Origin of the sequence: Sporosarcina sp. NCCP-2222, from assembly GCF_023168145.1 — a bacterium.
Classification (GTDB): domain Bacteria; phylum Bacillota; class Bacilli; order Bacillales_A; family Planococcaceae; genus Sporosarcina.
Genome location: NZ_BQYK01000004.1, coordinates 251,854 through 297,609, shown reverse-complemented (window position 1 = coordinate 297,609; position 45,756 = coordinate 251,854). Strand labels below are relative to the sequence as shown.

Annotated in this window: 49 protein-coding genes, 1 CRISPR repeat array, 2 riboswitches and 1 other annotated feature; of the genes, 35 read left to right on the top strand and 14 right to left on the bottom strand. The window is 44.2% G+C overall.

The annotated features are described in order from the left end of the window. The 13 genes from NCCP2222_RS11160 to NCCP2222_RS11100 all read left to right on the top strand — a co-directional run. A partial coding sequence (locus tag NCCP2222_RS11160; RefSeq protein ID WP_248512378.1) for a rhodanese-like domain-containing protein occupies window positions 1-231 on the top strand: 231 nt, incomplete at its 5' end. A gap of 18 nt (window positions 232-249) precedes the next feature. After that, window positions 250-1,377, top strand: coding sequence for an MBL fold metallo-hydrolase (locus NCCP2222_RS11155; protein WP_248512375.1), 1,128 nt, complete (start codon window positions 250-252; stop codon window positions 1,375-1,377). Window positions 1,378-1,409: 32 nt separating this feature from the next. Next, entirely contained in the window at window positions 1,410-1,637 is a 228-nt protein-coding gene (locus NCCP2222_RS11150) for a sulfurtransferase TusA family protein (protein WP_248512374.1), read from the top strand. Window positions 1,638-1,746: 109 nt separating this feature from the next. Next, the gene (locus NCCP2222_RS11145) at window positions 1,747-2,505 is read left to right on the top strand and encodes a sulfite exporter TauE/SafE family protein (protein ID WP_248512552.1); all 759 of its coding nucleotides are present in this window, start codon (window positions 1,747-1,749) and stop codon (window positions 2,503-2,505) included. A 232-nt stretch (window positions 2,506-2,737) separates the two neighbouring features. After that, window positions 2,738-3,313, top strand: coding sequence for an RNA polymerase sigma factor (locus tag NCCP2222_RS11140; protein WP_248512551.1), 576 nt, complete (start codon window positions 2,738-2,740; stop codon window positions 3,311-3,313). Beyond that, window positions 3,300-4,064: a DUF4367 domain-containing protein gene (locus NCCP2222_RS11135; protein ID WP_248512373.1), complete on the top strand. Its 765-nt coding sequence runs from the start codon at window positions 3,300-3,302 to the stop codon at window positions 4,062-4,064. The genes NCCP2222_RS11140 and NCCP2222_RS11135 overlap by 14 nt, the downstream gene beginning before the upstream one ends. A 38-nt stretch (window positions 4,065-4,102) precedes the next feature. Beyond that, window positions 4,103-4,396, top strand: coding sequence for a hypothetical protein (locus NCCP2222_RS11130; protein ID WP_248512372.1), 294 nt, complete (start codon window positions 4,103-4,105; stop codon window positions 4,394-4,396). A 12-nt stretch (window positions 4,397-4,408) separates the two neighbouring features. After that, window positions 4,409-4,900: an SRPBCC family protein gene (locus NCCP2222_RS11125; protein ID WP_248512371.1), complete on the top strand. Its 492-nt coding sequence runs from the start codon at window positions 4,409-4,411 to the stop codon at window positions 4,898-4,900. After that, window positions 4,901-5,245: a hypothetical protein gene (locus tag NCCP2222_RS11120; protein WP_248512370.1), complete on the top strand. Its 345-nt coding sequence runs from the start codon at window positions 4,901-4,903 to the stop codon at window positions 5,243-5,245. Between the two features lie 90 nt (window positions 5,246-5,335). Continuing rightward, complete coding sequence (locus tag NCCP2222_RS11115) at window positions 5,336-6,106, top strand: aminoglycoside 6-adenylyltransferase (protein WP_248512368.1); 771 nt, start codon at window positions 5,336-5,338, stop codon at window positions 6,104-6,106. Between the two features lie 176 nt (window positions 6,107-6,282). After that, window positions 6,283-6,672, top strand: coding sequence for an NUDIX hydrolase (locus tag NCCP2222_RS11110; protein WP_248512365.1), 390 nt, complete (start codon window positions 6,283-6,285; stop codon window positions 6,670-6,672). A gap of 173 nt (window positions 6,673-6,845) precedes the next feature. Further along, window positions 6,846-7,496 (top strand): SMI1/KNR4 family protein, encoded by a 651-nt coding sequence (locus NCCP2222_RS11105; protein ID WP_248512363.1) that lies wholly within the window; start codon window positions 6,846-6,848, stop codon window positions 7,494-7,496. A gap of 90 nt (window positions 7,497-7,586) precedes the next feature. Then, the gene (locus tag NCCP2222_RS11100; protein ID WP_248512361.1) at window positions 7,587-8,036 is read left to right on the top strand and encodes a GNAT family N-acetyltransferase; all 450 of its coding nucleotides are present in this window, start codon (window positions 7,587-7,589) and stop codon (window positions 8,034-8,036) included. A 504-nt stretch (window positions 8,037-8,540) separates the two neighbouring features. Here NCCP2222_RS11100 and NCCP2222_RS11095 read toward each other — a convergent pair. Further along, a complete protein-coding gene (locus NCCP2222_RS11095; protein ID WP_248512359.1) occupies window positions 8,541-9,179 on the bottom strand; it encodes a glycerol-3-phosphate acyltransferase in 639 nt (212 codons plus the stop codon). A 252-nt stretch (window positions 9,180-9,431) separates the two neighbouring features. Beyond that, window positions 9,432-9,546, top strand: a riboswitch (SAM riboswitch). A 140-nt stretch (window positions 9,547-9,686) separates the two neighbouring features. Here NCCP2222_RS11095 and NCCP2222_RS11090 point away from each other — a divergent pair. The 4 genes from NCCP2222_RS11090 (at window position 9,687) to NCCP2222_RS11075 (ending at window position 13,737) form a co-directional block, all read left to right on the top strand. Beyond that, window positions 9,687-10,988, top strand: coding sequence for an O-acetylhomoserine aminocarboxypropyltransferase/cysteine synthase family protein (locus NCCP2222_RS11090; RefSeq protein WP_248512356.1), 1,302 nt, complete (start codon window positions 9,687-9,689; stop codon window positions 10,986-10,988). Between the two features lie 478 nt (window positions 10,989-11,466). After that, on the top strand, window positions 11,467-12,453 hold the full coding sequence (locus NCCP2222_RS11085) for a homoserine dehydrogenase (protein ID WP_248512354.1): 987 nt from the start codon (window positions 11,467-11,469) through the stop codon (window positions 12,451-12,453). A 598-nt stretch (window positions 12,454-13,051) separates the two neighbouring features. Next, on the top strand, window positions 13,052-13,291 hold the full coding sequence (locus tag NCCP2222_RS11080; protein WP_248512352.1) for a hypothetical protein: 240 nt from the start codon (window positions 13,052-13,054) through the stop codon (window positions 13,289-13,291). Between the two features lie 44 nt (window positions 13,292-13,335). Next, the gene (locus NCCP2222_RS11075) at window positions 13,336-13,737 is read left to right on the top strand and encodes a group-specific protein (RefSeq protein ID WP_248512350.1); all 402 of its coding nucleotides are present in this window, start codon (window positions 13,336-13,338) and stop codon (window positions 13,735-13,737) included. A 46-nt stretch (window positions 13,738-13,783) separates the two neighbouring features. On the opposite strand, the gene NCCP2222_RS11070 is transcribed toward NCCP2222_RS11075, so the two are convergent. Next, window positions 13,784-15,286, bottom strand: coding sequence for a glycine betaine uptake BCCT transporter (locus NCCP2222_RS11070; protein ID WP_248512348.1), 1,503 nt, complete (start codon window positions 15,284-15,286; stop codon window positions 13,784-13,786). Between the two features lie 234 nt (window positions 15,287-15,520). Further along, entirely contained in the window at window positions 15,521-15,751 is a 231-nt protein-coding gene (locus NCCP2222_RS11065) for an excisionase family DNA-binding protein (protein WP_248512550.1), read from the bottom strand. Between the two features lie 115 nt (window positions 15,752-15,866). Between NCCP2222_RS11065 and NCCP2222_RS11060 the strand changes: the two genes are divergently transcribed. The 3 genes from NCCP2222_RS11060 to NCCP2222_RS11050 all read left to right on the top strand — a co-directional run bounded on the left by NCCP2222_RS11060 (window position 15,867) and on the right by NCCP2222_RS11050 (window position 18,506). Then, window positions 15,867-16,238 (top strand): DUF2512 family protein, encoded by a 372-nt coding sequence (locus NCCP2222_RS11060; RefSeq protein WP_248512346.1) that lies wholly within the window; start codon window positions 15,867-15,869, stop codon window positions 16,236-16,238. A 113-nt stretch (window positions 16,239-16,351) separates the two neighbouring features. Next, window positions 16,352-18,307 (top strand): aconitate hydratase, encoded by a 1,956-nt coding sequence (locus tag NCCP2222_RS11055; RefSeq protein ID WP_248512343.1) that lies wholly within the window; start codon window positions 16,352-16,354, stop codon window positions 18,305-18,307. Between the two features lie 19 nt (window positions 18,308-18,326). Beyond that, window positions 18,327-18,506 (top strand): hypothetical protein, encoded by a 180-nt coding sequence (locus NCCP2222_RS11050; protein WP_248512340.1) that lies wholly within the window; start codon window positions 18,327-18,329, stop codon window positions 18,504-18,506. A 40-nt stretch (window positions 18,507-18,546) separates the two neighbouring features. Here NCCP2222_RS11050 and NCCP2222_RS11045 read toward each other — a convergent pair whose 3' ends face one another. Continuing rightward, the gene (locus NCCP2222_RS11045; RefSeq protein WP_248512338.1) at window positions 18,547-19,032 is read right to left on the bottom strand and encodes a QueT transporter family protein; all 486 of its coding nucleotides are present in this window, start codon (window positions 19,030-19,032) and stop codon (window positions 18,547-18,549) included. A 6-nt stretch (window positions 19,033-19,038) separates the two neighbouring features. Continuing rightward, window positions 19,039-19,083: riboswitch (PreQ1 riboswitch) on the bottom strand. 188 nt (window positions 19,084-19,271) lie between these two features. On the opposite strand from NCCP2222_RS11045, the gene NCCP2222_RS11040 reads away from it, so the two are divergent. The 3 genes from NCCP2222_RS11040 (at window position 19,272) to NCCP2222_RS11030 (ending at window position 21,691) form a co-directional block, all read left to right on the top strand. Then, the gene (locus NCCP2222_RS11040) at window positions 19,272-20,171 is read left to right on the top strand and encodes a DMT family transporter (RefSeq protein WP_248512336.1); all 900 of its coding nucleotides are present in this window, start codon (window positions 19,272-19,274) and stop codon (window positions 20,169-20,171) included. 146 nt (window positions 20,172-20,317) lie between these two features. Further along, complete coding sequence (locus NCCP2222_RS11035) at window positions 20,318-20,725, top strand: SRPBCC family protein (RefSeq protein WP_248512335.1); 408 nt, start codon at window positions 20,318-20,320, stop codon at window positions 20,723-20,725. 78 nt (window positions 20,726-20,803) lie between these two features. Beyond that, window positions 20,804-21,691 (top strand): DMT family transporter, encoded by an 888-nt coding sequence (locus NCCP2222_RS11030; protein WP_248512334.1) that lies wholly within the window; start codon window positions 20,804-20,806, stop codon window positions 21,689-21,691. Window positions 21,692-22,126: 435 nt separating this feature from the next. Here the strand turns inward: NCCP2222_RS11030 and NCCP2222_RS11025 are convergent, their stop codons facing one another. The 6 genes from NCCP2222_RS11025 to metG all read right to left on the bottom strand — a co-directional run bounded on the left by NCCP2222_RS11025 (window position 22,127) and on the right by metG (window position 27,259). Further along, complete coding sequence (locus tag NCCP2222_RS11025) at window positions 22,127-22,585, bottom strand: spore coat protein (protein WP_248512332.1); 459 nt, start codon at window positions 22,583-22,585, stop codon at window positions 22,127-22,129. 71 nt (window positions 22,586-22,656) lie between these two features. Further along, window positions 22,657-22,965: a hypothetical protein gene (locus NCCP2222_RS11020; RefSeq protein WP_248512330.1), complete on the bottom strand. Its 309-nt coding sequence runs from the start codon at window positions 22,963-22,965 to the stop codon at window positions 22,657-22,659. A 257-nt stretch (window positions 22,966-23,222) separates the two neighbouring features. Beyond that, a complete protein-coding gene (locus NCCP2222_RS11015; protein ID WP_248512328.1) occupies window positions 23,223-24,110 on the bottom strand; it encodes a CPBP family intramembrane glutamic endopeptidase in 888 nt (295 codons plus the stop codon). Between the two features lie 13 nt (window positions 24,111-24,123). Then, on the bottom strand, window positions 24,124-24,675 hold the full coding sequence (locus NCCP2222_RS11010) for a hypothetical protein (protein WP_248512326.1): 552 nt from the start codon (window positions 24,673-24,675) through the stop codon (window positions 24,124-24,126). Then, on the bottom strand, window positions 24,672-25,538 hold the full coding sequence (locus NCCP2222_RS11005; protein ID WP_248512324.1) for a hypothetical protein: 867 nt from the start codon (window positions 25,536-25,538) through the stop codon (window positions 24,672-24,674). Before NCCP2222_RS11005 ends, NCCP2222_RS11010 begins: the two co-directional genes overlap by 4 nt. Window positions 25,539-25,621: 83 nt before the next feature. Next, window positions 25,622-27,259: a methionine--tRNA ligase gene (metG, locus tag NCCP2222_RS11000; protein ID WP_248512322.1), complete on the bottom strand. Its 1,638-nt coding sequence runs from the start codon at window positions 27,257-27,259 to the stop codon at window positions 25,622-25,624. A gap of 297 nt (window positions 27,260-27,556) precedes the next feature. Next, window positions 27,557-27,816, bottom strand: a binding site (T-box leader). A gap of 631 nt (window positions 27,817-28,447) precedes the next feature. Here metG and cas3 point away from each other — a divergent pair. Genes cas3 through cas2 form a run of 7 tightly spaced genes read left to right on the top strand, consistent with a single transcriptional unit; the run spans window position 28,448 to window position 36,301 of the window. Further along, window positions 28,448-30,808, top strand: coding sequence for a CRISPR-associated helicase Cas3' (gene cas3, locus NCCP2222_RS10995; RefSeq protein ID WP_248512320.1), 2,361 nt, complete (start codon window positions 28,448-28,450; stop codon window positions 30,806-30,808). Window positions 30,809-30,821: 13 nt separating this feature from the next. After that, on the top strand, window positions 30,822-31,547 hold the full coding sequence (cas5c, locus tag NCCP2222_RS10990; protein ID WP_248512318.1) for a type I-C CRISPR-associated protein Cas5c: 726 nt from the start codon (window positions 30,822-30,824) through the stop codon (window positions 31,545-31,547). Further along, window positions 31,544-33,478, top strand: coding sequence for a type I-C CRISPR-associated protein Cas8c/Csd1 (cas8c, locus tag NCCP2222_RS10985; RefSeq protein ID WP_248512316.1), 1,935 nt, complete (start codon window positions 31,544-31,546; stop codon window positions 33,476-33,478). The genes cas5c and cas8c overlap by 4 nt, the downstream gene beginning before the upstream one ends. Further along, window positions 33,453-34,328, top strand: coding sequence for a type I-C CRISPR-associated protein Cas7/Csd2 (gene cas7c / locus NCCP2222_RS10980; RefSeq protein ID WP_248512314.1), 876 nt, complete (start codon window positions 33,453-33,455; stop codon window positions 34,326-34,328). Before cas8c ends, cas7c begins: the two co-directional genes overlap by 26 nt. Further along, a complete protein-coding gene (gene cas4 / locus NCCP2222_RS10975) occupies window positions 34,315-34,974 on the top strand; it encodes a CRISPR-associated protein Cas4 (protein WP_248512311.1) in 660 nt (219 codons plus the stop codon). Before cas7c ends, cas4 begins: the two co-directional genes overlap by 14 nt. Further along, window positions 34,971-36,002 carry a type I-C CRISPR-associated endonuclease Cas1c gene (gene cas1c / locus NCCP2222_RS10970; RefSeq protein WP_248512309.1) on the top strand — a complete coding sequence of 344 codons (1,032 nt, stop codon included), beginning with the start codon at window positions 34,971-34,973 and terminating at the stop codon, window positions 36,000-36,002. The genes cas4 and cas1c overlap by 4 nt, the downstream gene beginning before the upstream one ends. 8 nt (window positions 36,003-36,010) lie before the next feature. Then, on the top strand, window positions 36,011-36,301 hold the full coding sequence (gene cas2 / locus NCCP2222_RS10965; protein ID WP_248512307.1) for a CRISPR-associated endonuclease Cas2: 291 nt from the start codon (window positions 36,011-36,013) through the stop codon (window positions 36,299-36,301). Window positions 36,302-36,460: 159 nt separating this feature from the next. After that, a CRISPR array of direct repeats spans window positions 36,461-38,385; the repeat unit is 33 nt; unit sequence GTCGCTCCCTGTATTGGGAGCGTGGATTGAAAT. Between the two features lie 163 nt (window positions 38,386-38,548). Here the strand turns inward: cas2 and NCCP2222_RS10960 are convergent. The 3 genes from NCCP2222_RS10960 to NCCP2222_RS10950 form a co-directional block, all read right to left on the bottom strand. Beyond that, window positions 38,549-38,734: a hypothetical protein gene (locus NCCP2222_RS10960; RefSeq protein WP_238079089.1), complete on the bottom strand. Its 186-nt coding sequence runs from the start codon at window positions 38,732-38,734 to the stop codon at window positions 38,549-38,551. A 47-nt stretch (window positions 38,735-38,781) separates the two neighbouring features. After that, window positions 38,782-40,023: an MFS transporter gene (locus tag NCCP2222_RS10955; RefSeq protein WP_248512306.1), complete on the bottom strand. Its 1,242-nt coding sequence runs from the start codon at window positions 40,021-40,023 to the stop codon at window positions 38,782-38,784. Between the two features lie 144 nt (window positions 40,024-40,167). Further along, window positions 40,168-40,683, bottom strand: a complete 516-nt coding sequence (locus NCCP2222_RS10950) for a hypothetical protein (RefSeq protein ID WP_248512305.1) — start codon at window positions 40,681-40,683, stop codon at window positions 40,168-40,170. A gap of 221 nt (window positions 40,684-40,904) precedes the next feature. On the opposite strand from NCCP2222_RS10950, the gene NCCP2222_RS10945 reads away from it, so the two are divergent. The 5 genes from NCCP2222_RS10945 to NCCP2222_RS10925 all read left to right on the top strand — a co-directional run bounded on the left by NCCP2222_RS10945 (window position 40,905) and on the right by NCCP2222_RS10925 (window position 45,353). Next, window positions 40,905-41,594 carry a response regulator transcription factor gene (locus NCCP2222_RS10945; protein ID WP_248512304.1) on the top strand — a complete coding sequence of 230 codons (690 nt, stop codon included), beginning with the start codon at window positions 40,905-40,907 and terminating at the stop codon, window positions 41,592-41,594. Further along, window positions 41,572-41,751 (top strand): hypothetical protein, encoded by a 180-nt coding sequence (locus NCCP2222_RS10940; protein WP_248512303.1) that lies wholly within the window; start codon window positions 41,572-41,574, stop codon window positions 41,749-41,751. Before NCCP2222_RS10945 ends, NCCP2222_RS10940 begins: the two co-directional genes overlap by 23 nt. Then, window positions 41,751-43,964, top strand: a complete 2,214-nt coding sequence (locus NCCP2222_RS10935) for a HAMP domain-containing sensor histidine kinase (RefSeq protein ID WP_248512302.1) — start codon at window positions 41,751-41,753, stop codon at window positions 43,962-43,964. The genes NCCP2222_RS10940 and NCCP2222_RS10935 overlap by 1 nt, the downstream gene beginning before the upstream one ends. 61 nt (window positions 43,965-44,025) lie before the next feature. After that, on the top strand, window positions 44,026-44,241 hold the full coding sequence (locus NCCP2222_RS10930; protein ID WP_248512301.1) for a hypothetical protein: 216 nt from the start codon (window positions 44,026-44,028) through the stop codon (window positions 44,239-44,241). A 74-nt stretch (window positions 44,242-44,315) separates the two neighbouring features. Beyond that, window positions 44,316-45,353, top strand: coding sequence for a potassium channel family protein (locus NCCP2222_RS10925; RefSeq protein WP_248512299.1), 1,038 nt, complete (start codon window positions 44,316-44,318; stop codon window positions 45,351-45,353). Here the strand turns inward: NCCP2222_RS10925 and NCCP2222_RS10920 are convergent. Further along, a partial coding sequence (locus NCCP2222_RS10920) for a CPBP family intramembrane glutamic endopeptidase (protein ID WP_248512298.1) occupies window positions 45,347-45,756 on the bottom strand: 410 nt, incomplete at its 5' end. The genes NCCP2222_RS10925 and NCCP2222_RS10920 overlap by 7 nt on opposite strands.

Below are 45,756 nucleotides of genomic sequence, written 5' to 3'. Positions count from 1 at the left end.
GCTGAGTACGCATTTAGCCATATACCAGGAGCAATATCCGCTCCGTTCGGCGACTTGGAAACTGCCATGAACAGTTTAGATAAGGAAATGAGCCTTTATGTCATTTGCCGTACAGGAAACCGCAGTGACATGGCCGCGCAAAAATTCGCCGATGCTGGCTTCCGCAATGTGAAAAATGTTGTTCCAGGTATGAGCGGATGGAATGGATCTATTCAAAAATCTATGAACTAATTAGGAGGTAGAAAAGAAATGGCAGTAACTCCATTGACAGCAGGCGATATCGCTAAAAAAGTAATCAGGAAAGAACCGTTTTTCATTCTGGATGTCAGGAATGAAGATGCGTTTAAAGATTGGAAGATTGAAGGGGAATCAGTGCAGCATTTAAATATTCCTTACTTCGATCTGTTAGATGGTGTGGAACATATTCTCGAGCAATTGCCGACAGATCGTCCGGTTGTCGTCGTTTGTGCAAAGGAAGGTTCTTCGATCATGGTCGCGGATATGCTTTCAGAAGAAGGCCGCGATGTGCATTATTTGAAAGGCGGCATGAAGGCTTGGAGTGAACATCTTGAGCCTGTTAAGGTAGGCGATTTGAAAGAAGGCGGCGCTATCTATCAATTCGTCCGGATCGGCAAAGGATGCTTGTCCTATATGATCGTCTCGGAAGGTGAAGCTGCCATTGTTGATGCAACACGCATGACGGATGTGTTTACTTCGTTCGCAGACGAACTGGGCGTGAAGATTACGAACGTGTTGGATACGCATCTGCATGCGGATCATATTTCCGGTGGCCGTCAAATTGCCGAGCAAGCAGGAGGCACATATTGGTTGCCGCCAAAAGATGCAGCAGAAGTGACGTTTGCTTACGAGCCGCTTGAGGAAGGGCGCGTCATTACGGTCGGTAAATCGAAAATTGATATCCAGCCGATCTACTCGCCTGGACATACGATCGGATCGACATCATTCATCGTGGACGGCGCTTATCTGTTATCTGGAGATATTCTGTTCATCGATTCCATCGGAAGACCGGATTTGGCGGGTCTTGCGGAGGACTGGGTCGGTGACCTGCGGGTGACGCTTTATGAAAGATACCGCGCACTCGCTGAAGAATTGATCGTTCTGCCGGCTCACTTCATGATTATTGAGGAATTAAACGAAGACGGCAGCGTGTCTGAAAAACTAGGCACATTGTTTGCGAAAAACCATGGATTGAACATTGCGGATGAGAAGGAATTCAGGAAATTGGTGACCGATAATCTTCCGCCACAACCGAATGCCTATCAAGAGATCCGTCAAACGAATATGGGGAAAATCACCCCGGACATTGATGCACAGCGTGAAATGGAAATTGGACCGAACCGTTGTGCGGTACGCTAATTAAAAATAAAAAAGAGACAGGAGAGAGACGAATGAACATTGCAAAAGTATTGGACGCAAAAGGGTTAGCCTGCCCGATGCCAGTTGTACGGGCTAGAAAGACGATTAAAGAAATGGAAGCGGGAGAGGTTCTGGAAATCCAAACGACGGATAAAGGATCAGTAGCTGATTTGTCCGCATGGGCAAAGTCTGGCGGCCACGAAATGATTGACCAGAAAGAAGAGGCAGGCGTCTTTACATTCTGGATTAAAAAAGGGTGAAGCTTTTGAATGTGGAAACTTTGCTAATACGAGTGCGGATAAGTGTTCTTTTCCGCGCTTGTTCTTTTTTGAATACATGGAAGGAGGAGGCTAGGTGGAATTTGAATTCATGATAACTTTATTTTTTATTGGATTCATCGGATCTTTTATTTCAGGTATGGTTGGGGTCGGCGGTGCCATTGTTAAATATCCGATGTTGCTTTTTATTCCGCCTCTTTTTGGCATGACTGCATTAACGTCCCATGAGGTTTCAGGGATAACTGCAGTAGAAGTAGTGTTTACAACCATGTCGGGCGTGTGGGCATACCGGAAAAGTGGTTATTTGAATAAGAAACTGATCGCCTATATGGGAACTGCTATTTTACTCGGCAGTTTTATCGGCGGCTTCGGTTCAAATTTGCTGACAGCAGGATCCATTAATTTGGTTTATGGCATATTGGCGACTCTGGCCGCTATTCTGATGTTCATCCCAAAGAAAAATGTCGATGAGATACCGGCTGACAAGTTGGAGTTTAACCGATGGCTCGCGGCTTTCCTCTCCCTCCTAGTAGGAATGGCCGCAGGAATTGTCGGGGCAGGAGGGGCTTTCATCCTCGTTCCGATCATGCTTGTTGTCTTACGGATTCCAACCCGGGTGACGATCGCCACGTCCCTTGCCATTACCTTCATTTCCTCGATTGGTTCCACGATAGGGAAAGTTGCAACCGGGCAAGTATTGTACGGGCCGGCAGCCGTCATGATCCTCGCAGGACTATTGGCGGCTCCTTTGGGTGCGAAGATGGGGCAAAAAGTGAATACAAAAGTTCTGCAAGCTATTTTGGCCGTCTTGATTCTTGGAACGGCAATTAAAGTCTGGATGGATTTTTAACTAGTCATACACCTGGAAATGAAAAGTCGGCAAAAAAACTGCCGGCTTTTTTGATGTGTAGATAGGGTGATTCAATCCAAAATGAGATCATCTCGGTTCAAGAATTTAACATTAGAAAATCATTCCAAATACTCTACTCTATACCAAGATTTTGCGGTATAGTGAAGGAAATATAAGGAATAGTTCTTACTGTATTCTGACGAGGTGAGAGGTGGTCGACTTGTTGAAAAAGGTGCTCGCCGAAGAGGAAAAAACGACGCCTGAAGTAGAGAAAATTATTTTCGAAAAGTATTATGACCGTGTTTATCATACAGCTTATTTTATTGTAAAAGATCCTGAATTGGCACAGGACATTCTCCAGGAGAGCTACCTGAAGGCTTTCCGCAATATACATCTCATTCATGAAATCGAGAAAATTGGTGCCTGGCTGACAACGATTACAACCCGGACGGCCATCGATTATTTGAGGAAAATGAAAAGATGGAATGATTTTGCCGCAGACGACGTCTTTATTAACAGAGAACTCCTGCAAGTGGAGCACATCCCGATCTCTTCTGTTGAAACGGCAGCGGAACGAAAACTAATACGTTCCCTTTTACAGGAAGAGATTGATAAATTAAAAGCAAATCACCGAGTTGTCCTTTTTCTTTATTACTTCGATGACTTGACATATGAAGAGATTTCAGAAGCTTTAGATGTCAACATTGCAACTGTTAAGACAAGGGTGCACCGTGCGAAACTAAAACTGAGAGCGGCGATCGAAAAGAAAGAAGAATTGATGGAGGCGATTCTGGATGTCGGAAAATGAAGATCGGGATTTCGATGACCTCATTCGGGAAGCACTGCAAGAGCAAGTCCATCGACAGCCCTTTTCGAAGGTGACCATCGAGGAGGCTTGGAAGCGGCTGGAAGGCGGAAGAAATCCAAGCCCTCCTCGCCGGAAAATGAAAGGCTGGGGCATGCTACTGTCTTTAGCGGCCGCTTGTATGGTGCTTTTTTTCATTTGGTCGCCTGGAAACGGAATTGCTTATGGAAACATAGTTGTATGGTTTCAACAGATTCAAGGTTCGGTCATTCAACTGATGGGCGGAAATTCGGAGGAGGCGGAAACTATCGGTTTGGACGTGCTGGATGCCACTGCGTTTCAAGTCATTGAGACCCCCGAATATGAAGCAGAGCAGCTGAGTGTAGAAGAAGCACAGTCGGTAACGGACTTCCCGATCATCCTCCCTGTAGTTCCTGTTGACTTTGAATTATCGCATGTGGATGTAATACGAAAACAGAATGAGATGAGCAACGAAATCTATTTGAATTATACCGGTAAGGATCGGGAGTTCACCATTACGCAACTCAGCAGTACAGAATCCTTCAGCTTTGGCATCGTGGCAGACCGAGATGATTCCAAAGTAGAAGAATGGATTATCGGAGCCCATAAAGGGAGCTTAATCACGTACAAAAACAATCTCCGCCAATTAATTTGGATGACAGAAAGCCATTACTTCAGCATTGAGGGCAACTTGACGGAGGAAGAAATCGTCAAGATTGCAAGATCTATGTAAGCGGTTGAAAGGCGGTTGCTGATTTGGAGGCGAGTAATATGTTTGGGAGCATCTATTACTATTTGTTTGTTCTTATTCTAATCAACTCTGTCGCCATCTTTTTCTTTAAGGAGAGAATGAAAACGGTGCTGTATCTATTGTTCAGTTCCTTATTTTTGCTGTTCATTTTCTCGCAAATGCTCTTTCAAGAAGGGTTATTGGCTGACCGGTATAATGCCTCGGGTGACCCGGTGTCTGTGACATTATTCATCGTAATTTCAATTATTTTCATGGCAAGCGCAGTTTACTATTTCGTTCGATTTTCTAGAAAGAAAACAACTACGGATCAATAAGGGGATAGAGAAATGGAAGTAGCAAGCAAAGGGGTTATTAATGAAGTCACCATCCAAGCACCAATTGATTTGGTGTGGCTGGCTTGGACTATTTCGGATCGCGTATCGCAGTGGTTCGCACCGGAGGCGGTAGTAGAAGCCGAAGTCGGCGGGGCATATGAATTATATTTCATTCCTGGCAACCGAGAAGGCATGAATACAGTGGGGTGCAAAATTGTATCTCTAGTGCCGCAGAAGGAATTGGCATTCACCTGGCAAGGTCCCGATCAATTTAAAGCGATCATGAACAAAGAAGATGACCTGACAACAGTTTTTGTGCGATTTGAATCAATGGAGGAAGAAATAACAAAAGTGACGGTTGAGCATATCGGCTTCCAGGACAAGAATGAATGGAAGGAAGCGATCGAGTGGCATCAAATGGCGTGGGGCGACGTTCTTTCCAGTTTACAGGCGGCACTCGAAAAAGGGGAAGGAAATTTATGCTGCCATCCGGCGAATGATTGAGTGATTAAATGGGAAACGCGGAGCCAATTCAAATATGAATTGGCTTCCTATTTTCTAAACTGGGGGGAGTTCATGGAGGACCAGGAGCATTTGAACAAACAGGATTACTTGAACAGAAAAAAACAGGCCGATTCGCTGCAATCTGTATTGGGCGAGATTGGCCTTGTCGCCATCGCAATCGGATTTTTTGTTGTGTACTTCCGGATACTTGCGTACGTCTGGAACCAATATTTTTGGAACGGATATAGCGATTCAATCAGCATTTTCATTTTAATCTTCGGCGTGATTCCGCTGTCTTATTTATCTGCGAAGTTTGTGGTGAAAGTGATTAAGATTACATGGTAAGGAAAAAAGTATTCCTATTTGAACACAATTATTTTAAATGAAGTGCTTAGATAGATGTGGCAGTCTTGATCGAATTGGGGGAGAGAAAAAATGTATTCTTTTGAAGAAAGACAGACATATTTTGATAATGTTATTACAGCACTCGACTCTTCTAAATTAGTGGAAGGGGTTGTCCAATTAGGTTCAGGAGTAATTGGGTACAAAGACGAATTTTCTGATATTGATTTAATGGTTGCGGTTTCAGATATAGAAGATGCGGAAAGAACGAAGGATTTTATTAGAGAGACATTAGAGATTTTCAATCCTCTCTATGTCAAAGAAAAGCAGTTTAGTAAAGATATTTTTCTACTTATTGCAATATTGGACAATGGACTTGAGTTCAATGTCTCTGTTGTTCCAAGAGTTCTTCTATCCGTGCAATCTCCTTTATGGAAGGTGATTATTGATAAAACAGGTGTTGTTAAAGAGAAGATGGATGCTGAAAATGAACACTTTTTAAATCGTCCTGTAAAATATAATGTCGGTATGGATGTACCATTTGAATTTGTTTATTGTTCTTTGGCTTTAGAGAAAGAATTGAAGCGAAATAACATGATTTATGCACTTAAAATGCTGGAGGACATGAGGGGCTTTACCTTACTAGTTCAAGCAATGAATGAAGATAAAAAACTTCATCAGTTCAAGGAATATGAAACGTTAGATCCCCATTTTATCCAAGACTACTTATCGACAGTTCCAACAGAAGTTACTGTTGAAAATATAAGGATATCGGCTGGGAAATTGAAAGAGCTTTTTATGAGTGTTAGTTCAACTTTTTCTGTGGATGATGAATTAGAGAAACTTTTAATAGAAATCCCCTGACTTATGATGGGTTTGATTTCCCAAAGGTGAAAGAAAATCTATGTAGCTATTTTGGTTGTCTTTGTGATGTACTTTCTTTCTCAAGTGAAAACCTGTTTTCTTTACTCAATGTTAATAATTTGCAAATGAAAATTTAATGCAAAAATTACTTTATTGGAGAGTAGAGGGATATCAATATGGACAGATGGATAGGTTCAGCTGGTATTTGTATTAATGAACATATGGAAATATTAATGGTTAAAAGTTTCGAGTCAGAAGGTTGGGCAGTACCTTCAGGTGGGATTGAGGAGGGCGAAAGCCCTGAGGAATGTTGTGTTAGAGAAGTTAAAGAAGAAACGGGATATGACGTGAAAGTCGTTGAGCAATTAAGAGTTAAAGAGACAACAATTAAAGGAATACAGGTAAAAATATATTACTTTCGTGTAGAAAAGATTGGTGAAAGTAGCGGAATCAATGATCCTGATGGAATTATTGCAGAATCCGAGTGGAAGCCGTTCCATGAACTACAAACTATTAATCATGCCTATCCGGATGATTTACAATATTTGCTGGCTCAATTTAATTAGCGGGATATTAAATCAATAATATTGGATTCTCTACAAATTTATTTATCGACATTTCCTACGAAGCCAAAAGTAAGTTTAAAGGCATTGACTCACTATTTAAAAGCGATGTTCAAAGTTATGTGCTATAAATGAATCCTATTAAGTGATCTGATATGAGAAAAAGGTGTAAGAAAATGGACTACGAGTCAATAAGAGAAAGAATAGCTACCATCTCTGCTAGAATTCAACAAATAGGTGGAGATGTTCAGGAAGTTGTAATAGATGACCCGGTCTCAACAGAACAAATACTTCAGACGGAAGAAAAGCTTGGAATAGAGTTGCCTAAAAGTTTTAAAAAGGTACTCCAAGAGTTTTCAGGGAATTTCAGTTTGCGTTGGTTTTTACCTGATGACAGCGAGCAGCCGGATGAATTTAGAGGTGTTTTTTGCGGTACACCACATTGGGGATTGAAACTCCTTCCTCAATTCGAAGAAGCCCGAATAGGTTGGATTACCAATGTGTTCCCGAACCCAGAAAATGAGTATGACGTTGTGTGGCATAACAAATTAGTGTTTTGTGAAGTTGGAAATGGTGACTATTTAGCTTTTGATATGAAAGACGATACCGACGCTCCAATCGTTTACCTTAGCCACGATGATGGAAAAGGTCATGGATATAAGCTCGCAAATAACTTCATTGAATTCATTGAGAATTGGTCCAGAATAGGTTTCGTAGGGTGTGAGGATTGGCAATGGCTGCCTTTTACCACAAGTTCTATCAGTGGAATAAACCCCGATGGCCTGGAGGCAAAAAGATTTAGAACATGGTTGGGATTAGAAATATAATAATTATAAGAGTATCAATTATCGTCTAACAGGTTCGGTTGATGGGGTTGCATTATACATATTAAAAAGTCATAACTATATTTGGAAGGTATGATTGCTTTGCTAGAATTAAGAAAAATTAATAGTGACAATTATGAAGAATGTTTAAACTTGCGTGCAACTGATACAAGTGTGGAATTTGTAGATCCTGTAGTGTTTTCATTAGCCGAATCGTGGGTGTTTTATGAGGAGTCACACCCTTTTGCAATTTATGCTGATAATGTGATGGTAGGCTTTGTTTCAATGTCTATTGCTGATAATAACCCCCAAATCATAAATTTTATGATAGACAGCCGTTTTCAAAAAAGAGGCTATGGAACATTAGCCGCTAAGCTTTGTATTGAATATTTGTGTAAAGAATTCAATGCACGTAGAGTTTCCTTGCCAGTTAATTTAGAAAATAAAACCGCAATAAAATTTTGGAGTAGACTAGGATTTGAGCCATCGGACAATATAGAGAATGGTTATCTTTATATGCGATTGTACATAGTAGAAAAATAGGTGTGAGCATATAAACAAACATAAATAACGTTTTTCAAATGAAAGTTTGGGATTACACCGGAACCTCGCAAACATTGTTAAATAAATGTTTGTGGGGTTTTCTTTGTAATGTTGTTTATACAGGTTTTAATGCCTGTTCCTAAAAAGTTAGTTCTAGTAAGTATTTAAACGATTTTAGGGGATCGCTGTGTTATGGGGGTTATTGAATGAAATCCTGCATATTCTTGATGTTTTATATAGAATTGCTTACTTTAAGGTGAGTGTAATGTGAGATAAAAAAACAAGCAGTTTAAGCAGTTTATGGCTCTAGTGATTTGGCTGACATGCTGAAAATCCAAGATAGTACGTGGTGGGACGCTCTTCTCCACAACAATATGCTAAAAAGCGCTCAAATTTCTGAGCGCTCTTACTTGTTTTGTATGGCTATTGCACCGTTGAAAGATATGCTGATTTGCCTATAATTTACGATGTTAATTTGCTTTCTTTGCAACTGCACTCGTTAAATCAAGAGGACTTCTCCTTTTTCTTACTGAATGATGCCCGGATGCGGGTTTCAGTTCCCGCGCGAATTCGTTTTATATTTTCAGTATGCTTCCAAACAGCCATGATGAAAAGCAAGGCGGCAATCAGGATCGGCCAGTAGCCATCCAGCCAAATGGCCATTGCCATCAAGGTGACGTACAACATGAAGACGCCAATTACAAGAATATCCGTCAACAGCGCGACTGCAATGAAAAGGACAAGGCCAGCCAAACCGAATCGCCAATCGATGGCAAATAACACCCCGATGACCGTTGCTGTCCCTTTTCCCCCGTTAAATTTCATGTAAAACGGAAAGTTATGCCCGAAAATGACAGCCGCTCCCACTGTGAAAAGAAGCAATGTACTATATTCTGGATTCAAGTCAAACTGATAGGAAAGAAGACGGACTGCCAGGACTGCCAGAATCCCTTTTCCGATATCAATAATGGCAACAAGTGCCCCGTATCGTTTTCCGAGAACGATGAGGGCGTTCGAAGCACCCGCATTTTTTACCCCGGTCTCTTTCAAGTTCACCCCAGAAATCCATTGCGCCACGACAGAACCATGCAAACAGCCGATGGCATATCCTATTATGGCAATACCAATGATCCAAAAGATCATAAAATTCCCCCACATTCAATATGGTTTTATCATACGATGTCTGAATGGACCGTTCAATGAATTTTTCAAAGATAGCCGAATGGTAGGGGAAAGAGTCGATTCTTCAAGTTTAATGTAAAAATAATTTATTGGTGCAATAAAGAAAAATCCCTGATGATACAAAACGTTCAGAACAATTTTTAACTTACCCCTTGACTTTGAAAATAGGAGTCTCTATACTGTTCAACAAGATGAAAAACTGAATCACCCATACTCTTATCAAGAGCGGCGGAGGGACTAGGCCCTGCGATGCCCGGCAACCGGCAAGTGACGAACTTGCAAAGGTGCTACTTCCTACAGAACGTGCGAACGGTCTGAAAGATAAGGGGAGGAATAAGCGAAAGCGTAACCCTCTTCTTAGCGAAAGGGGTTATTTTTTTATTCCTAAAAAACCCCCAACGCCTCCGCACTGCATCATCCCTGTTGCATTTTCATCTTAAACTACTACAACCACTGGAGGTAATTCAAATGACAAACAACCAACTTCAACCCGAAACTCTACTCTTGCACGGCGGCCAAAAGCCTGATCCTGTTACTGGGTCTCGAGCAGTGCCGATCCATCGCACCACTTCTTTTGTTTTCCGTGATACAGAACATGCCCAAAACCTATTTGCCCTTCAAGAGGCAGGGAATATTTATACACGCATTACGAACCCGACTGTTGCTGTTTTTGAAGAAAGAATTGCATTGTTGGAAGGCGGAACTGCTGCAGTAGCCCTTTCATCCGGTATGGCAGCAATTGCTTTCTCCATATTGAACATTGCAGGCGCCGGTGATGAAATCGTGGCTGCCAGCAACTTATACGGCGGTACGTACAATCTATTCGCAACGACACTACCACGCTACGGAATTACAGTAAAATTCGTAGATGCTACAGATCCTGAAAATTTCCGTGCGGCGATCACTGATAAAACGAAAGCGCTGTTTGCTGAAACGATCGGCAATCCAAGCTTGCACGTTCTTGATATCGCGGCAGTGGCGAAGGTAGCTCATGAAAATGATATTCCATTATTGATCGATAGCACATTTGCTTCTCCATATGGTGCAAACCCAATCGAACATGGAGCAGACGTGGTCATTCATTCAGCAACGAAATGGATTGGCGGACATGGCACAACAATCGGCGGAGTGGTCGTCGATGGCGGTAAATTCGACTGGACGAAAGGGAAATTCCCTGGTTTCACAGAGCCGGATGAAACATACCACGGCTTGCGCTACGGCATCGATACAGCGGGCGCGGCATTTGCTACGAAACTACGTGTCCAATTGCTGCGTGACTTCGGTCCATGTCTGGATCCAGACAGTGCCTTCAACTTCTTGCAAGGTTTAGAAACGCTTCACCTGCGCGTGACACGCCATAACGAAAATGCACGCAAAGTAGCGGAATTCTTAAAAAATCATCCTTCTGTTGAGTGGGTAACTTATGCAGGATCGGAAGACCATCCATCGCATGCTAATGCGAAAGTGTACTTGAAGAATGGATTCGGTTCCATCCTTGTATTCGGCATCAAAGGCGGACGCGAAGCAGGACGGAAGGTGATCGATGGTGTAAAGATCTGGTCGCACGTCGCGAATGTCGGGGATGCTAAATCATTGATCATCCATCCGGCATCGACAACGCATCAGCAACTGTCAGCAGAAGATCTGAAGAACTCTGGTGTTACAGAAGAATTGATCCGTTTGTCAGTCGGCTTGGAATCCGCTGAGGATATTATCGCAGACCTTGCGCAAGCGATCGAAAAAGCAGTTCCTGTTGCAGTTGAAAAGTAAAATAAAAAGCTAATAGATAGATTTTTGGAAGGAATCGGCAAAGAGTCAACCTCATTTGGTGGCTGCTGATATGAAACGGGCGATTTAGGTGTCTCATTTGACACTTGCCGGTGAACATGTGGTTTAGGTGCCTCATTTGGCACTCGACGGAGAAGATTTGGAGTAAACAGTGTCTCATTTGGCACTTGACGTTATGGATTTGGCGTGTGGAGTGTGTTATTTGGCGCCCGCCGGTGTGGATTTGGCGTGTAGAGTGTGTTATTTGGCGCCAACCAGCGTGGATTTGGCATAAGGAGTGTCTCATTCGGCACCCGCCATAATAAATGTAGCGTATCGGGGCGTCCCATTCGATGCCCGGGTCCTATGTATAGAAGAAAAGGTTGTCTCATTTGACGGCCTTCCATAGATTTGGAGAAATTGGCACCTCATTTGGTGCGAATTTTTCATTTTGTAGAGTCGTGTGAAAGGAAGTGGTCTTGTGCCATCCATTAAAGCGGCCATTCTTGGCTTTGGAACGGTAGGGGAAGGCATCTATCGTATATTGAAGGAGAAAAGGGAACAGATTCAGGAGCAGACGGGTTATTCAATCGACATTGTCGCCATTTTGGTAAAGGACGCGTCGAAAAAGCGTCTGGCGACACCAGGTGTTGTGATAACGGATGACATTCGCGATATTTGGTCAGGTCCTTCGATTGATGTTGTCTTTGAAGCGATTGTCGGTGAGGAACCGGCCTATACTTATCTGTCCGAGGCAATTGAAAAGGGAACTCATATTATTACAGCGAATAAAAAGATGTTTGCTAAGCATGGTCCGGCTTTGGTAAAGCATGCCGAGTTTCGTGGCGTCCAAGTCGGTTTTGAAGCGACAACGGCAGGTGGCGTTCCCATTATTCGGACGGTGAGCAATCTAATTAAAGGCGATCGGGTTCGGCGCGTTCAAGGGATATTAAATGGGACTTCGAACTACATCTTAACGAAGATGAGGGAGGACCATCTTCCATTCCAGCAAGTCTTGCAGCAAGCGCAAGCTCTTGGCTACGCCGAAGCAGATCCAACCGATGACGTAAGCGGCGGGGATGCCTTCCGGAAATTGATGATTTTGAGCTCCTTGGCTTTTGACCGGCAGCCGGATTGGGATCACGTTCCTGTCGTGGGAGTGGATCATATCGAGCTTTCCCACGTGCAAGAGGCCTCAAATAACAATCTTCGCTATCGACATGTGGCCGATGTCTGGCTCGATGAAAAAGGCGTTTTGCAGGCAACAGTGGGTCCGGTGCTAGTCGGAGCTGATCATCCTCTTCACAGCATCGACGGAGTGAACAACGCTGTCATTGTCAACACTGAATACCTTGGCCAACTTACACTTGTCGGGCCGGGCGCAGGCATGTATCCGACCGGCAGTGCTATGGTCAGCGATTTGCTTCATATTCTAGGTCAGCCGAGCAAAGTGTTAGTGAATCAATAAAAATGGTGTTTGTAAATAGTAATGAAAAAAGGATTGCTATATTTCCTAACGGGTTCGGTTGATAGGGAGAAAATAATAATAAACATAGCATTTGGGGACACAATTCATATGTGGATTGTGTCCCCGTTTTTGTTGTTATATCAACGTTTATATGATTTATATAGACGAACTGGAACTTCAATTAGAACAAGAATTAACACAGGAACTGAATTTGTGTGCCGAAAATTAGAAGGAAGAAGGAGAATATATGTTAAAATATAATGAGTATTATGAATTTATTTTCTAGACTAATGAAGAAGTTTAGTTAAATAAGAAATTGGAATCCCGCTGGAAGTTTAAATGCTTTTATGTACAATTTATGTTAAGGAAAATCTAATTCTTATCTTAGGAGGCAGAACTTTGGGACGATTGCCATTCGAATCACCAACGGATCATATAAAAACTGTGCCTTTGCTAATTTGCTTGTTAAAACACTTGCTGATTGGATATTGGAAAGAAAATATAGAAGGAAGATCCCAGTAATCTCGTTAAAATACCTTAAAGATTATGAAATAAATTTTTGGACTAACAAAGCAGTGGATAAGGGGGGGATTTTGTTATGGAAGAAAATTGGAATAGAAAGGGAAAAGTTAACGAAAATAAATTAATGATAAGAGAAGCAGGCTTTGTAGCTTTAGTAATAATAATTTATCTACAATACTTTAAACTAGCTGCTTACTTGGAAAATGAATACTTTTTCAATAGTCCTTCTATGGGCTTGTTTCTCTTGATATTTGGAATTCCTTTATCATTCTTTGCTGCGAAATATTTAGTTCAAATAATTAAAAAACTATTGTAGTGAATATATCAATTCAGCGCTGCTGAATGAAAGGACGTGAAAATATGAATTTTTATATTGCATCCAGCTTCTCTAATATCGAAACGGTTCGAATTGTGAGCGGAAGGCTCAAAAATTTAGGATTCCGCCATACCTATGATTGGACGCAAAATGAAAGGGGCGCAACGATTGATCAGTTGAGAGAGATTGGTCAAAAAGAGAAAGATGCCATCATGGAAGCTGATTTCATCGTCGTCTTATTGCCTGCTGGTAAAGGGAGTCATATTGAATTTGGAATTGCGTTAGGTCAGAATAAGACGATTTATCTTCATTCACCCAATGGCGAAGCTGATGATGTAGAAACGACCAGTACTTTTTATCATCTGCCAGGAGTTGAGAAATGTATGGGAACCATTGAGGAATTAATTGACATAGTTTGTCAGGCGGAAACTATAGTCTCCACCTAATAAAAAGCAGTATCCCATGATAGCGGGAATACTGCTTTTATAATTTTTATCGACTATTCTTCTTCCGTTGTATGCTCTTCATTTCTTTATTGAGCGCCTTAATCAGCGAGATAATCATCAGGAGCATGATAAAAGAGAATGGCAATGCTGCAATAATAATTGTGTTTTGCAGGGCAGTCAGGCCATTGACGGACAGCAAGATGAGCGCGATGGCCGATTGGATGACGCCCCATATGATTTTAATGTTATTTGGTGGTGTCAGGGAACCGTATGTTGATTGCATCCCTAGTACAAACGTAGCCGAATCGGCAGACGTAATGAAGAAGGAGGCGATCAGCAATACGGCGATGAGCGAGATGACGAAGGACCATGGCATGTTATGGAACATTTCAAAGATAACCAGTTCCGTTGATTCCTTTGCCAAATCTGCGAGTCCTTCCCGCTGGATATTTATTGCGGTTGTACCGAACGCCGAGAACCAAAAGGCGCTTAAGAGTGTTGGGGCCAATAGTACGCCGACCATAAATTCCCGGATGGTTCTTCCTTTAGAAACACGTGCGATAAACATGCTGACGAACGGTGCCCAAGAAATCCACCAAGCCCAGTAAAAGATTGTCCAGCTATCCAGCCACTCCCGATTTTCTGCATTAAGTGGTGCGGTCCGGAAGCTCATTTGTACTAAATTAGCCAAATAGCCGCCAATTGAATCGGTGAACATATTAAAAATGAGTAGTGTCGGTCCCAATATGACGACGAATGCCAAAAGTACCAGTGCCAGCACCAGGTTGGTGTTCGAAAGATATTTAATTCCTTTGCTGAGTCCCGTCCAAGCCGACATGATGAAAAGGACGGTTACAATGGCGATGATGATAAATTGTACTTCGATGCCAATAGTCACGCCGAATAAATAGTTTAGCCCTGCATTAATTTGAACAGCACCGAAGCCGAGAGATGTAGCGACACCAAAAGCGGTTGCGAAGACGGCAAGGACATCGACGAGAATACCCCAAGGCCCCTCCATCTTTTTGCCGAAGATCGGCTTCAATGTTGCTGAAATTAATCCCGGTTCGTTTTTACGGAACTGGAAGAAGGCTAACGACAGTGCGACAACTCCATACATAGCCCAGACATGGAGACCCCAGTGGAAGAACGATTGACGCAAGGATTCCTTAAACGCGGCATCCGTATTCGGTGCAGCAGTCGCCGGACTGACAGCGTAATGGGACAATGGCTCAGCAGCCCCATAGAAAACCAAGCCGATACCCATTCCGGCTGAGAACAGCATGGCAATCCACGTTACGGTTGAAAACTGTGGTCGATCTTCATCCTTGCCTAATCTGATTTTGCCAAATGGACTTACGATGAAGAAGATGCTAAGGACAAGCAGTACAGACAGCAGCATCATGTAATACCAGCCGAATGATGAAGAGACAAAGCTCTTGATGTTAGTAGTAACGGTTTCAAAGCTATCGGAAGCTAGGACGCCGTATCCGACAGCTAAGACGATCAATCCGATCGTTATATAAAAGACATTTGATATTTTTTTCATGTTGCCCCCTATGACATTTCGTATTGTTAAAACGACTATCAACTATACCAACCCTTATGACGGAATGCAAAAGGGGGCGAAGAGGTTAAAAAGAAAAGAAGTCAAATTTTATTTTTTTATAAAACGTGTTTAATCTAGTCGTAGTATGGCCTGAGGAAAGTATCTTCCGGTTTGAGGTTTATACTGTTTGGAGCCTACTAAATAAATAAATTGAGTCTTTTTACCTAGTTAGTTTCAGTCCTCGTCTTTAATATCACGGTCGGGCGGGATGGGGTCATTCCAATACTCCTCAATTAACCGTTTGGCTGTTTCTAGTTGAGAAAAATACAGCGTGAATTGATCTTGATTCACTAAATACTGCTCCCCGTCGTGGACGGCACGTATTCTCCCGGCCAATACGTATTGGCGGACTTGCTCCACTGGCATGCCGATATATTCAGCGGTCTGTTCTATTGTCATATACATAGGATGTTGCTCCTTCGGAATTTTATTCATCAGTGAGACTCCCATTCTTTTCTACGGTAAGGAACCAAAAAATGGGGTACTTTAATTGTACCAAAAAAGAAATGGAGAGATCCAAGTGAATGAAGAAACTCACGTGAATCATGGATTGGCGATTATGATGAAAGCTGCCTTGACTTTTCTTGTCCTTTGGATTGTATTATCGGCAATTTACAATGTCTCGTTTGTGCATTCAACAATTATAGGGATAGTCCTGCTATTGGTTTCCTATGTTGCTGGGGATCTGATGATTCTACCCAAAATGGGTAACATGGCGGCGACTACCGGCGATCTAATCCTCGGTTTTCTGATTATATGGGGAGGGCTGCTTCTCTTTGGATATAATAATTCTTTAGGAGAAGCGCTACTCACAGGTGTCGTGATTGCAATTGGAGAATATTTCTTTCATGCCTGGCTATTGAAAACGCAGTACACTAACATGCATGTCTAATGAACAAGCCTCTTCGTCAATTAGATGGAAGAGGCCTTTTTGTTTAGATATCCGTTAATCCAATGGATTCTAGGGTATGAATTGAATGAGATTCAATAAAAGGAGGAAGTTCATTGCCGCTGAATATTACACAAAAATTGATTCGGACCCATCTAGTATCAGGCAAGATGGAACCTGGTTCAGAAATTGGTCTGAAAATTGATCAGACGCTGACACAGGACGCTACTGGAACTATGGTCATGCTAGAGTTGGAGGCAATGGGTGTCAAGCGGGCGCAGACCGAGGCATCCGCGCAGTATGTGGATCACAACGTCATACAAGTCGACAACAAAAATGCAGATGATCACCTTTTCTTACAAAGTGCCACAAGACGTTTCGGCCTTTATTATAGTCAGCCGGGAAATGGTGTAAGTCACCCGGTCCATATGCAACGGCTCGCCAAACCGGGCAAGACATTGCTCGGGTCTGATAGTCATACTTGTGCGAATGGTTGTATGGGAATGCTGGCCATGGGAGCGGGTGGTCTCGATGTAGCGCTTGCGATAGCCGGTGAGCCGGTTTATATCAAGATGCCGAAAGTGTGGGGCGTCAAATTGACGGGTGAGTTGCCGGATTGGGTAAGTGCAAAAGATGTCATTCTAGAGATGCTGCGCCGTTTTGATGTGAAAGGTGGGGTCGGGAAGATCATTGAATACTATGGCCCGGGCTTGAAAAGTCTCAGTGCCATGGACCGGCACGTTATTGCGAACATGGGAGCGGAATTAGGTGCTACAACAAGTGTCTTCCCTTCTGACGAAGAAGTGCGTCATTTCTTGAAACAGCAAGGGCGTGAGGAAGATTGGACAGAACTCTTGGCAGATGAGGGGGCCACTTATGATTTGTATGAGGAGATTAACCTGTCCGAATTGGAGCCTCTCATTGCCAAACCATCCAGTCCGGGAAAAGTAGTTCCGGTGTCTGAAGTGGCAGGAACGCCGATTTATCAATCATATGTCGGATCGTCTGCAAATCCGGGCTTTCGGGATTTTGCAGTAGTGGCCCAAATCGTGGATGGCAAAAAGATTAAAGAAGGTATTTCATTCGACATCAACCCGACGTCTCGGCAGTTGTTGACAGACCTTGTGAAGGATGGGCATATTGCTAGTCTTCTTCAGGCGGGAGCCCGTTTGCATCAAGCCGGCTGCAATGGATGCATCGGCATGGGGCAAGCGCCAGCAACAGGCCGGAATAGTTTACGTACAACGCCGCGGAATTTCCCGGGCCGGTCGGGTACACTCGAAGATAGTGTTTTCTTATGCAGCCCCGAAACAGCAGCCGCGTCTGCTTTGACAGGTGTCATCACGGATCCGAGAACACTGGACATGCCGTATCCAAAAGTGTCTGATCCTGAACAACCCACGATTGATACGAAACTGCTTGCGGAGCCATTGCCATTTGAGGAGGCGCAAAAGGTTGAATTGTATAAAGGACCGAATATCGCGTTGATACCAGAAATGGACGAACTCCACGACTCAATGGAACTGCCAATTCTATTGAAAATGGGGGATAATATTTCCACAGATGAGATTCTGGCAGGCGGCGCCCGTGTGCTTCCTTATCGAAGCAATTTGCCGGAAATCAGTAAATTCGCTTTTGAGATCATTGATCGTACCTATTACGCACGCGCGATGGCCAGCACAGCTACCGGCGGGCATGCGATAGTCGGCGGAAGCAACTATGGTCAGGGGTCCAGTCGTGAACATGCAGCACTTGCACCGAGGTACTTAGGCTTGCGCGTCGCTTTAGCAAGAGATTTTGCCCGCATTCATTGGCAAAACCTTGTTAATTTCGGCATTTTGCCACTGACATTTGTGAATCCAGAAGATTACGATTCCTTAGAACAAGGAGATGTGCTTCAACTGACGAACCTGCGAGAAGCAATTCAATCGGTCAACGAATTTGGTGTATCGGTTAAAGGGAAGGATAAACAAATTCTTGTTCAACATACGCTGTCAGAGCGTCAAATTGAAGTGATGCTAGCCGGCGGCATGATCAATTGGGCAAAAGGGAAGCAAGCGCAAATGCAATAAAAAAAAGGAGGAGATAATTATGATCGACCGCGAGGGTACTTGCAGAGCGTGCGAAGGAACTGGAATGCTGGCGGATGACGAAGGATGGCAATATGGCTGTAGTGTCTGTCACGGCAATGGATTTATTCAGAATACCATGACAGCACAAAAGGAAGTGCGGGTTTTAGATGTAGATCACAACAACCGATTGTTGGATTAATCAATGAAAAAAGCAGGTTCCTCAGAGGGAGCCTGCTTTTTTATATGAGCTTATCCAGCCGTAACCGGTCATTCAAAGCCTTCATAATAGGAATTCCTACCGCCATGACAGCGAACTCGCCAACTGCGACGAACCCCCAAGTAATCCAAAACGGGAAACCGAGAGCAATATTCAATTCCCATGCAATGAGGAACATGGTGAAGGTGAATACAAGGGTGTTAAATATCATCCGCTTGTATAATCCCTGAATGAATTTTGCAGAAAGAATGGTGATTGAGAGTGCAATGACAGATTGCCCAACGCCGAACACTAAATCAATCGGCCCTAGCTCGGAGAAGAGCAAATTGGATATAAATACCCCAAGTACAACTCCGATTATATACTTCTTGTTGAAGACGACGAGATGGTTAAACATCTCTGACAAACGAAACTGGATGTTTGTGAAGCCGAAAGGGGCAATCAAAAACGTCACAGCGACATACAACGCAGCGATAATCCCGCTCGTTGCCATTGTTTTGACTTTCATATTCATTTCTCCTTAGTTTTTTATCGTGGGATGGTTACGAACCACGAGGCGAAAAGCCTATCTGTCAGTCTAACATAGTAGAATCTATCCGTAAATATGTAATCGTTTACCACCTTCCTTTTCAAACCGGTAATCTTTCTGAAGAGAAGTCGTTTATCTTCTATTTATCTTGTTCTGATTGCTATTGGTGAATTGTGGGTATTCACTAGTTATCTACTTGAACTAGGGAGGGGTACGTTATGTCGAAGAAGCTTGCTTATGTAGCAGTTTTGATCGGGGCCGTTTTATGGGGCACAACTGGGACTGCGCAAACCTTTATGCCGAGTACGATTGCTCCGCTTACCATTGCATCCACTCGCCTGGCAGTTGGAGGGTTTACGCTGTTGCTCGCTTTGCTACTGATGAAGAAAATCAGTGTCCGGGGATGGCCCTGGAAGTTGACTATTATTGCAGGTTTGGCCATGGCGCTATTCCAGTTTTGCTTCTTTTCATCTGTCCGTCTAACCGGCGTGGCAATTGGGACTGTGGTTGCTATCGGAAGTGCCCCTATCTTTTCGGGAATATTGGAATGGGTATTATTAAAAAAGAAACCTACAAAAAACTGGATGATTGCAACAGTCTTATCTATTGTAGGATGCATATTACTGTTTTCCGACAAAGAGGGGATGGTTGTCAATCCACTTGGTGTAGTTCTATCTCTTGGAGCGGGGCTCATGTTTGCGGTATATACGCTATTTAATAAAAAAATGTTGAAACAAGTCGATGCAGTTCCAGCTGTTGCTATTACGTTTTCCATTAGTGCCGCCGTATTGCTTCCATTTCTATTTACGTCTAGCAAGGAGGGTATACTAACAGTTCCGGGCATTGTTGGCACGCTTTACCTCGGTCTTGCTGCTACGTCCATTGCCTATATTGTTTTCTCGTTTGGACTGCAGCGGATTTCCTCTTCTTCGGCTGTCACCTTGTCTTTGGCCGAGCCACTGACAGCTGCTGTACTTAGCTTTTTTGTTGTCGGTGAAAGGCTGGCATTTGTCTCCTGGATTGGCGTTGCTTTGTTGCTCGGCGGAATAATTGTATTAACCTTCGGAGGAAGTACAGAGGAAAAAGAAATGGAGATGAAAGCGGAAATCGGAATGTAATGAAAGTCAGGCTGCCCATGGGTGGCCTTTTTTTATATTGTTTACTAAAATATACTTTATGGTTTCGGGATTTGCAGGATAGAATAAGAAAGAATGAAATATGTATCAATAAAAATAGGAATTGCTTTGGAAGGAGAGGCAGAGGAATGAATGATATTCGAAAAGAGGTTGTCATCGAGGCGCCAATTGAGAAGGTATGGCAGTTGATCGGAACGGCGGAGGGGCTTTCTGCATGGTTCATGCCGAATGATATGAAACCGGTGGAGGGCGAGTCGTTTGAGCTGCAGGCTGGACCGTGGGGTACTTCAGTTTGCCGGGTGACTCGTGTGAAGGAGCCTCATGCGTTAGCTTTTGATTGGGGAAAGGATTGGCATCTTTCATTTGAACTAGAGGGTCGGGGAGAACAAACTCATTTGACTTTCATTCATGGAGGCTGGCAGGAAGGCGTCGCGACGGAGTTTGGCGAGCCGCATGACGTTGTGCAACCAAGAATGGATGGCGGTTGGACGGGCCTCGTTCAGAAGTTGAAGCAAGTGGCAGAAGCGGTCGAGTGATTTTTCTGTCGATTCTGTTTTATGTTCTATCCCAATGCCGTCCCTCGTGATATATTCAATAGAGAGGGAGGGTTCGGGATGTCACAACGAATCGCATTTATTATCGTCTTGCTAGGTGCTATGTTATGGGGCACGACGGGCACAGCGCAGACCTTCATGCCCCAGACGGTCCATCCATTGGCGGTGGGTGCTTCGCGGCTTGCGGTCGGCGGTTTTTCGCTGCTTATACTCATGATTGTTATGAGGAAAGTCCATTTTCGTACTTGGCCATGGAAAGCGACCTTGCTCGCGGCACTTGCCATGGCTATTTTCCAATATTGCTTTTTCACGTCCATTCGGTTGACGGGAATTGCCATTGGCACGGTAGTAGCGATCGGGAGTGCGCCGATGTTTTCAGGTGTTGTCGAATGGCTTTACCTAAAGCGGCGCCCGATGAAGGTATGGCTCATGGCCACGTCGTTTGCGATTGTCGGCTGCGTCCTTTTATTTTCAAATAAAGAAGGGGTGGTCGTTAATCCGATTGGTGTTTCGCTCTCTCTATGCGCCGGATTGCTTTTTGCTTTCTACACATTATTCAATAAAAGCGTGTTGGAGCGAGCGGATGCGGTTCCTTCGGTGGCTGTCATTTTCTCGGTGAGCGCAGTCATGCTCATGCCGTTTTTATTTCTGTTTGAAACAGAGGGACTGCTAACGGCATCAGGCATTTCGACGGTTCTCTATTTAGGATTGGCGACAACGAGTATAGCGTATATTTTATTCTCCGCAGGATTGCGGCACATCCCTTCATCTTCTGCCGTTACGCTATCTTTAGGAGAACCGCTTACTGCGGCTATTTTAAGTGTGGTAGTTGTTGGTGAAAGACTGGATATCATTTCTTGGGGCGGGATCGTTTTATTGGTCGGAGGTATTCTGGTCTTGACGGTCAGTGGCAGGCGTAATGAGAAGGTTGTAGAAAGTGTGACATAGAAAAGGCGCAGCTGCGAAATGCTGCGCCTTAGAGTGTGACAAAAGCATATTTGTTTGTAGTCCTTATAATCCAGAAGAAAGCTACACGAATAGCTATGGATAAAATTCCTGTATTTATCTGCAGATCGCAGGATCCGGGTACGCTAGTATGTATACTTGTTCTATGTAAAGACACTTGCTTTCATCTTGATGCTACTTCTCACAGAGGAATGGCGCGTAATACAGTTTTCCGGAGGAACAAACTCGAACTAAAATGCATACGATAAAAGCAAAGACGTGATAAACACACCATATGTCGCTTCCTGTCTTTCTCCTGCTTAATTTTTTCTTTCCCCTGGTTTACTATACAAAATCCAACAAGCTATAAAAAGGGGAAAATAACCTCCAACTGGGGATAAAGTACAAGAGGAGGTTATTCACGAGACCCAAATAGTATTACAGAATATCCAACTGGACGATCAACGCCAGAAGGATTTGCAGTAGCAGCTGTAACGAAATAGCTACATCCGTATCTTCTGTTGTTACATCTACATCGCGGGAATTAATGATAATCAGACGTTGACGGTTTGTCTGGCGTATCTGTGCCCGTTCTAACAATTCTGCTGTGACTCGTTCAGCACGGGTGCCATCTGCAATAGAAATGTTGACCACTATCGCAATAGCGACTTGGAGAGCAACTTGCAGAGATGCAGCGATTTGTGTATCTGTCGTGCTAACCGTAACGTTGCATGAATCCCGGATAACAATTAGCTCATTGGAAAGCTGGTCAATGTCAGATATCAAATCTGCATCTGCACCAGTGTTGGATGATTCACGTGAACAAGAAGCGATTGGGTGTTCGGCGGATCGGTCTAATGCAGACCATTCCTCATCTCGATGTGAATAAAATTCCATTGTTACTTCCCTCCTCTCTCTTCTATTACATGCTCAAGAAATTGTTTGAGTTGGACAAACCATCTATTCTTTTAATTTTTGTCACTCTCTTTTTTTTGTTTCTTTTGGATTATTGCTTGACGCAGAGGGTTTACTGCCGGCTCTTCTGTCTTTTCTTTCGAGGAACCGACTTTACGTACTGTTTTAGACTCTAAAAAGCTCTCTACTTGAGTTTTCAACTGTTCGACCGTTTGTTTTAACTGCTCTTTTTGTTCAGATGTCAGACGTTGCTTGGCATCTTTAATATTCACTTCGTTTTTTGTGAATAAGTCGGATACAAACAGCTCCATCAGCTGGCTAGATAGTCCATACAAATTTTTGCGGGTCTCCTTTTTTTCCAATCCTTTCACCTCCTATTGCACTTACTAGTATGTATACGCAATAAACGGTTCCTTGGTCGGGCCTCTATACAATGGCACATGGATTTTGTACAAGTTTCAAGTACATAATTTATTGAAAAAGAAACGCGAACGCACATAGCCAAGGCAACAAAAAATCCCCTCGTTTCCATGAGGGGATGTTGATCTAATTTTATTTTTATCTTTCTTGCAATATAAAAGTGCTTTCGTTTACAGTCTGAGGTGCAATTGCAAAGTTTTTAATTTTTCCATCGTACGTAAAGGCGAGTGGCGAAAAAGCCGAGGATGATCAGCAATGTTGCAAGCAATCCACCTTCCAATCCGAATGCTCCACCAGTTAGCCAATCATTTCCGGTATCCACAGATACATTGTAAAGACCATGCGGGGTTGTACCGCTCACCGGAAACCCAAAGACATTCCCTTGAAAATAGTTCCATGTCATATGATAGCCGATCGGTAGCCACAAACTTTTCGTCACGTCGAACATGTAGGCGAAAAGCAAACCGACTAACAAAATGTTTAGCAGTCCGAGCAGACTGACATTCGGGTTCATACCGTGTGCAATGCTGAAGATGACAGCAGAAACGACATAAATGACCCATTTAGGGTTGTTTCGGCTGGCCAGAGTTGACATGACATAACCGCGGAAAAACATTTCTTCGGACAAGCCGACGAGAATGAAAAGAATGAGAAATGCTACAGTGTAGGTTGAGAATTCCGGACTTCCAAACGAATTCAGCAAGGTAACGTTGCCGGTTGACAGTAAAAGAATGAAAATAATACTGATAGAAACCGCCCCAAGAAAAAGACCATAGAGAAAATCGGCGTTCGAAAACTTTAAACCTAGTGTTCGTAACGTGCCTTTATTAATAAAACGCCAAAAAATGTAGGTGATTAGGATACTCCCTAGAACGCCGCCGCCTTGCATGATAAGGAAAAACCATGGATGGTTGTCGAGCATCTCCATCACATTCACGTCAACTGAACTTCCCAGTTGAGGCATCTCGCTAGAGAGTAGTAAAAATATACCTGGCAGGGCAAAAACCTGTTGTGCGACTACCATGGCAATAAATGCGGGTACAATAAACCACCCGGCGCGAACTTGCCCCTTGTCGTTTTTAAACAAAATACATCCTCCTTTATACGGTGATATCCATTATCTGCCTTGGCTCCAAGTTCCGGATTTGATTCAACAGGAGCAGGAAGCTGAGATCCATCACTAACAACGCAAGACTGGCTGCCCCCATCAGCCAAGCCGCTTCATCACTTAACAAGTTCGGCGTGAGCGTCATGATAAAAAGGGCTGTGAGGTGAATGAAAACATAGTACTTGCTCCGTAACTCTGTCCGGCGAGTCCATTCGCTTTGGTTGAACTTGGCCGTCATCGCTTTCAAGAGGCTGAACAAATAGAAGGCGACTACTAATTTGACGAGTAGCAGCAAAATATAATAGTTGCCCGTCAAAACGCCAGACGGCAGAAGGCTTATGAAGACGGAGGGAAGCGAAAGGATGATACCAGCTGCAGCGAACCTGCTTGCATTTGGAGAGACGGAATACTCGGTGCTCAGCTTTGATGCCCCGAGGTAGATCAGGAAATAGCCAAGGGGGTCGGGCAGCCAGTCGATGACGATATCGATACGGAACCAGACGAAGAGGTAACCGATGAAAATCCATTTGACCGCCTGGCTCATTGGCCATCCATCCTTTTCCGCTTACTAATTTCCTGTACATCCGCCTGCGTCAAATAGGGTTCATGCAAAAAAGTTCCGATGGTTTGGAACGTTTCTCCGCTATCGGTTCTTCCAGATACAGCATAGCTGCTTTCCACGTAGTCCGTAGAGTCGCCAAAATAGGTCGTGACGTTGAACTGCTGGCCTTGTTTCAGCCGGATCGGGAATTGAAGTTCCTTAAGCGGCAGGCCTTTACCGTCCTTTGTCTGCTGGGCAGGATCTCCACCGGACAATTTGAAAGTGAGCCGGTCATTCAACTGAGGGATCGCCAGCGTGATCGCTTCCACTTGCAACGGTTCATACACATTGAAGCCAGTAAAGCTATCCCCTCGAGTGCTGCCACCCCATGAAACAGCATTCAATGGATCGTCGCTTTCCGAAGAGGGCGGCGGCTGCTTTAGAATGACTTCCCCGATATCAGCTTTCACATCTCTGTAATCTGAAAAAAAGACTTCCATCTCGTTGAATTTGAAATCCCCGTCGCCTGCATGGTATTCAAGTGCTGCATTATTTACCAGCACAGTTATCTTACGCAATACAGAATGGCGGAATGACTGGATATCAGTTGGCATTCCCGTAGAAAAGCCTATATCACGCTCCACATATCCCATCGCCTTATTTATATGAACATAATTCACCTGGGACAAGTCATCTTTATTGGTCAGATAATAGAACGTCAAATAATTTTCGTCGTTCATGGTCGTATCAACAAAATGGTCGAGGAAAACAGGCACTTCCAGCCGCTTGGCATCAGCGTATAAATAATTTGCAATCCAACTTAATCCGATGATGCTGAGGAGGATCCAAAAGACTCGCTCTTTCATTCGCACATTCCTTTCCCAAACATTTCCTTATAACTAATTGTCTCAAAGAATGGAAGGAATTGCACGGGTTGTTTTGGGGCGAATTAACGAGCATTTTGATGTAACTGTGACACTTCTTCATCTATTCTCTCGATGGCAATCCGCTCAAAAAGCGGTGAGATGGTCTGTAAATTTCCGATCTGCGGATTCATGACCTGCCAAGTTAATGGTGGCAGATTCAACATTTGTTTCACGGCTTCGCTTGAGAACGGCAGGAATGGAGAAAGCAACTGAGATAAGTTCGCAATGATATAAACACAAGTAGCCATAGTGCGATTACATGCTTCAGGTGATTCCTTTATTTGTTTCCAAGGCTGTTCGTCATCAAAGTATTTATTCGCCTGGCGCACGAAACGGAAGACAGCCTCCAGCGCTTCCTTGCAGCTCCCTTTCTCAATGAGTGAGCCGACAATTGGGTAAAGGTCGGTTACAGCATGTTGGATTGCTGGATTTACTTCGGCGTTGGGAACAATGCTATTAAACGATTTCTCAATAAACTTCAAGGTTCGATTAACAAAATTTCCATACGCACCAAGCAACTCTGCATTATGGCTATAAATAAATTCACGCCAAGAAAAATCGGCGTCCCTGTTTTCAGGCGCATTGGCCGTCAAAAAATAGCGAAGCGAATCAGGATGATACCGTTCCAGTACATCAGGCACCCAAACGGCCCAATTCCGGCTCGTCGACAATTTCTGTTTTTCCAGTGTCAGGTACTCATTAGAGATGATATGCTTCGGCAAGGCATTCTCTTTTCCAATCCCGGCTAAGATGGCAGGCCAGATAATCGTATGGAAGGGAATATTGTCTTTGCCATGCACGTAATAAGAAACCGTCTCGTCATTCCAAAAATCGCCGTCGGACAATCCGCATCGCTCCGCCCATTCGTGGCTCGCCGACAAATAACCCGTTACTGCCTCGATCCAGACGTACACCTTCTTTTCTTCATAGCCGGCTACGGGAATGCTCACCCCGTTCGGCAAATCACGGGAAGCCGCCCGGTCATGCAGACCTTCCTCCAAATAGCGTTCGGATTGGTGAATCGCGTTTTCTCGCCACCTCTTGGCTTCTTTGGCTTCCGCTACATAAGAGGAAAGAAGCTCTTGAAAAGCACTTAATTTAAAATAAAAATGCTCCGTCTTGCGGACAACGGGTTCATTGCCACAAAGCTTGCAAGTCGGATTAATCAAATCGAGCGGATCTAAAATGGCTCCACAAGCATCACACTGGTCACCGCGAGCCCGGCTGCCACAGTTTGGGCAAGTGCCCTCGACAAAACGGTCGGGGAGGAACCGCTCATCCGTCTCACAATAGGCTTGCTCGACATCTTGTTTGAAAATATAGCCATTCTCCAGCAGCTTAAGAAATACATCTTGCACCACTTGATGATGAAATGCCCCGTCCGTCCGGGTGTAGAGGTCGTAGGTGAATCCAAGCTTTGAAAAGCATTCAACAAACTCGGTGTGATACCGGTCCGCAATGTTCTGAACCGGCACCCCTTCTGCATTCGCGCGTATGGAAATGGGCGTGCCATTGCAATCACTGCCCGATACATACAAAACCTTTTCTCCCTTTAGCCGGTAATATCTCGCCAACACATCCCCTGGCAAAAGTGCCGCGATATGTCCTAAATGTAATGACCCATTTGCGTATGGCCAAGCTCCTCCAATAAAAATACTCATTTCATTTCCTCCTATGGGTAATAGATTTGATAAGTTCGTCTTGTTTGCATAATTGATTACCTTAAATTGTAGTCAAGCGGTGATCAATGTAATTTAGGCGGTGATAGGACGGGTTCAGCCGGTGATAAACTCGGTTTAGGCGGTGGTAGGCATGAGTTATCCGGTGATAGACAGGATTTACCCGGTGATAGCAGATTTCCCCTGAATAGAGGCAGCCATAACAGGGATTCGCCTGCTAAAAATAACTCCCTTCATTTCCCGCCAAAATAAAAAACCCCGCCCCTATCGTTAAAAAACGATAAGGACGGGGTTGAATGCCCGTGGTACCACCTTAGTTTGCAGCCGGCTTGTGCCTGCCACCTCAAGACGTACATGCCGAAAAAAGCGTATACGCTGACGTAGATAACGAGCGCCAACCCTCGTCGCATCCTACTGATCCAAAGATGTTCAGTGCGCGGCTCCAGGATCATGTTCAAAAGATTCGTCCGCTTCATTCCCACCGACAGAAGCTCTCTATGCGACATCCTCTTTTTACTTTTCCCTCTCACAGCCTATAAAAAATACAATTTTGATGATTGTAAATCATTTGCTTGATTTCGTCAATCCTATGGAGGTCACGGAGCGCCGGGAGTCAGCCGCAGCATGATGAAAATGGAGGACAGGAGAATCATTAAAAACATGGACCATAGCAAACTAAGCAGCAGCCAAAGATACCACTTTTTTGGCTGGCGAATTAATACAGGAAGTAACGTGAGTGTGCCAACGATGGGGGCGAGGACATACAAGTTGGAACGGTTATAGATGTCCCTTCCTTGTGAATTATAGAAATCGTGGTAATCGATGAGGCTTAAAAGCCAGGGGATGAAATCGAACACACATACAATACTGACGCATAGCAGCGTAATGGCCATCAGAAATTTAGTGATGGAAAACTCCTCCTCTCCATGCGGATCCTTTGTAACATACTTTGATAATATTTAAGCATATCTCAATAAAGTTGGTTAAATTTTCTAGCAAAACTCATTCCATGTAGCAGAATTTATAAAATGGTGAAATAATAGTGATAAATTTTGTGGAGAATTTCCTTTTAATAAAGAATTATAATAATTTTTCAGTTTATTTCAACAAAATATGCTATAGTAGCGTGTAATAGGTAAAAATTGTGTTATATATAGGGGTTGAGAACTGGTGTTAATTGCGCATATACGTAATGCAGATCATGTCGAACAATCCGTTCAGCAGCACTTAGAAGAGGTAGCCTGTTTGGCGCGGCAATATGGTTCGCCCGCTAATGTTGGAGCACTTGCTGAATTAGCAGGTTTCTTGCATGATATGGGGAAATTTACTCAACATTTTTCAGTGTATCTTAAAAATGCCGTACTTGAGCAAAAAGTGGCGACTGATAGAATTGACCACTCGACAGCGGGAGCCAAGTATTTATTTGACAAGTACTATAATCAGGATCCGTTGCTAAATCTAGTGGTGGAAACGGTGGGAATGGCTGTGCTATCCCATCATTCGGGCATGCAAAATTTTGTCCAACTTGATACGAAACCCTCTGATTATATAAGAAGAGTAACTAATGAAGCGCTCCCATACTATGACGAGGTTGTCAGAAACTTTGAGTTGCATACGGGCAATAAAGAAAAGGTTGTAGAGCTATTAAAAGAAGCCAAGGACGAAATGGAGCAGTTTCTAAAGATTGTACAGATGCAAGGCAATCTTAACACCTCTTTGTCATTACTGCAAAAATTGGTTTTCAGTTGCATAATCGATGCAGACCGGACGAATACCCGCTGCTTTGAAGAGGGAGAGGACAATCCGTTAGCTTGCTATCAGCTCCTCTTTAAAAAAGCTTACAAAACATTGATGGAAACAGTAGAAAAGTGGGAAGAAAGTCATCACCCTCTTAATCAATTACGCAATCGCATGTCGAAGAACTGTGATGTGGCAGCAGATGAGAAATCGGCAATCCGTACGCTAAGTATACCGACTGGCGGTGGAAAAACGTATGCTAGTCTGCGTTATGCATTGAAGCATGCGATTCGGCATAAGAAATCCAGAATTATTTATATCGTTCCTTTTACGACAATTCTAGAACAAAATGCTGAAGAAGTACGAACCATTATTCAGCAGCCTGATGCTGTTCTGGAGCATCATGCAAATGTAGTTGACGATGCTCCGCTAGATGATGACACAGACTTTTATGATACGCCGTTCCATAAAAACGTGCAGCTGAGTCGAGACAATTGGGATCACCCCATCATCTTCACAACAATGGTACAGTTTCTGGATGCATTCTATCAAAAAGGGACAAGAAAAAGCAGGCGTTTACACAACCTGACAAATGCAATTCTGATTTTTGACGAAGTGCAGTCCGTCCCATATCAGCATCACTCTCTGTTCAATGCGGCAATCCACTACTTGCATCACTTTGGCAAAAGCACCATCGTCCTTTGTACAGCGACACAACCTGCTGTCAACTGTCTGGAGCCGCCGTTGCTACTGAAAGAAGATGCTGAGATGGTAACTGATCTAGACAAAACTGTTGAAGCATTTAAACGTGTGCACATTACTTCGAACATTCATCCAGATGGCTGGAATACAGAGCAGATTGTTGAATTTGTAACACGGCTTCTTGAAAATAATGATTCCGTATTAATCATTTTAAATACGAAGACAGCCGTACGGAAAGTATATGAGTATATAAAAGAAAATGATTCAGTGGAAGCGGTGCATTTAAGTACGTCCATGTGTCCTGCCCATCGTAAGGAAAGATTGGCATTTGTCAAATCAAGGATTGGTAAAGGAAAGGTTATCTGCATCAGCACCCAGCTAATCGAGGCAGGTGTGGATATCAGTTTCGAAGCTGTTGTCCGTTCTCTTGCGGGACTGGATTCAATAGCGCAAGCAGCTGGGAGATGTAATCGCAATGCCGAGCATGATGTGGGAAATGTGTACATTATTAAAGCGAAGGATGAGAATCTGTCGAAGTTGCCGGAAATTAGAATAGGGGCGGAGGTAACAGCCAATTACATTCTGGCTAACCCTATGTTTGCTGAAAACCTGCTGAGCCCGCAAGCGATCCATACCTACTTCTCCCATTTCTTTAAGCAGGCGCAAAGGGAAATTCAAATTGCACCAACTGGTTTAGACTTTCCGCTGTTCAAGTTGCTGTGTGGAACAACGCCTTCACAGCAGAAAGCACGTACGATATCAAAAGGTGTGTGGAAAACGATCGAACGATATTTCGAGGCGATCAATTCTCCGACGACAGCTGTGATTGTTCCATATGAACAAGGAGGAAAACAGCTAATTGCCGATCTGAATGACGGATTCATGGACTTATCGACATTCCAAAGGGTAATGAAACAAGCCCAACAATACAGTGTAAGTTTATACCAACATGAATTGCTGGACTTGAATAAGAAGGGGTTAATTCAACCGCTTTATGACGGTTCGGTTCTCTGCTTGACCGAAGCGGCATATGACCCGTTATATGGCGTGACGCTATCGGGAAATGCAGAACAAGAAAGCTTAACATTTTAAGGAGGTGAGGGGCATGAGAAACCAGATTGAATTTATTGTACATGGAAAATATGCGTTGTTTACAGATCCAATTAGTCGGATCGGCGGTGAAAAGTTCACCTACCAAGTGCCAACCTATCAGGCGCTGAAAGGTGTTGTAGAATCTATCTATTGGAAGCCGACTCTTGTCTGGGTAATCGATGAAGTTCGTATTATGAATCCTATCCAAACAGAAGTGAAAGCGATGCGGCCGACCAAATACCAAAATGAAACAAATGATTTGATGTACTATACGTATTTGCGCAATCCCGCTTATCAGGTGCGGGCTCATTTTGAGTTCAACGAAAACCGACCTGATCTCGCTTACGACCGAAACGAACACAAGCATCACAATATCGCAAAACGAGCAGTCGAACGAGGGGGACGCCGCGACATCTACTTAGGAACGAGGGAATGTCAGGGATATGTCGAAGCTTGTGTATTTGGAAGTGGCGAGGGCTTTTACGATCACTATGGTGAATTGAGTTTTGGACATATGTTCCATGGTTTTACGTATCCGGATGAGGGTGATTCCGAGTCTTTCCAGGCGCGTCTTTGGACGCCTGTCATGAAAGAAGGTGTTATTCAGTTCAAACGTCCTGAAGACTGTGACATCATACGTACCATCCGTTCGGATTCAATGAAGGAATTCAAACAAGGTGTTAATTTTACATCGGTCGAGGAAGAATACAGTTTGATTATGGAGGAGGGAGAGCAATGAGCTGGATGGAAGAACTGTCTCGGGTGTATGAGCATAACCGCTCGTTAGTCGGGACGTTCGAAGAGAAACGGAAGCAACGCATTACGCTTCTACCTGTCTCGCATGTTATGCAAAGTGCGCAGGTTGAAGTGCTGGTTACGAAGGGGGGAGACTTCCACAGTGCAAAAGTGGTTGAGAAGGAGAATGCTCGTACCATCGTTCCGGCTACACCCAGTTCGGCTAACCGAAGTAATGCCCCGGCCCCTCATTTTTTGCATGATAAGCTGCAGTATGTTGCCGGAGATTATGTGAACTACAGTGGGAATATAAAGCAAGCGGGGCATCATCAATTATTTCTTGACCAAATGAAACAATGGGTGAAATCACCCTTTAATCATCATAAAGCAGAAGCAATCTACAAGTATCTTTCAAAAGGCACTTTGATTAAAGACTTAATTGAGCAAAATATTTTTCCAGTAGATACTAGAAATCAAATACTAGAAAAGTGGTCAAAAGATACAGAAGGAGAGAAACCAGCCATCTACAGAGTTGTAAGTGCAGAGGTTAGTTCCGCGTTTGTTCGTTTTGACGTGGTTCATGAGAGCTATGAGGACCCGGTGGTCTGGGAGGATAAGAGTCTATTCAAAGCCTATATTGATTTCTTTGGCAATGAAAATGAGTTGGTAGAGGGTCATTGTTATGTAACAGGACTTCGAGAAAAATTAACTTCCCAGCATGGCTCCCGGATACGGAATGCCGGGGATATGTCAAAGCTGATATCCGCAAATGACGATATAGGTTTTACATATCGTGGCCGATTTGGGAGTCCGTCAGATGCAGTCCAAATAGGTTATGAAACTTCACAAAAAGCTCATCATGCTTTGCGCTGGCTCATCCAACGGCAAGGAACTTATGTGGATTCCCGTTATTTTGTTGCGTTTGGATTGGAACAGCCAGAAGTGCCTGTACCTTTCGAAAGTACAGTGGAGCTTACAGGTGGTAATGCTTTGCTAAATCAGTTGCTGCAAAAGGAACAAGCATTGGCAGAAGACATGGCAAGGACGGAAGAGTTGATTGCCAATGAACTAAACCGTTCCCTTCATGGAATGCGTCATCAGTTGGAGAAAGAGGGGCTTGAAAATGTGGTCGTCATGGCACTTGACGCGGCGACTACAGGCAGGCTTGCGGTTGTATATTACCAATCAATTAAAGCGTCCAGGTTCTTTGCTTCCATTGAACATTGGCATAGGACATGTCGCTGGTTGCAACTGGTGAAAGATCTGGACACTTTCCGAACAAGGAGATTTGTCGGAACACCATCCACATACCGGATTGCAGAAGCCGTCTATGGGAGCAAAGCGGACAGCCGTGTTAAAAAAGAGCTCTACACTCGGTTGCTGCCATGCATTGTGGAGCAAAAACCGATTCCTAAGGATATCGTGGCGACCATAGTTAATCGTATTAAGAACCCATTCAGTTTTTCTAGTTCGATGGAATCATGGGAAGGTACAATGAATGTCGCGTGCGCTTTGATCAGCAAATTATATGAAAAGGAGGGCTATACCGTGGCGTTACAAGAAGAAAACAATTCCCGGGACTATTTATTCGGACGGTTGCTCGGAGTGGCGGAAGTGATGGAGAGAAGGGTACTAAAAGAACGTGACGAGAAAAGGGCGACGAATGCAACGCGCTACTTCAATGCTTTTTCGCAACATCCGGCTCGTACATGGATGGTCATTCGCAAACAGTTGACGCCATACTTTGAACGTCTGGGAATTGGGTCGACCAGCTATGCGAAAATCATTCAACAGCTCGAAGATCGTCTAGCTGTGGAACAGATGACGGATGATCCGCTTGGTCCGGTGTTTTTGCTCGGGTATAGCAGTCAAGTACAAGATATGTATACGAAAAGGGAGGAAAAAAAGCATGACAGTGTTACAGAACAAGATTGATTTTGCAGTCGTTTTTACAGTGAATAAGGCCAATCCGAATGGAGATCCGTTAAATGGAAATCGGCCGCGCCAAGATTTTAATGGGCACGGAGAAATATCGGATGTTGCCATTAAACGTAAATTGCGCAACCGTCTTCAAGACGAAGGGGAAGCCATTCTAGTTCAGTCGGATGAAAGAAGATCGGACGCCTATCGAAGTATCAAAGACCGGGTTGAGTCAATTGACGAATTGAAGAAATTGTTATCGAAATCGAAAGCGACAGGTGCAGACGAGCAGTCAGCGGAAGCGATTGCGTGTTCTACATGGTATGACGTCAGAGCATTTGGGCAAGTCTTCGCTTTTAAAGGTGCCAAGATGTCCATTGGCGTCCGTGGACCTGTCTCTATTCATACCGCTACCAGTATCGAACCTGTCGATGTCACGAGTATGCAAATTACCAAAAGCGTCAATTCCGTTACCAATGAGAAGGACCCAAGCCAGAAAACATCTGATACGATGGGGATGAAGCATCGTGTCGATTTTGGAGTCTACGTATTCTTTGGTAGTATTAACCCCCAGCTGGCAGAGCGTACTGGGTTTACGAAAGAAGATGCTGAGAAATTGAGAAAAGCCTTAACATCACTATTTGCAAACGATGCATCCTCTGCACGTCCAGACGGCAGCATGGAAGTGAACAAAGTGTTTTGGTGGGAGCATAACTCAAAGCTAGGTCAGTATTCATCAGCGGCTGTCCATCGCTCGATAAGCGTTCAAAGAGTTAAAGATGGTTATCCGATGAGCATCGAAAACTATTCTATCTCCGCGCAGCCGCTAGAGGGACTTGAGTTGGAAGAATATGACGGAATATAAAGAGGAAGAGTACTTGATGTTATCTGGCCTCCAGCACTTTGTATTCTGCAGGAGACAGTGGGCATTGATACACATTGAGCAGGAATGGGAAGAGAATGTGCTGACCGTGGAAGGGAACCTTTTGCATGAAAAGGCAGACGATCCATATATACGGGAGAAAAGAGGAAATACACTCTACGTCCGGGCGCTTCCAGTCCACTCTAGAATTCTCGGAATTTCTGGAATATGTGATCTTGTCGAATTTACCAGAAATGACCAAGGTGTGTTTCTTCATGGTGAAGAAGCCAAGTATGTTCCAAAACCGATAGAATATAAACGGGGGAAACCGAAGAAACATGATGCCGATTTGATCCAGCTTACGGCTCAGGTGATGTGTCTGGAAGAGATGCTAGGAACGGATATTAAAGAGGCGGCATTTTATTATCAAGAAATTAGGCGACGCGATAACCATGTCATCACCTCGGAGTTGAGGAGGAAAGTGGCTGATTTAACGAAAGAAATGCATGTGTATTATGAGAGGCGCTACACACCAAAAGTAAAGACGGGCAAACATTGTGACAGCTGTTCGTTGCGGCATAAATGCCTGCCTGAATTGGTTGGAAGAGAAAGCGTTTCAACCTACATGAAGAGGATGTTAGCAGATTGAAACAACTGTTAAATACGGTGTATGTCTCAGACCCGGAAGTTTATCTAGCATTAAAAGGAAGTAATTTGAATCTGATAAAAGAAAATGATTCGATTGCACGTGTGCCGCTACACAATATTGAAGCCATTTGTACATTCGGACATCAAGGAGCCAGCCCAGCTTTGATACATGAATGCATGGACAGACAGATCAGTATCACATTTTTCTCAAGCGGCGGACGTTTTCGTGGAAGGGTAACTGGTGAGATGAACGGTAATGTGACGCTTCGGAAAAAACAATACAAAGTTTCGGAAGACGAGCTGGAGTGTGCGGATATTGCCAAACATATAGTGATTGGCAAGTTGTTTAACAGTGAACAAGTGTTAAAAAGGATAGTAAGGGATCACGAGTTGCGAGTTGATTCGAAAAAGCTTATGCAAGCGATTGAGAGACTCAAAGAATCTAGGAAATTAGCTGCAGGTACTCAAGACTTGGAAAGTTTGCGTGGGATTGAGGGCAATGCCGCAAGTGCTTATTTTTCAGTATTCAATGAATGTATCATTCAGCAGAAAGAAAGCTTTTCGTTCTCTTCAAGAAGTCGTAGACCGCCCCTAGATCCAGTTAATGCGCTTTTGTCATTCAGTTATTCGCTTCTAGCATCCGAGACTGCCGCTGCGCTAGAGGGAGTGGGGCTTGATTCATATGTTGGTTTCATGCACAGAGATCGACCGGGGCGCATTTCACTTGCTCTTGATGTCATGGAAGAAATGAGACCACTTATTGCAGATCGGTTTGTGCTGAAGCTGATCAACCGTCAGCAAGTGAACAGAAAAGACTTTGTCGTGAAAGAAAATGGAGCTGTTTTACTCACAGATCAAGCCAGGAAAACCTTTCTGCAATTATGGCAAAAAGAAAAGCAAGATACCTTTACTCATCCGTTTTTAAAAGAAAAAATGCCATGGGGGTTAGCACCTCATGTACAATCCTTATTGCTTGCCCGATATTTGCGGGGAGATTTGGAAGCTTATCCACCAATACTGATAAGGTAGGTGCGAAAATGCTCATTCTAGTTACGTATGATGTGCAAACCTCCACAGACGGGGGCAAGAGGCGCTTGCGGAAAGTTGCTAAAAAATGTGAAGAATATGGGGTTCGAGTGCAAAACTCAGTGTTTGAATGTATTGTCGACAGCACTCAATTACGACAGTTGGAAATTGCCCTAGAGAGAATTATTGACCCGGAAGTCGACAGCTTGCGTTATTACCGTCTTGGAAAAAGCCATAAAACAAAAGTGCGGCATATTGGAGCCAAGCCAGCCATTCAAGTGGAAGAGCCATTAATTTTCTAAGGTGCGAACCCTAAGTGCACATAAAAATCCTGGGAGGTTCGCGTATATTTTTTTGCTAAATTATCTATTTTAGGGTTTATAATTTGTTGTGATTACTGTTTTACAGATGGTCCGGCACAATATGTAGTTGAAAGAAAGACATCTAAACAATATTTTGCGGTCGCTCCCTGTATTGGGAGCGTGGATTGAAATCCTGCGGAAATAGTTACGTATAGTATCAAGAAAGGTCGCTCCCTGTATTGGGAGCGTGGATTGAAATGCTATATCCACACTACCAATATGGTTGGTTCCTGGTCGCTCCCTGTATTGGGAGCGTGGATTGAAATTCCCGTAATCTCGCATAAAACAACGCTACCACTAGGGTCGCTCCCTGTATTGGGAGCGTGGATTGAAATCTCCAACGTCTTGGTGAATGAGGAAATGAACTCCGTCGCTCCCTGTATTGGGAGCGTGGATTGAAATCCATATGCGTGATCTTGAACGGTGCCACGGTTGCGTCGCTCCCTGTATTGGGAGCGTGGATTGAAATTCTACTCCCGAAGGAGGAACAATTTCTTCAACGGTCGCTCCCTGTATTGGGAGCGTGGATTGAAATATACCGAGCGGAACAAGCTGTTCATCGGTTTCAAGTCGCTCCCTGTATTGGGAGCGTGGATTGAAATCTTAATACGAAAAACCATAGGGCGACGATAGCAAGGTCGCTCCCTGTATTGGGAGCGTGGATTGAAATCAGACCTTGGGGCTAAGCCCCAAACCCCAGCCTCTGTCGCTCCCTGTATTGGGAGCGTGGATTGAAATATCCCAGCAAACAATAGAACCTTGCGCCTCTGCTGTCGCTCCCTGTATTGGGAGCGTGGATTGAAATATTAAAGTTGCCGAGCATGGACATGGCCATGACTGTCGCTCCCTGTATTGGGAGCGTGGATTGAAATTGACATTGCCAAACGGTATGGTCTCAAACTTTTTTGTCGCTCCCTGTATTGGGAGCGTGGATTGAAATCCAGTCCCGTACCCAGTCACCGGCACATTCCGCACGGTCGCTCCCTGTATTGGGAGCGTGGATTGAAATCCCATTCACTAGCTTTAATTCAGTCCCCCATTTCCGTCGCTCCCTGTATTGGGAGCGTGGATTGAAATGCAAGTGTGCTCAAACGTATCCATGACAAACTTGGTCGCTCCCTGTATTGGGAGCGTGGATTGAAATCTGTCACATGCGCCCTGTCCGGACTGTATCCTGCTTGTCGCTCCCTGTATTGGGAGCGTGGATTGAAATAATTACTCAATTTGAGATTCCGTCACTTCAAAGGGAGTCGCTCCCTGTATTGGGAGCGTGGATTGAAATTGTATAGTGAGCTCTTTTGTACGATAGTCGTACTGGTCGCTCCCTGTATTGGGAGCGTGGATTGAAATGTGGTGATGGTTGTCAGTGGTCTATCCAATTCATGTCGCTCCCTGTATTGGGAGCGTGGATTGAAATTTGAATGTATTGATCACGTGCATCTGCAAGTGCGTCGCTCCCTGTATTGGGAGCGTGGATTGAAATGCGGATATGTTTGATGGTGAGCCTAACAAATTGGGTCGCTCCCTGTATTGGGAGCGTGGATTGAAATGGCAATATCAAGGACATGCAGTTTGTGGATTCCGACGTCGCTCCCTGTATTGGGAGCGTGGATTGAAATCATATTATGACGAGTCTACGCAAAAAATCGAAATGGTCGCTCCCTGTATTGGGAGCGTGGATTGAAATCATTAGCGCCTCGACCTACCAGCGCTCAACGCCGTAGTCGCTCCCTGTATTGGGAGCGTGGATTGAAATTATTGATGGTGGATGCCGTAGGGTGTAATCAAGAAGTCGCTCCCTGTATTGGGAGCGTGGATTGAAATATCGTCATTGTTGACATACGCAGCAATGGAACTCATGGTCGCTCCCTGTATTAAGAGCGTGGATTGAAATTGCAGCTTTTCATCCGCACATCGTCAACATTTGTCGCTCCCTGTATTGGGAGTGTGGATTGAAATATTTATATATTATGCCTTCAAAGCATCTTTGAGTCGCTCCCTGTATCGGGGACGTGGATTCAAATTATTTTTTCCATCACAAGTTCGGAACAAAACAAAGTCGCTACATTTTTTGGAGGGAATGAAGCCATACTTCTAGGAGGATTCATTAACTTTTAGAACTATTAAATTAAAACCCCGGAATTGCCAAAATGGCAATCCGGAGTTTACGGTTTCACTACCTAATGGTCAACCATTAACTGGAGGACGCTGTGGATCAGTGTTCTCTTTTTGTTGTTTCTTCTGCTTTTTTGCTTGATCATTTTTCCCGATCACGTCCATATCGTCGGGGCTGATGTCAAATCCATAGCCGAACTCTTCGCGGTCCAAGGTGTTGCCCTTTTTTATCTTCTTTTCTTTCGCCAATGGAATCACCTCCTCTTCGGAAGGGTGTTCCAGTACGGAAAGGTTATGCAATGGAATTACGCTTTTTTAGTGTCCGCTTCCAGAAAAATATTTCGTTGTCTAGGCATCCACATGAATGCGATCATCCATAATACGCTGAGCAGACTGAGCGCAGCCAGGATAATGATGGTGAGCCGCAAGGAGACGATATCCGCCATCCAGCCCATGCCGAGGACAAATAAGATTTGGAATCCACTTAGAACGACTCCGTACAAGCTGGTCACGCGGCCCATCAATTCGAGTGGCACTTGGTATTGATACCATGTTGTGTAACCCGTATTAGCGAACGCATTAAAGAAGCCGAGGAGAATAAACCCTGCCGAAATCATCGCAAATGACTGGCTGAATGCGTACATTAAATAGCCGATTGATACGAGGAAGAGGCCGCCGCCGAATAACATTCGGATGGACAGCTTCTCAGCCAGTAACGCTACAGCACCCGCTCCGAGGAGCGCTCCGACGCCTGTGATGCTAATGAGCAAGCTGTATTCCACTTCGCTCAATCCGACGACTCGCTGGGTAAAGACGACTTCTTGCGCATCCATCGCAAAGGTCATGAGGGTGAAAACCAGATAGATGCCAAGGATTACGATAAACAACTTTTTCGATTTGCCGAATTCCATGACGACCTTGAAATCTTGAGAAATCGCTTTAACGGACAACGGATTGAGTCCGGCGGTTTTCTCTGCATCCACATTCGGCAGCCAGCCTAAAATGAGGGCGGAGACGAAGAAAGAGGCGGCATTGATCCAAATGGCAATGTTAACAGATCCAACGATCACGAGAGCTCCTGCGATGGCGGGTCCGATAATAAACGCGCCGGATGTCGTCAACGAATAAAACGCGTTGAATCGTTTTCGTTTTGCTTCCGGAACGAGTGTTGTGGTGTAGGTAAGAGACGCTGGGGCGAAGAAGGATTTCGCCATGCTAATGAACCAGAGTAATAGGTATACGCCCCATACCGATGTCATAAAAGGGACGAGCGCCACAAGGATGCCCCGAATGATATCCGTCCAAATCATCATGCGCCGTTTATTCGCACGGTCGATTACGCTGCCTGCCCAAAAACGGGTAAGAATAGCGGCTGCCGGTCCGACAACCCAAAGACCTGCCACAGCCGCAGCAGAATCAGTCATATTGTAGACAAGCAAGTTGATAGCAACAAGGTAAACGAAGTCGCCGATTGTTGATAATCCCATCGCGCTTAACAAAAGTATGGGAAAACGCCAGCCCGTCCACTCTTTTTTATTACGCTCCATTGTATTCTCTCCAATACCCGTTATTCTTTCTATACTATTCGCCGACAGGTATCTCAATCCTATTAGTAAATTCGAAAAAATGTGTCAAAAAATCAAGCAAAAAGAATTATGCAGGAAGTAGACCTAGCATAATTCCACACATTCCTATTTAACGGAAAGAAGAAATGCATATATCGCTTCTCCGTTGACTTCACCTTCCCATATTGCTCTAACGGACATATTATATCTACCGGTAGGCAGTGTCTCATTTAATGTGTCGTAATTCATGTCGACCGGGATTATTTCTCCGTCCTTATGGATATCCACTTCATAGGAGCTTGGCTGTGGAAAGTTCCCGTACTCGACGGAACGAATAAATGAAATACTGAACTTGTCATTGGCATCCAATTTGTTTGCAGGTTCATATTTTAAAAGTTCCTGAGCAGGTGTTGGGGTAAGAGCACAGGATGTTTCTGCGTCCTCCCAGCAATGCTTATCATAAATCGTGCTTAACGCTGCATTTCCAATCGTCAGATAGATCTCCGGTTTTAGGAGTATGGTTTCAGAAATTCCGGGTTTCTCTTTATCTGGCGTTTCTACTCTATTATCTTCTGTACAAGCGCTTAACAAAAAACAAAAAAGCAGGATAGGGAAAAAGCATATCTTTTTTATTGAAATCAATCCTCTCCTAAAATTATTACATGTTAAATTTACCCATTGACACTAGTTTAGCACTTGCAGTATTGATTCACCATCAGAAAATGTAGTGAGTACATACAGGATTACTATCAATGTGCCTTCAATCTATAGACCATCTTAAGAATTTCTTCATAATTCCCCTTCTGGAATGTTAAGATTTAGGCATTAGAATTGGTATCATAAGAAGAAGGCAGGTGGGGCGGATGGCAAAATTTACAGTTCTCGTGGCGGATGACGATAAAGAGATCCGCGATGGGATTGAAATTTATTTGAAGAATGAAGGGTACGATGTGTTGAAGGCGGCGGATGGGCAGGAGGCACTTGATTTATTGCGATCCAATGAAGTCCATCTGCTCATTCTCGATATTATGATGCCGAATATGGATGGCATCGCGGCGACGTTTAAAATACGGGAGGCACAAAATGTGCCGATTATTATGCTGAGTGCGAAGGCGGAGGACTCTGATAAGATTCATGGTCTTTCTGTTGGAGCGGATGATTATGTAACGAAGCCGTTCCATCCGCTGGAGTTGATGGCGCGGGTGAAGTCGCAGCTTCGGCGCTATGTGCAGCTCGGAACGTATGACGGGCAGAAGAAAATCGAAGTGGACGGCCTGTCGTTGGATGAAGAGGCGAAGGAATTGACGGTGGATGGGAACCCGGTCAAACTGACGCCGATCGAGTATAAAATTACGGAATTGCTTATGAAAAATGCGGGACGGGTCTTTTCCATTAATGAAATTTATGAGCGTGTTTGGAATGAGGAAGCGTACAATGCAGAAAATATTGTCGCCGTCCACATCCGGAAAATCCGTGAAAAAATCGAGGCGGATCCGAAAAATCCGAGGTATTTGAAGGTGGTGTGGGGCATTGGCTACAAAATCGAAAAATAAGTGGGGATTAATTGGCTCGCTTCTATCCATCGTTTTGGCTTTTATTAGTATCGGATACTGCTTTCCTTCCATCCTTGAAATGATCGGCAATGGCTGGGAACGTTCGACACGCACCGTGGCATTCTTTGCCAGAATCATTACTGGGGGGAATGTTTAATGAAGAAGAATGGATTATTATTCATATGGTCAGCTCTCGTAGTGTTGCTGCTGATTGCTCTTCCGTCCATTATTCGTCTGAGCCCGCAGTTGTTCGGAAAGGACTTTACGAATTCGCAGGAGTTTAAGTGGCGGATGGACGAAGTATATGACACATTAGGGGCTGCTGTCTTGAATCCAATTGATCCTGAAGAGGCGGTAAAACATATTACCGTATCGTCGGAGGAAATTGAGGAGCATCGAAATCGATATGGAACGTTGCCGGAGCAACTCTCAAATATACAAGCGCAATACGAAGACCAAATCGCTGAAGCGAAAGAAGCTGGAAATGACAAGGTACTCACTGCTCTCGTAAAAGAACGGGATGCTAAAATGGAAGACATTCAGCAAAACTTTGAGAGCGATGCGCATGTGGAAGAGAAGATACGGAAAGAAAAGGCCAAGTACTTAAAAAATTATTTGAAAGAGTTGAAAGAAAACTATACGTTTTCGCTCCCGATTGTCTATCAATTAAAGGATGTCGACACGGGTGAGGAATTTTCTTCGGGTGACCCGCACGTGCTGGCGGGGTATGAAAAGACGTTCGACTCATCGTCAGGATATTTTAAGGCGCGTTCCTTGCCAACTTCCGATCAGGATACAAAGACCTTTGCTCGTCCTGGAGATAGTGCTGTTGAAGTATCCGACTATGACATGATGAGCATGCAGAATCCGGTTCGTCAATTTGAAGGTACAGTTATCGTACCAAAATCAGTTTTTGCCGAAGGGGGATTGCTGCATCAGGAATACTCTCATTTTAATAAATCGAAGTATGCGGCATATCTATTCTGGGCAATCGGTTTAGTATCCATTATTTTATTGTGCACCGTACTGAAGTTTAAAAAGGAATGGGTCAGGGAGTCGAAGTTAGTCGACCGATATGATCAGCTGAAAATAGATGGAAAGGTCGCTTTATTCCTGATAGCCGGCTTTATCTTAACCTCATACAGTGAAAGTATGTCGTACACTCTCTTGAATTTCTTTACTTATCCTAGGCTGGAAAGATGGGTCATAGAAGCTTTCTCGTTTGCGATAGGCGGTATTCTGATGGTTGCCATTCTTGCCTTCCAACTTGTAAATGCATGGGACCGATGGAAACGGCCTGGAGTGTTTATGAAAGATTTGCAAGAAAGTTATTCCATGCGATTTTTAAAGGCACTGCCCGAGCTATTCTTAAAGAAATCGATTGGTGTTCAGACTTTCATTCTCCTGGTCGGATTTTTTCTTGCCGGAATTGGATTAGTAGTTGTAGGTTTGGAACCAACCCTAGTTATTATTTATTTTCCTTGTGTCCTTTTCCTGGGAATTCCGGCGCTTTATATTTTTGTTCGCAGGATGGCTTATTTAAATAAAATCATAATTGCGACTGACGCAATGGCGGCTGGCCGGCTGCAGCAGGATATTGCAATACAAGGAAAATCGCCACTTGCCGAGCATGCGCGTAACCTCAACAATCTCCGAGAAGGCGTGCGTAATTCGATGAGCGAGCAGGCGAAAAGTGAACGGCTGAAGACGGAATTGATTACGAACGTAAGTCACGATCTTCGTACGCCGTTGACATCCATCATTACGTATACTGATCTTTTGAAGAAGGAAGGTTTGACTCCAGAAGAAAGAGCGCAGTACGTTGATATTCTGGATAAAAAATCGCAGCGCTTGAAGACGTTAATCGAGGATTTATTCGAAGTGTCCAAGATGGCGAGCGGCAATTTGGAGCTGAATAAGCAGCGTGTCGATTTGACGCAACTGTTACAGCAGGCTCTCGCAGAACATGCGGAGGACATCGCAAAATCGGGGCTCGATTTCAGAACGGATATGCCGGAGGAGCCGCTCGTTTCGTACGTGGATGGGCAGCGCTGGTGGCGAGTGCTGGATAATTTAATCGTCAATGCCATTAAGTATTCATTGCCAGGCACACGGGTGTACATCACACTTCGCAAAATGGGAGATACTGCGGAGTTCGTTGTGAAAAATATTACGAAATATGAGCTGGGTGCAAATGTCGAGGAGCTGTTTGAACGATTCAAGCGGGCAGATACGGCAAGGCATACCGATGGATCGGGTCTCGGACTAGCGATTGCCCAATCGATTGTTGATATGCACCAAGGTACGATGAAAATTGAATTAGACGGGGATCTATTTAAAGTGACGGTCGTCGTTCCTGCGGGCTATTGAGATATCTGGCTGCATGTATGCTGAAAAGCATGCGTGTGGCTTTTTTAGGTTTTGTTGTTTATTGGCGTTCGTTTCGATTATCTGGCGTTCATTTCGAATATCTGGCGTTCGTTTCGATTATCTGGCGTTCGTTTTGTTTATCTGGCGTTCGTTTAGAGTATCTGGCGTTCGTTTTGTTTATCTAGCGTTCGTTTTGTTTATCTGGCGTTCGTTTCGATTATCTGGCGTTCATCCAGAGTTATTGGCGTTCACCCGGTTATATTGGCGTACATACTGATTTATCAAAAGGTTTGCGGTTACTTGCTTACAGGGAATACATATTTACTATTCAATATGTCCAGGAGGCGCCACATGCTGAAACGTTGGCTTGATATACAACTTCGTTATCGAAGATTGCTCATTATTATTGGAATGACTGCCATGCTTCTGACCATTTCCACGGTAGGGTTTGTCTATATTGAGGATATCTCACCATTTAATGCTTTTTGGATGACCATCGTTTCCATTATGACGATTGGCTATGGCGATATATATCCGACCACGCAGGAAGGCCGTTGGTTTGCCCTGCTTCTCATTCCGCTGGGAGTTGGAATTATCACCTATGCACTTGGTGTCGGCTTTTCCTTTTTAATTGAAAATCAATTATCGAAGAAAGTGTGGAATCGGAGAATGCAACAGGAAATCAACAAGTTGACTGGACATATTATCGTTTGCGGCTTCGGCCGTGTCGCCCAGCAAGTATACCGGCAATTGAAGGAAGAGGAACGGGATGTGCCCGTTTTATATATTTGTGATGATGAGGATGCGCTGTTAGCTGTCGTGGAACAGGGCACATTGCGGTTAATCGGGGACCCGACAGACAAGGAGATGCTAGTGAAAGCACGAGTAGATAAAGCGCGGGCGCTGATAGCAGCTCTCCCAAATGACGCGGATAATGTATTTATCACACTTACTGCGAAAAGCCTTAACGAAGATCTTGAAATCGCCGCCCGGTCGGAACGGGAGGATTCGGAAGAGGTGTTGAAAAGGGCAGGTGCCTCTCGGGTGATCAACCCCACAGTAATCGGCGGCCGGGAGCTGGCCATGTCGGTCATCAAGCCGAAAGGGACGGATTACATTAATGACTTAATCCGGTCGGAGAAAAAAGAGCTGATGGTGGAGGAAGTCATCTTGGAAGAGGACTCCCCATTAATCGGAAAAACCGTGGAACAAGTCAACATCCGCAAAACGTTTGGCATCACCCTCGTCGCCATCATGCGTAATGGCAAACTGATTAGCAACCCAGATTTTGAGGAAGTCTTCCGCCCTAACGACACGCTCATCGCAATTGGCGATCCAGAAGGTGTCGAAAAGCTGCGGAAGGAATTAGGCGTTGAGGTGGATCAATAAAAATACAAAAGGTAGACCCCAATCAATAGGATGCCCAAATCCGCGCTCATATGTATGATCCAGGAGGGCAGGATGGTGCCGCTTTTTTCATTCGCAAGCTGAAAAATAAAACCGCCAGTCCACAGTCCGGCAATCGCAAGTAGCAGGATGGGCGCGGTAAACCAAGGTAAAAAGATGGCGACGTGATAGATCGCAAAGAAAAACGGCGGCAACAGCAGGCGCAGTTTGGATTGTCCCAATACATCCGGCAACAGCCCGCGGAAAAAGAACTCCTCCAGCAGGGAATTTCCGATGAGGATGTAAAGGGCGATGGCAGGGAAGACTAATGGTGTAATGCCCGAATCCGCAAGATCCATTTTTAATGCATGCAGGTCAATGTAGGAGCGAAGTAAAAGGAAAGCGC

Excerpts from the sequence above, each read along its gene's own strand:
- NCCP2222_RS11075 (WP_248512350.1), top strand. The coding sequence starts at position 13,336 with ATGAATTTTTATATTGCATCCAGCTTCTCTAATATCGAAACGGTTCGA.
- cas5c (WP_248512318.1), top strand. The coding sequence starts at position 30,822 with ATGAGAAACCAGATTGAATTTATTGTACATGGAAAATATGCGTTGTTT.
- NCCP2222_RS11145 (WP_248512552.1), top strand. The coding sequence starts at position 1,747 with ATGATAACTTTATTTTTTATTGGATTCATCGGATCTTTTATTTCAGGT.
- cas7c (WP_248512314.1), top strand. The coding sequence starts at position 33,453 with ATGACAGTGTTACAGAACAAGATTGATTTTGCAGTCGTTTTTACAGTG.
- NCCP2222_RS11035 (WP_248512335.1), top strand. The coding sequence starts at position 20,318 with ATGAATGATATTCGAAAAGAGGTTGTCATCGAGGCGCCAATTGAGAAG.
- NCCP2222_RS11135 (WP_248512373.1), top strand. The coding sequence starts at position 3,300 with ATGTCGGAAAATGAAGATCGGGATTTCGATGACCTCATTCGGGAAGCA.
- metG (WP_248512322.1), bottom strand. The coding sequence starts at position 27,259 with ATGAGTATTTTTATTGGAGGAGCTTGGCCATACGCAAATGGGTCATTA.
- NCCP2222_RS10925 (WP_248512299.1), top strand. The coding sequence starts at position 44,316 with ATGCTGAAACGTTGGCTTGATATACAACTTCGTTATCGAAGATTGCTC.
- NCCP2222_RS11100 (WP_248512361.1), top strand. The coding sequence starts at position 7,587 with ATGATTGCTTTGCTAGAATTAAGAAAAATTAATAGTGACAATTATGAA.
- NCCP2222_RS11040 (WP_248512336.1), top strand. The coding sequence starts at position 19,272 with ATGTCGAAGAAGCTTGCTTATGTAGCAGTTTTGATCGGGGCCGTTTTA.
- NCCP2222_RS11010 (WP_248512326.1), bottom strand. The coding sequence starts at position 24,675 with ATGAGCCAGGCGGTCAAATGGATTTTCATCGGTTACCTCTTCGTCTGG.
- NCCP2222_RS11090 (WP_248512356.1), top strand. The coding sequence starts at position 9,687 with ATGACAAACAACCAACTTCAACCCGAAACTCTACTCTTGCACGGCGGC.
- NCCP2222_RS11030 (WP_248512334.1), top strand. The coding sequence starts at position 20,804 with ATGTCACAACGAATCGCATTTATTATCGTCTTGCTAGGTGCTATGTTA.
- NCCP2222_RS10955 (WP_248512306.1), bottom strand. The coding sequence starts at position 40,023 with ATGGAGCGTAATAAAAAAGAGTGGACGGGCTGGCGTTTTCCCATACTT.
- NCCP2222_RS11005 (WP_248512324.1), bottom strand. The coding sequence starts at position 25,538 with ATGAAAGAGCGAGTCTTTTGGATCCTCCTCAGCATCATCGGATTAAGT.
- NCCP2222_RS10935 (WP_248512302.1), top strand. The coding sequence starts at position 41,751 with ATGAAGAAGAATGGATTATTATTCATATGGTCAGCTCTCGTAGTGTTG.
- NCCP2222_RS11115 (WP_248512368.1), top strand. The coding sequence starts at position 5,336 with ATGTATTCTTTTGAAGAAAGACAGACATATTTTGATAATGTTATTACA.
- NCCP2222_RS11050 (WP_248512340.1), top strand. The coding sequence starts at position 18,327 with ATGATCGACCGCGAGGGTACTTGCAGAGCGTGCGAAGGAACTGGAATG.
- NCCP2222_RS11095 (WP_248512359.1), bottom strand. The coding sequence starts at position 9,179 with ATGATCTTTTGGATCATTGGTATTGCCATAATAGGATATGCCATCGGC.
- NCCP2222_RS11125 (WP_248512371.1), top strand. The coding sequence starts at position 4,409 with ATGGAAGTAGCAAGCAAAGGGGTTATTAATGAAGTCACCATCCAAGCA.
- NCCP2222_RS11110 (WP_248512365.1), top strand. The coding sequence starts at position 6,283 with ATGGACAGATGGATAGGTTCAGCTGGTATTTGTATTAATGAACATATG.
- NCCP2222_RS11065 (WP_248512550.1), bottom strand. The coding sequence starts at position 15,751 with ATGTATATGACAATAGAACAGACCGCTGAATATATCGGCATGCCAGTG.
- NCCP2222_RS10945 (WP_248512304.1), top strand. The coding sequence starts at position 40,905 with ATGGCAAAATTTACAGTTCTCGTGGCGGATGACGATAAAGAGATCCGC.
- cas8c (WP_248512316.1), top strand. The coding sequence starts at position 31,544 with ATGAGCTGGATGGAAGAACTGTCTCGGGTGTATGAGCATAACCGCTCG.
- NCCP2222_RS11070 (WP_248512348.1), bottom strand. The coding sequence starts at position 15,286 with ATGAAAAAAATATCAAATGTCTTTTATATAACGATCGGATTGATCGTC.
- NCCP2222_RS11105 (WP_248512363.1), top strand. The coding sequence starts at position 6,846 with ATGGACTACGAGTCAATAAGAGAAAGAATAGCTACCATCTCTGCTAGA.
- cas2 (WP_248512307.1), top strand. The coding sequence starts at position 36,011 with ATGCTCATTCTAGTTACGTATGATGTGCAAACCTCCACAGACGGGGGC.
- NCCP2222_RS11155 (WP_248512375.1), top strand. The coding sequence starts at position 250 with ATGGCAGTAACTCCATTGACAGCAGGCGATATCGCTAAAAAAGTAATC.
- NCCP2222_RS11150 (WP_248512374.1), top strand. The coding sequence starts at position 1,410 with ATGAACATTGCAAAAGTATTGGACGCAAAAGGGTTAGCCTGCCCGATG.
- NCCP2222_RS11025 (WP_248512332.1), bottom strand. The coding sequence starts at position 22,585 with ATGGAATTTTATTCACATCGAGATGAGGAATGGTCTGCATTAGACCGA.
- NCCP2222_RS11130 (WP_248512372.1), top strand. The coding sequence starts at position 4,103 with ATGTTTGGGAGCATCTATTACTATTTGTTTGTTCTTATTCTAATCAAC.
- cas4 (WP_248512311.1), top strand. The coding sequence starts at position 34,315 with ATGACGGAATATAAAGAGGAAGAGTACTTGATGTTATCTGGCCTCCAG.
- NCCP2222_RS11080 (WP_248512352.1), top strand. The coding sequence starts at position 13,052 with ATGGAAGAAAATTGGAATAGAAAGGGAAAAGTTAACGAAAATAAATTA.
- NCCP2222_RS11045 (WP_248512338.1), bottom strand. The coding sequence starts at position 19,032 with ATGAAAGTCAAAACAATGGCAACGAGCGGGATTATCGCTGCGTTGTAT.